The following is a 55,134-nucleotide window of genomic DNA, read 5'->3' as shown; positions in this document are numbered from 1 at the left end:
CTAAACGACCGCAGTTTACTCAGGAAGGCCATTTCCGCGCCTCGACCGGCACTAATGCCACTAACAGCGCCGCCTTTGATTACACCAATGCGATCAATGACCAGTTGGCGTATCGCCTGACGGGTATCACCCGCAACAGCGATACGCAGTACGATCACACTCGCGAAGAGAAGTATGCTATTTCTCCTTCTCTGCTCTGGCAGCCGGATGAAGATACCTCGCTGCTGCTGCGCGCTTATCTGCAAAAAGATCCCTCAGGCGGCTATCACAGTGCCGTGCCAGGCGACGGCAGCATCACGGAACACAATGGTCGTAAGCTCAGTAATGGCTTTTACGATGGCGACAGCTCGCTGGACCAGTTCAAGCGTAATGAACAGATTTACAGCTACGAATTCTCGCATCGCTTCAATGACACCTGGGCGTTCCGTTCCAATGCCAGCTATTCCCACTCTAATGTCGATTTGGATCAGGTTTATCAGATAGGCTGGGACAGCGCCAATCCCGATCTGTTAAACCGCTACTATTCTGGGTCACGTTCATCGCTTGATGCTTTTGCTATCGATAACCAGCTGGAGGCGGATTTCGCCACGGGCGAAGTCGAGCATAAAGTGGTGCTGGGTGGCGAATACCATCAGTACAAAAATGATTTAAGCGATGCCAGCGGCCCGGCAAATCAGCTTAATGCCCTGACTGGCCAGGCTGTGGGCAGCCGTCAGAACTACGACTTTGTTCATTCGCAGCGTCGTTATTATCAGACCGGCGTCTATTTGCAGGATGAGATGATCTGGCAGAAATGGCATCTGGATCTCTCTGGCCGCTACGATCGCATCGTGTCGGAAAACGAAACTTACTCCACCAGCACTAAACATCGTCGACAGGATGATCACATCAGTGGCCGTGCCGCCCTGCTCTACGCCTTTGATAACGGCATCTCGCCTTACGCCAGCTACAGCCAGGCTATTACGCCGCAGTCACTCTCTGATGCCAATGATAATCTGCTGAAGCCCACCACCTCAGAGCAATATGAAGCCGGGGTGAAATATCAGCCAAACGGCACATCCGATCTCTACTCCGTTGCCCTCTACGATCTGACGCAGAAAGATGTGGGCAACCGGGTGGTGGTAGGTTCTTACTATGAACCGGCAGGAAAAGTGCATTCGCAGGGCATTGAACTGGAAGCGCATAACCAGATCACGCCACGTCTGAGCACCATCGCCAACTACACCCTGAGCCATGTTCGCTTCAAAGATTCTGTGGATGGCAACGACGGCCACACGCCTTACGTCACGCCAAACTCTATGGCGTCGGCCTGGGCGAAATATCAGTTAGACTGGGGTATCAGCGTGGGCGCTGGCGTGCGTTACATCGGCAAACAGTGGGCAGACAATGAAAACACCACTCGCCTGCCCTCCACTACCTTGTTCGACGCTTCAGTACGCGCCGATCTGGGTGCCTGGAACAGCAGCCTGAAAGGGGCATTTGTGCAGGTGAACGCCAATAACGTGACCGATCGTGATTACGTTTCTGCCTGTTACGGCACCGGTTACTGCTACTGGGGCGCTGAGCGCACCGTGGTCGCTACTGTAGGCTATGATTTCTGACCGGATATAAGTGCATTCCGAGCCGGGACCCGTGAATTTTTCATTGGGTAAGCTGACGCCCGGCTCGGGGGCATAAAAAAAGGGAGACGATAATCGTCTCCCTTTTCTTTGCAGCCAGTAGGTCAGCTTCTCACTTTGCGGTAAATCCACAGCACGACAATCGCACCAATAACCGCAACGACAAAGCTGCCGAAGTTGAAGCCATCTACTCTGCCGAAGCCAAACAGGGTGCTGATCCAGCCCCCGACTACGGCACCGATAACGCCCAGGATCACGGTGATGATAATTCCACCGCCATCTTTACCCGGCATAATCCATTTGGCGATAATCCCTGCGATCAATCCAAAAATGATCCATGACAAAATACCCATTTACTGCTCCTTGTGGCTTGCTGATTAGACGGGGTAAGTATAGGTCAGGATTCTAACTCTGTGATTTAAATCTAAACTTTTTCAGAAATTTTTTTTCCTGGCGGGCTAAAGCCCCCTCTTTTATTGCCGATAATTCGACGTATACCGCTGAAAGCGCGTGTTCTTACATTCAACTGGAGTGGGATGTGAAAGAAGAAGAAAATAAAGAACAGTACCTGAAGCGCGGCCCGCTGGCTGTGCTTGGCGTACTTAAGAATCTGTTGAAAAATCAGACGCCTATCCTGGTATCGCACAGTCGCGGCCAGTTTATTACCCGCTTGCTGGATGCCGATCAGGATCGCCTGATCCTCGACCTTGGCAGTAATGATTATGAAAACCAGATGGCTGTTGCAGCAGAAGAGCTGCATTTCACGGCTGAAACGCATGGCGCAAAAGTGGAATTTGCGCTTGGTGTCCTACAGGAAGATAAGTTTGAAGGGCTGCCTGCTTTTAGCGCTGCCCTGCCCGACCTGTTGTGGATGATCCAGCGCCGCGAGTTTTTCCGCGTTTCTGCGCCGCTTGACCCCATTTTTTATTGCTATGCGCAGTGGCCGGACGGCAGCGGTGAAGGCCGGATGCGCCTCCAGGATCTCTCACTGGGCGGCGTTGCCGTGCTTGGTGACTCGCCGATCCCTGACTCTTTGCATGGCGGAGAGACGTTCAAAAAACTTCGCGTTGAGCTTGGTGACTATGGCCGCTTTGAAGTAGACGCCTGTCTGATTCACATCGGTAAACGCAGCGTGGTCGGCAATAAAAATGAAACTGTGGTAACGCCTCGACTCAGCTTTCGCTTCAGTTCACTGAATGCAGGTGAGGAGCGCTCACTACAACAGATTATCTTCTCTCTGGAGCGGCTTGCCCGCGATAAAGCGAAACGTTTTCAGTAATGACGCCAGCCTGGCAGAAGAGTGATAAAGAGAAAGGCAGGTCAGGTATCAGCCCCTGGGCTGACACGCACTTTTCTGCATAATCAGGGTTAACAGCTCTACCTTTTATGCCAAAAAGCACAGCCAGGGTGGGCAAGACGCTCTCTCCCTCTTCGAAGAAGATCCCCTGCTCAACCGCATAAAAGCCCCCGGTGTGCCAGAGAAGAGCACACCGGTTAGCATCAGATGGTGCGGTAAGCGGTAGTGACTTTCCAGAGATAGCGGGGAGCCTGTGCCGCAGGGTGTTTATTCTGCACATGCTGGTAAAATTCTTCCGGCGACATGGCATTGATCATCGCTATAGCACGATCGCGATCGCGCGAGAAGGTTCTCAGCAACGCCCCTGCGCCGTTGGCATAGGAAACAATAGTGGCATAGCGCAGCGTTTTGGGGTCGCGGATCCCTGCCAGCGACTGATCCTGCAAAATCTTCAGATAAGCCGTGCCGATATCGATGTTTCTTACCGGATCCCGCAGCTCTTTACTGCTTGGCTGCCCGCGGCGCCCCTGAACCCGATAAACCTCGCGTCCTGCGGTGGAGGCTTTAATCTGCATCAATCCAATGGCATTCGACTTGCTGACTACCGTTGGATTGCCGCCCGACTCGACTGAAATGATCGCCTCAACCAGCTTCTGGTCAACGCCGTAGTTATTAGCCGCACTCTCCGTGAACATCGACCAGGCCTGAGCGACTTTTACAGGCGGTGCCTGTGTTAACGGCGTTTGCTGCTGCGTTATGGTTCTTTTATGCGGTTCGCTGGCACAGCCTGCCAGCAATAACACGCTCACTATCGCCACCGTTTTTATCTTTCTCACGCTATATTCATCCTCTGAGCCTTAGCCTCGCGCTTTTATAATAGCTTGCGCCAGACAGGATAAAATTGCCGAAACTCTGAAATTTCTACGCTTGCGAGTGACTTCATTCACGCTTTTCGTCATCATCAAAGGTATTGGACCCTAAGTGGCGTAAAAAATCCCTTTTTCACTGCATAAAAATTGCCCACTTAGCCTTTAAAAGCGACATTGCCGTACGCCAGTAAACGTAATGCCGTTGATTTGCGATAACTCTTTAACCGCATTAAGGATAAAAGTGAATATTATGTCCATTACTCCCCGCACTTTTCATCTGATCGCTCCTTCTGGCTATTGTCATAATCAGCAGGCTGCGCAGCTGGCTGTTGAACGACTGCGTGCGCAGGGTCATCAGGTTTTAAACAGTGAGGTGATTGCCCGTCGTGACCAGCGTTTTGCCGGAAATGAGACAGATCGCTTACAGGATCTCAACGGCCTGCCTGCGCTGAAAACATGCCCGGATATCGTACTGGCCGTGCGGGGTGGTTATGGCGCCACCAGGCTGCTTCCTCAGTTGGCGCGCGCCTCCCTGGCTGGCTGGCTGCGGGATAATCCGGTAGCGCTTTGTGGTCACAGTGACTTCACGGTTATCCAGCTTGCGCTGCTTGACCATGGCGCTGTCTCTTTCAGCGGACCGATGCTGACGGGTAACTTTGGCGCTAAGGTTTTATCTGAATTCACGGTGGAGCACTTCTGGCGCGCTCTGACTTCGCCTGAATTAATTCTTAGCTGGCAAACAGAGCCGCAAGAGGTCAACGTCACCGGAAAAATCTGGGGCGGCAATCTGGCGATGATCGCCTCCCTGGCCGGAACGCCCTGGCTGCCTGAGATCGAAGAGGGCATCCTGGTGATTGAAGATGTTAACGAGCACCCTTTCCGCGTGGAGAGAATGCTGTTGCAGCTGGCACAAAGTGGCATTCTGGCACGTCAGAAAGCGATAGTGCTGGGGAGTTTTACCGGGGCAACCCTGACAGATTATGACAATGGCTATGACTTCGACAGCGTCTGGACGCTGATTCGTCAGGTGACAGGCATACCGCTGGTCACCGGTCTTGAATTTGGCCATCACTGGAATACCGTAACGCTACCTTTAGGTGCGCAGGGTCATTTGCAGGTCAAAGGTAGAGACAGTACGCTGACGATATCAGGGCATCCGACGCTTCGCTAACTCCTGGAGCGCCTATGAAGCAGCTGTATGAGGATCTCTGGGTTTCCACACCGGAGTTTTCGGCGAGTAAAAATGAACCGGAACTGATGATGCACGGTTTTTTGCTGCAACATATGCGTGGCAATTTACTGATTTCCCGCGTGGAAAATCTGAGCGACCATCAGGCAATTGAGGATTTAGGCGGCATGATCCGCCATTATCTTACCCACTGGCATGAGGCAGGACCGGGCGCGCGCATTTTGCAGTCACGTTTTAACTCAGCGCTCTACTGCCATACCCGCGCGCTGGGGCCGGTGAGTCCTTTTGCAGAGCCTGACGACACCTTTAATCAGGCTGAGCTACACTGCGGCAGCTTTCATGTTGTTCCCACGCCCGGACACACCCCTGGCAGCACCAGCTACCTTTACGCCTCCCCGTATGGCAAAACCTATCTCTTTGTAGGTGATACCATCACCCTCTCTCAGGATCGCTGGATAACGGTATTGGTTCCTGAAAGCAACGAGGCCGATTTAAAGAAGTCGATAGAGTTTTACCGGGCGCTAAGACCGGATGTGGTGCTGATGGGCACTACCGCAGGTCATCTTGCCTGGCAGGAAGTGGATATGCGCCAGTGGCTGGCGCTGCTGGATGAGGCAGAAAATTCGCCGCTGGATCTGCGCCAGCGGCTGAGCGAGTAACGCCTACAACGTTTTGGTCAGGTAAATTCTTTGATGCACGCGCGGGTAGTTATCAAGCATAAGCTGAACGGTGAAACCCATCTTTTCGTAAAAGGGTCTGGCCTGAAAACTTGCTGTGTCTACCTGTGCGTAGAGACACCCACGCTGGCGGGCCTCTTCCTCTGCTGCCCGAATTAACCTGGTGCCTGCCCCCTGCCCGCGCAGGGCTTCACTGACCCACAGCATATCAATCCGCAGCCAGTTTCCAATGGTTGAGCCCGTCAGCCCGCCCAGTTTTTTTCCGTCGGGGCCAGTGATAAATACCCCGATATCTTTCATCTCATCAATATTAATATGACCGGCATTAAAGGCGATCATCGCTGCACGGATCTCGGCTAAATCTTCCGGCGTAGGGCGAGGCGTAACGGTTAGTTCCATGCTCTTTTCCTTAAGTATATGAGTGAGACGAGATCAGGACGCCAGATGACCAGAAGCGTCGGTACGTTGCAGTTCCACAGCATTGTTATCCCTTTCGCTGCTGCGCGTACAGGAAACCAGCTTGTTTGCGCCATCGTAGGAGAAGAAAATATTCTCATCAGACTGGTTTACCACCATCTGATCGCCATTACGGAACAGCACAATCGACACCTTATCGCCATTTTCGGTTTCAGAGCGCTGCTTGCCGGCCGCAATCTGGAAATGATCGCCAGGCCACATCAGCGTGGTCAAACCATATTGCGCTTTGGTGACGGTCATGGTCGGACGACCGGGACAGCTGATTTGAAATTTAGTATTGAGCCTGGGCGAATCACTGGTTGCCCCAACGGTAAAGGAGGCACAGGCAATAAGACATCCAGCGGCGATAGTGCGGAACATGGGCAGGGTTCTCCGGACAGTACTCTCTGATTTAATTCAGTAATTAGCAGAAAGCGTATCACAGGAAGCTGCCCATGTTTGACTTAAGTGTGAAGAATTGCCTGCCGGGATCTACTTATTCAGCGAACTCATCTCTTTAATTTGATCCTGGTTCACAGCCTGCTGCTGCCCCTGCTCATCGGTATAAACCACCATGCCGGTGGCGCTGTCTACTTTGGGTTTGCCCTGAACCACCACGGTAGAGCCATCTTTCATGTGCAATATGTGGTCGCTGCTGCAACCCGCAAGCAACAAACCTCCAGCCAGAATCCCTGCGATATAAGATAATTTTTTCATGATTTGCTCCACTTTTTTGTTCGGGAAGAAGCAGTGTAACCCAGGCGATTTTTGGAATTTGATGATAGTTGCGGAGAAGTGACTTCATTTCACCCATTTAGCGGGCTGCGTGGCTTTTAAATGACCACTATCTGCGAAATTTTCATTGAAGATTGCGGACAATAACTGTATTTTTATACAGCATTTATAACCAGGAAGAAGCCATGTTTGTTGAACTGATTTACGATAAGCGCAACGTCGCCGGACTGCCCAATGCTCAGGAGCTGATTTTGACCGAGCTGACCAAACGTATTCAGCGCGTTTTTCCTGAAGCAGAAGTGAAGGTTAAACCCATGCAGGCCAATGGCGTAAAGACCGATGCCAGTAAAAGTGATAAGTCGGTAATGTTGAGAATTATTGAAGAAATGTTCGATGAAGCGGACCAGTGGCTGATCTCTGAAGAATTTTGAACCACAACAGGACTATTCGTTGAAATATTTTAATGTTATGCGCACCCGGACCGATTTTCGCGTTGCATTCCCGTCACAACATGCCAGGCTTAACGTATTAAGTTTCCCTGGTGTTGGCCCGTTATGATTCGCTCTGCGGGCATTTTTTTCGTTATATCTTAACTGTGCTGATGATTTACCACCGCTTCAGCTTCTGATCCCCAGTTTTTCCTGCCTCGCTTTCCTGCCTTATTATCTGGGAATTGCTAAAGTTTCGCCGCTCAATGCCGAAAATCTGTACAGCATAAATCTCATGAGAACGTCAGGCATGGCAATACTGTTTATCCCTTCCCTGGCTGCCTTGCTGGAAAAGGCAGAAGCGCAAAAAGGCTACCCGTTAACGCAGCATGAAGTTGAAACCCTTCGTGATGGCGCCACCTGCATTTCAGTGCCGGACGAACTTTTACGCACCATGGACCCACTGCGTGGCTACCAGGATATCGACCCCACAAAATGTTGGGAAGCCTGGAGAGATCATCGCTTAGCCGGTAATACGCGGCTGGCCTGACAGGCGAAAACAGGCGGACTATTTAGAGCGGTGTGCAATTTCTGCATAGAGCAGCTCGTACACCTTCGCCGCATGGGCAGAGCTGTCACGCAGCATCTGGATGGCATCCTCCAGAGTATGTGGCTCCATCTGGCCCACGATACGCCAGCCGAGCGCGATATTCTTTGCTTCTTCAAGCCGGTTAAGATCGTCTTCTAAAGTGGCAGCTTCTGACACAGAATTCTCCTGATTTGTGTTTTGGCCCTATTTTACGGACCAACGCTCCGCCATCTCAAGTCTTGATTTTTGGCAGGATCGCTTTTTGGCCTGTTTTTCTGCTTTTTTGCCCAAAAAGGCCTTTTATCTGACCACATCGGGAAAATCCGCTGAAAAAAACAGATTAGTCCTGGAGATACAGCTTCACTATTTCATCGTTTCAGGCCCACTACCAGCCCTTTCTCCCCTTAAAAAGTAAATAAATTTACACTTAAAAAAAAACCGCCCTGGGGAGGCGGTTTTAGGTTATCTGCGATTTTTCAGCCATAGTAAGGAATTTTGCGATCCACACCGTTAACGTTAAGGGTGATATACCCTACCGGCGCACTGGTAGCGGGCGTTGTCGCCTCGGCTGTTGCTATGGTGACCACGCCATTTTCATTTGCTCCTATCCCTGCCAGCCCGTTGTGAATACTGAGGCGTGCGCTTGGCGTAGCCGTTCCCAGCGTTGTCAAATCCATGACCTCACTCAGATCCGGCGTAAACAAGGAACACTCCCCCGATTCGAATCGCGTTGGCCCAGTTGAACGGAGATTAAACATCGTGTCACCGCTGCCCGCTTTTAGTTTTACCCACACCTCAACGATGTTCTGGTAACTTCGCTGATACTTAACGTCCAGCACTGCGGTCAGCCCCCGATGAAACATATCTGCCCACACTGAGCTGACGCAGCGCTGCAAATTGAGCCAGGTCACGCCGGATGAGACAGTCTGTAAGGGATTAGTCGCTATACCGGAGGGATTGGCCGTTGAAAGTTTGCTGATAAACTCCAGCGTCCATTGCTGGTTAATCTTTGGAAAGACAAATTTGCCAATACGGTACCAGTTGTCCTTATCTGAGATATTCGTCAGTTTATAGCCGGTGTACCACCCCGCTTTCATTGAACCGGTCATGGTGGTGCCGAAATTCTCATCCCGACGCCAGCCACTCTCATAACCTGATAACCAGCGTTCAGAAGTGTTATCAAGATTGACCTTTGAGCCAGCCTGAAGGTTGAGCTGGCGCATCTGTACGCGGCTGTTATTCAGCAACAGCGGGTTATCGCAATCCTCCACGCTCAGCGCATCGATAATCCACTGCCCGTTACTCAGATCCCCCGGAAAGCGGGTATGTTCAATCCAGACGTTGCGGATCATACCCTGGGTCATTCGCGGCATCACCAGCGTGGCATCACCATAGCCATACTGGAAATTGGCGTTGGAAAGCTCAACGGCGGTTGAGTGGTCCCAGACACCATTGGGTGAGTTAGACCAGCCGATATCAAATACGCGGGCGTAGGTATTTTGGGTGTAGATTTGATCAAAGCGGGTATCCAGCGTATCCAGAAGTTTGATCACCGTACCGCCGTTGTTCTGCGCGCGGAAGCAGCGGATGTTAACGAACTGCCCTTCTATCGTGGTGTTTTCAAAAAAGGGCTGCACGTTTGAGAGCATAGCCTGAGTGATAGCGCCAGTATTGGCAACGGTATCCGCATTGGCCTGCCCGTTCCAGCTGATACCGCGAATAATGGTACGGCGGGCATTGACTTTAAATACTGTGTTAAAGGATTTATCGGAGACGATCACCGTGCGCGGCGTCACACCATAGGGTGCGTCGTCCCCATAAAGTGCGAAGCAGGGAATTTCGCTGATCGACAGATCCACCGGCGAGATGAAAAATTTCCCGGCCGGAAAGCGAACACCAATATCTTTCGCATTCACGTCATAAGATTGCGACCAGCTGAACATCCTTTTAAACGCATCCGTATCATCAGTGATGCCATCCCCTTTAGCGCCAAAATGGTAGAGGTTCACCTGTTCAGTATCATTAATGATGCGCTTCCAGTAGAAGCCGTTCCCTTTTGCTAAAGAGCCACCATCATCACTGAGTGAGGTAGTGCCCAGGAAACCGACAAAATCGCCGCCACCATGAAAACTCGAATCTTTATCGTAATAGCGTTTCAGAGCCGCGATATCACCAGCTTTTACTGGCGCAGTGGTTCTTAAATCAGCAAAGCAGTTTACTTCGATCATAAAGACCTCCGGGGGAGAGTGATGTGACTAAATGCCCGTTACGGGCGGGATGAACGGAAGGGAGTTGCAGAACAGAAGCTGAAACAACAGAAGGTGTGACGGTGGACTACTGACAACGGAGGCGGCTTACTGGCTTCCTGCGCTGTCGAGCTTATCTCTTTCATTGACCAGGGGACGCTGGCGCACAAACTGAGCCATTACCGCCATAGCGACCAGAAATGCACTGATAATGCCGAGGTAGTCAGGCGGAATAACGCTTTTTAGGTCTGGCGGCAGCACTTGCCACGCGCGCATTGCGGAATCAGGAAAGGAGTGTACCCAGGCGCCCGTTACCGACCCCACTGAAGCCAGCCACACCGACCAGGTTTTAAACAGTAATCTTGCGTGATGAACAAATTCAACCGAGCTGTAGCGCCTGATCAGTAATAACAACAGCAGGGCAACAAGGACCAGAGAAAGATAGAAGGTAAATTTCATATCAGCCCCCGGTAGCTCTCACAGGCCCCGCTGCGCATCACTGCGGCTTGCCGTCTGGCTCTGGCGGGCGTTTGTCTGGCCCACAAGCTGTTCAGCATACTGTCGGCCGCAGAGGAAAAATCGCCTTTTGCAATTGAGTTCAGCGTCTCTTTAAAACCAGCCAGCCCCTTCACACCCGGTTGATATGCCATGCTGTAAAGCATATCTGCGCGCGGGGCATTGCACTGACAGAGCGCAGCGGCTACAGGCACCCGCTTTTTCAGGTCGAAAATTTTTCCTTCAATCAGCGTTTGCATCCAGAGATCCCCCACCTGTTGAGGATCTTTAAAGATATAACTGGCAAGTGAGGCCCCTTCAGGCCCAATCTTTATCCCGCCTGCCAGGGTGGGATAACCCAGGGTGTCAATAAAGGGCACATCGCGATAACCTTCTTCATACTTCAGGATTGAAACTATCTGGCTCATAATGACTCCTCCTCTTTCTACGCAAAAGGTAATCAGTCAGCCGCAAGGCGCTGAAACGCCGCGGTTCCGGGGTTTGGAAAGCGCAAGAGAATGCTGTAAAAGTGAAGATTTACAGGCACCTGTATCGGTGCAGCCAGATTTTAAAAAGAGCGAAATAACACCCGTTGTTGCTCAGTGGCATTATTTAATGCGTATTACGCATATTAGCGCAGCTCTGAATATGCGCAAGGTAATTTGTGTATAACGCAGAAAAAAGGTGTGAGTCCGATGAAACCCGGCGAGAAAATTCGACAGCTTCGTAAAGCAAAAAAGATGACCCTGAACGAGCTTGCTGTTCAGGTAGAGAGTGACGTGGGGAACTTGTCCCGGCTTGAGCGGGGAAGACAGGGGTATAGCGACACATTACTCCAAAAAATAGCGGATGCACTCAAGGTGCCCATTTCTGCGCTATTCTCATCAGGGGAGCTTACGAACACTGGAGATACATACAGTGTTCAGTCGTTAACTGAAATGGGGAGAGATGATGTGTATCGTGTTGATGTCCTTGACGTATCTGCCAGCGCTGGCGAAGGGTCACCGGCAAAAGAAGTGGTTCAGGTTATCCGATCGATTGAATATGTCCGTAAGGAGGCGGGCGTTATCTTTGGCAATAAACCTGAGGCCATTGTTAAGTTGATAAACGTGCGTGGGGACAGCATGGAAGGCACCATTGAGCCAGGCGACCTGATATTTGTTGATGTCAGCGTGCCCTACTTCGACGGAGATGGCATTTATGTTTTTGACTTCAATGGAGATACGTTTGTAAAACGACTGCAAAAAGTGAAAACAGAGCTGTATGTTATCTCTGATAACCCGCGCTACAAAGAGTGGACCATTTCAGCTGATGAAATGCCAATGCTGCACGTGGCAGGACGCGTGATGTTAAGTCAGTCGCAGCAGTTCAGGCGTCACGGTTGAAAGATCAACCCGCTTTGTGCGGGTTGATTGTGTCAGTAAATTTTGCGTTTGACGCATATTAAAAATTTATCTAACGTTTAGGCATATCAAACGTCAGAGGATGCCGTCTATGAACTCACGTCAACGCAGAGCTTTACGCTATCGGGAAACCTGTAAAAAATTCGATCGGCAACTCACCCAGGCCCTGACCGGCAGCAATCGCAGGGTAAATAAAGCGCTGGTGATGCCATCGCCTGTAAAAGAATAAGGTTTCCCTCTACTTTTGTGGTCGCAGAACAGCCAGTACCTCGGCCACATTTCCTTTAGCCCGGTAAATTGCTGCGCAAAAAATCATGTTTACCAGCAGGGCCGACCAGGAGGTGTGGTCGTAGTGGTCGAAAAAATAGCGAAAGGGAATGGAGCCATAAGCCAGCACAAACAGGTATGCCAGCCACGAGGCCCAGCCCTCATGATGTGCACCCGCTTTACGAAAAAACATCAGCCGAAGTGCAATGGCAGTACAGATGATAACGTTCGCGATCACCATAGGATCATTTGTGACCATGGAAGCCTCCTTTCAGGCGAGCAAGCCAGGTGACCGGATCCTGCTCGGTGAAAAATGTTAAGGTTTTGATTGCCAGCGCTGAAAGCAGGACGGCTCCCAGCCCATCGAGTGGTCTGTCCGTGTAACCTGATAACTGTTCGAGTTTCGCACCAGCTAAACCTGAACCAAATACGCCCACTATCCACGAAACCATAAAATAGGCGGCCCGCACTATGATCCTTAAATCTGCGGCGCTGGTGACATAGTACACAGCACCGGCAAAGGCGCCGAACAGCACGCTGTAATTGATGCCAGCCATCAATGTCTCTGCTGAAGATGCCGCGCCTGCGCTTACGGCGAGTAAATGCTCAAACATAATGCCCCCTTTTGCTACAGCTTCTTCTCAAGAAATTTGAACAATAAAAAACCCCGGCCGAAGCCAGGGTTCTGCATATTTATCTGTAGTCGTTGCTGCTAATGATGTTATTACCTTAGATCGTTTAATGCGTACGCGTGAGTGTTTTAATGATCTATTTTTGGTGCTGTATGGTAGACCTTTCTGCCTGCGGGAAATTTTAATGAGACTGTGCCGGACGACAACCTTCCGGCAATGAACTAGCCTTTAACTGCCCGTTAAGCCACATCTAATGTCATTCCCAATCAATCAGTTAATTGTATGAGGAACCGAATAATGTCATCAGGTAGCTATCTGCAACTCAAAGATGGGACAACTCTTTATTATAAAGACTGGGGTGCGGGCCAGCCGGTGGTATTCAGCCACGGCTGGCCTTTGTCTGGCGATGCTTTTGAAGATCAAATGTTTTTTCTGGCTTCTCACGGATACAGAGTGATTGCTCATGACCGTCGTGGGCATGGCCGCTCTTCCCAGCCCTGGGACGGGCATAATATGGATCAGTATGCTGACGATTTGGCGGAGCTTACCGCTGCGCTGGATTTGCAGGATGCCTTTCACGTTGGCCACTCTACAGGTGGCGGTGAAGTCGCACGATATATCGCTCGCCATGGTACTGATCGGGTAGCCAAAGCCGCCCTGATTGGCGCTGTACCCCCAATAATGATTAAAACGGATTTCAACCCGGATGGACTGCCTAAAACGGTGTTTGATGGTATTCGTGAAAGCGTGCTGAAAGATCGTTCCTCATTCTTTAAAGACCTGCCTACGGCGTTTTATGGTTTTAACCGGGATGGCGCTCAGGCTTCACAAGGATTAAAGGATAGCTTCTGGCTTCAGGGGATGCAGGGATCAATCAAAGCGCTGTATGACTGCGTGAAAACCTTCTCTGAAACGGATCAGCGAGAAGACCTGAAAAAGATGACCATTCCCACGCTGGTTATTTATGGTGATGACGATCAGATCGTGCCACCGGCTTCCTCAAGTGAGGCGGCAATTAAACTGCTGGCCAACCCAACCGTGAAAGTTTATCACGGGGCTTCGCACGGGCTATGCAGTACCCATAAAGATCGCATCAATCAGGATTTACTCAGTTTTCTTCAGGGTTAATTGAGTAAACTGAATAGAGCTGAGTTGAGTTGAGAAAAAGGAGCCTTCCGCTCCCTTTTCTCTTATTCAGTGATAACGACGTTACTGATTTTGCGCCATTCTGCGCTTTTCAATCAGTGATTAAAGGCTTTCCAGTGAGACACCCAGCGAAGGCGTTTGCACTAATTCAGGCATCCCCACCAATGCCTGAGCATTCACGGGCTTACGTATACCCGCAGAGAAATTCTGAGATGTCGGGGTAGAACCCTGGTTACTTTTCTGAACCATTTTTTCTCTCCTGGGCCATCCTGATGTAAGTAATAATTAAAAAAAACCACGAAGCACCAATCAGGAAATTCCATATCCTCAAAAGACTTTCCGATGAGAAACGCCTTTTCATCATGTATTTTTTCTGTTTTCTTTTATGCATCACTGTAGAGTTGAGCCATGCTATATAACGAATCATCCCGTGTATTCAGAAAAAATACCCGGTCAATTCCTTCAACGGGCAAGGTGGGCTTGTTGATCAGGACCACCGCCCTGAAGACAAATGACCAGCTTGAGCATAACCCGATAAATGTCACAGCACCGCAAACCAGCGCTGCCACGCCAGGATAAGGATGATTTTTTATAGCGCTTAAGATTAAGTCAGCGCCAAAGCGGGCGATAAGAATTAACGCAGTGACGATAACACTGATGGAACCGAAGACTTTAAACCCTTTTTCTTCTGACAGCCTTAGCCTCTCCAGATATTGCTCATACTGCTCTTTAGAGTAATCATAAAGTAGCTTTGCCCGCTCTATTGTTTCCTCTACTTCTTCCTGAGAAAAATTTGAATTTTCATTTTCGCCTGATAAGGCATTTTCCCTGAGATTTTAAAAAAATTATCAGCAACATATTATAAGATCAACCACACAATCGCCATCCTGAACGCGCATTGAAAGTTAGCGGAGTGATTTAACTTTAAAAGCAAACGCAGGAATTAAAGATAAAATATAAGTTGGGTTGATATTATTAAATTAACAGGTTTACTCATCATTATATTCACGACAAAAGACCGCCCGCAGGCGGTGATAATAATTACTGACTTTGTTGTTTTTTTAGCATGTTATGCAGTGCCAGCAAAATCACGCCGACACCTATAAAAATCAGGAATACATATCCAAGTAAATGAAACAGCCATATCCCGGCCATCCCACCAGCCAGAAAAGAGAGTAAGGTAAAAGAGTGTAGCCTGAGTCTCTCCAGGTAAAGCGGAGCATCCTTTGGAGATTCCTTACGTCTTAACACATCGAAGAGCATGGCCAGCTCTATACCGATATCCGTAGATGTTCCAGAGACATGGGTTGTTCTTACACGCGCGTTAGAGATGCGGGTCACTACTGCATTCTGTAAACCCATTAAAAAGCTCAGGCACAGGATAAGCAATACGCCTGGCGAAAGTGGCTTCAGCCAACTCTCAACAATACCCAGCACCACAAGCCCCATCCCCTCAATAATAATATTGATGGCGTATACCGTACGCATATTTCTCCTGCGACCTGAATTGATAATCATTGTCGAGAATGCGGAACCGGCAATAAAAAGGCTCACAATCGACAGAAAAAAAAGGGCTGGTGCAAGGTTAGCCTTGGCAAGATGATCGGACAGTGAAGAGACGTTACCCGTCATATTGGCAGAGAAAAAACCTACAGCTTCAAAGGCTGCTGTGTTTAAGGCTCCCGCAACGGCAGCAAGAGTGCAAGCGAGCCGCGTGTCTGCAATGTTACTACGTGAATTCTCAGTGCTGATTAACATGGAATTTGCTGTGTTCAACTGGGGTAAGCCTATGATCCGCTTATTTCTGATGGGTGACAAGATGACTGTAGTGGTCAACTAAAACTGGCCACTGCGTTAGCGTTTTTCCAGTACCGGTTTTCCGATTCGTTTGGTGGTAACCCGCCATTATATTCGTGCGGTCTTAGTGCGCTGTAATACCCAACGATATAGTCCGTTATTGCGTGAGCTGCATCGCTGAAGCTTATATAGCCCGTCACCGGCACCCATTCGTTCTTCAGACTCCTGAAGAAGCGCTCCATTGGGCTGTTATCCCAGCAGTTTCCACGCCGACTCATACTCTGCCTGATGCGGTATCGCCACAGTAACTGCCGGAACTGCCTGCTCGTATAATGACTGCCTTGCTCGCTGTGGAACATCACCCCGACGGGCTTACCGCGGGTTTCTCATGCCATTTCCAGCGCTTTCATGGTGAGTCTTCTGTCCGGCGAGAACGACATTGCCCAGCCCACTGGTTTCCTTGCGAACAGGTCGGGAACAACAGCGAGGTACGCCCAGCGCTTACCTGTCCAGAAATAGGTCACATCACCGCACCACACATGGTTTGGCTCTGTTACGGCGAACTGTCGCTCAGGATGATTCGGGATAGCAACATGCTCATGACCGCCACGCCTATACGGGTGAGTCGGCTGCTGGCAACTGACCAGCCACAGCTCTTTCATGAGCCTGCCAGCGAGCCAGCGCCTCCCTTGGTAGCCTCTCTGAGTTGCCATTGTGGCAATGCTTCTTGCTCCGGCCGAACCATGGCTGTGCTATGTAGCTCAAGTACCTGGCTGCGTAAATTCGATTTGTTCCGGCGTTATCGGAGAGCTTTTTGGCGTTTTGCCCTGACGCTCATCACGCAATTGTTTGACCCATTACGTCATCGTGGAAAGACCAACATCCATAGCCTTAGCAGCGTCAGAGAGGGTGTAATTTTGATCGACAACCCGCTGAGCGGATTCACGTTTGAATTCAGGACTGAAATTTCTTCTTTTCACTGGAGCACCTGTGTTGTTCTGAGGTGAGCATATCACCTCTGTTCAGGTGGCCAAATTCAGTGTGCCACTACAGCGTGCGAACAACTCCTGCAGGCGTTCGTACTGTTCTTTATTTGGCAACTGCCACTGGAAACGGGAAAACCAGTGACTACACATTTTCCTGCCAGTGGCCGTGTTGATTTCTTTTGCTGTAATGCCCAGCGCTTCACGGGCATTTATGAAATAGTCTATAAGAGGGGCGAATGCCTGGGCTTTTAACTGGCTGCATTTGCTGGCATAACCCACCTGCCCCTTAGCGAAACCATCTGCTCCATAATGTTCAGCAAATACGATTCGTTCAGTTGAGGGAAAAAATGCCCGCAGGTTGTCCTTTTTCTGGCGCAACCAGGGACCATTAGGTTTTGCCCATATTATATGGCTCAGAACATTCATGCGCTGGCGAACCATAATCTCAGTGTCTGCCGCCAGCCGGGATCCACAAAAAATATAGAGGCTGCCAGCGGGTTTCAGTACACGCCAGAACTCTGCGAGAAACTCATCCAGCCAGGCGAGATAATCCTCGACACTATCCCACTGCCGATCCCATGAGCATGATTTCACCCGGTAATACGGTGGATCGGTAACGATGAGATCAACAGAGTTATCAGGCAGTGTTTTAATAAAATTCAATGAATCATCATTCACTAGCTGAACGGTGGATAAACAGTTTGAGGGTTTCATAAATAACGTGGGCCTTTTTTTGATAGGCTCACCCTGCTTTAGCGCTGAAGCGGTGGGCCTTGGTTCGCCCGTGATCTCTTTAACGGACGAATGGCTGGTGGATGCTACCAACATCCACCAGCCGCCCATTTCACAGCGTATTTACTGCGATTTTTCGCAGCACCTGAATGTATTTCTCCCCACGGGTTCTTCCTCAGCCATCCCAGCCATGACCAGCTGCGTTAATATCAACTGGCATCGTGCTGGCGTCATTCCAGCTATCTGTGAGATTTCGGAAACTGTGGTCCATTGCGGGGAAAGGAAATGTAATACTGCCTCTGAAGACTCAGTCATATCTGGCTGTTTTATCATGGTTATTCCCTGTTTTTTATACATGACACAGACATAACTCTGGTGCGGTTAACCAGCAACATTTATCTCGCTGCAAAAAGCAAAAAACCCCGCCAGGGGCGAGGTTCATAATCTTCAAGTGGCACATGCATAAAAGTCCCACTTTGGGCAAAAAATACGCCATTTTCGGACAAAATCAACCCTTAATTGATGCATGTTAAGTTTGGTTTAACTTTGCATTCCCGGTACTGGTAAAACGTCACGCGCTCTTGCTATTTATCAACGTAAAAGGAATTTTTAACCAGCAAACACAATAAGGAAATAATATGGCTATTCCAGCGTACCTGTGGCTTAAAGATGATGGCGGTGCTCCTGTCAAAGGCTCTGTAGACGTTGCGAAAAGGGAAGGCAGTATAGAAGTTACTGGTTTTTCGCATAACCTTAGTCTGCCTACAGACGGAATGACCGGAAAAATAACCGGAACCAGAAAACATTCAGCCGTTCTGATCCAGAAAGAGTTCGATCACTCATCCCCTTATCTTTATAAAGCCGTAGCCACCGGACAAACGCTAAAATCTGCTGAATTCAAGTGGTATCACATCAATGATGCAGGCCAGGAAGTTGAATATTTTAATATCCTTCTTGAGGGCGTTAAAATTGTGGGAATATCCCCCATAATGCATGACACCAAAGATCCTGGCAAAGAAAAACACAACCACCTGGAATGTGTTGAATTCCGCTATGAAAAAATTACCTGGAAACATTGTGATGGTAATCTGATGTTTGCTGATAGCTGGAATGAGAGGGTTCAGGCATGAGATATCCAGCGTTAGCAGCCTCGCCTCATCCGCCATATGATATCGTCTCGTTTATACCGCCAGGGGTTTCCCTGATGAATAATATGATGATTGCCCGTTTTCATAAGGGGCCGTCAGCTCTCACCTACATTTGGTTTTATTATCAGGTTCACAATCACGGCCCCTGGGACTACAAAAATCAACGCGGTAAACAGTACGCAAATTTTGGGAATTTCAACTATGGTGCTGTTGGGACGGCCGCAGGAATTCCTGAACAAATTCTACTTCCTGCTGCAGGTGCGGCGCAAATTATTGCAGGTACGAGCCTGCCCGAGTTTGCTGATTATCAGGGCCCTGACTCTTACGGTGATGATCCTCAGGACCAGACGTGGATAAGAGCTGGAATAGATTATGCGAAACGTTCGGGTTTTTAAGTGGGTAGTGCTGGCTCTGCTCATAATTTCGGTTTACGGTGCGTGGAAAGTGATTACTTCTCCTATCGAGCAAACCGTTTACAAAGTTGAGAAAGTCAATTCGCGGATAACGTTATATATCACTGAGGGGAGCGCAGGTGCTACGACAAATTTTGTTTACCAGTTTTACCTGGTATCACCAGAAATCACCAGAAGTGATTTCCTGAAAAATGTAGGTGATAAATATCAACCATTTTTATCAACATCCGATGCATGCACTAAGGTTGAAATAAATGACGGGGCTATTCACCTGACCGTGCACGGGGCTGTATATCGTTTTAATAATGGGGCGAGCTACTCAACTACGATATACCTGAATGCATCACCATTTTAGATATTCGGGGCTATAATCCTGACACCAGATTTTGCTGGTTTTCAGCGAATGTAGCCCCAGAAATCTAATTCATTCATGTCAACACGTAACCCTCCTGAACTCAGCATCAGCATGGTTCTCCTCTATCTCGCACTTAGTCACCAGTTTCTCGAAAAATGGTTTCCAGTTGCGGTTCCAGGTGCGTTCGTGCAGTTCCGGTACCAGCAATTTCACCGCTCTGAACGCCCGTGTCGCCGGCATACGCCTGAATCCCCGGCCAGAACAACGATCGCACTCTTTATCTACCGGTGCGCCCTGCCGTGCTGATTCCGCCAAGTCACGCACTCACCCGGATATCGTCCGCTGCCCGCCGGAACAGCTTTATTTATCCGGCCACCAGCACCAGTAAAATAAAAATTTTGAGTTAACGACGGCCAGCTCTAAATATCCTGGCCGCCTGTGAGGTTGAACATGGCAAGAATGGTGAACCTGGAAGATTGGGCTAAAGTCGAATTCGGAGAAGAAGCGCCCAGTCTGCGCACGCTGAAAGCTTACGCGAAAAGCAGAATGATGGCACCACCAGCGGTTAAAGTTGGCAAAAAAATGGATGATCGATCGTGAAACTCGTTTTACCGGCATTTTGGCAGCACCCAAAATTGCGCCGACAGCGAACCCGAAATTAAGAAGGATTATTGAAGATGGCTGCAAGACCACGCACCCATAAAATTACCATACCGAATCTTTATTCAAAGCTGGATAAACGCACTGGTCGTGTTTACTGGCAGTACAAACATCCCATTAGTAGGAAGTTTCACAGCCTCGGCACCGATGCAGAGGAAGCCAAACAGGTCGCCAGTGAGGCCAACGATATCATCGCAGAACAGCGCACCCGGCAGATCCTCAGCGTAAACGAAAAAATTGCCCAGATGCGGGAATCCAGAGAATTCATCACCGTTACCACCTGGCTGGATCGGTATCTCGCAATCCAGCAGGATCGGCTTGATTCGGGTGATATAAAGTTAAACTCGGTGAAACAGAAGAAAAAACCAGTCGAGTTGCTACGCCAGCACTCTGGGATGATGTATCTGAAAGACATAACCGCACTGGAAATAGCTGAAGTCGTGGATGAGGTTAAAGCCCAGGGCTACAACCGTATGGCGCAGGTTGTGCGGGCAACACTGATCGACGTGTTCAAGGAAGCCCAGCACGCCGGGCATGTTCCTCCTGGCTCTTAACCCGGCGCAGGCCACACGTCAGCCGCGCAACCAGGTAAAACGCGAACGCCTTTCCCTTGAAGAGTGGAAAGCGATTTACGCCGCAGCTGAACATCAACCACCCTACCTTCAGTGCGCGATGCTGCTGGCCGTCGTCACCGGACAGCGTATCGGGGATATTTCCTGGATGAAGTTCTCCGATATCTGGGATGACATGCTCCACGTCGAGCATGAAAAGACTGGCGCTAAAGTAGCGTTGCCGCTGTCACTGCGCTGTGAGGCGCTGGATATTTCCCTGCGTGAAGTTGTTGCTAAATGCCGTGATGCTGTGGTCAGTAAATACCTGGTACATTTCCGGCACAGCACATCAAAGGCAACGAGGGGTGGCAGAGTTTCAGCCAGTTCGATAACAACAAAGTTCAAAAAAGCCAGAAACAGCTCCGGGCTTTCTTGGCCTGAAGGAAAGGCTCCGACATTTCATGAACAACGTTCGCTGTCAGAAAGGCTGTATGAGGCTCAGGGTATTGATACGCAAAAATTACTCGGTCACAAATCACCTCAACAGACGGCAAAATACCATGATGACCGGGGAAAAGAATGGACGGTCGTAGCCGTTTGAACAGCATGTTTTATAGCCAGTTTTGGGGAAGAGTTTTGGGGGAGTTTTGGGGAAAGGTTGAGATAAGAAAAAAGCCAACATAAATTTTACATCTATGTTGGCTGAATGTTGCATAGAGCTAATTACATATGCTTAATAATTGCGTCACCAAACTCTGACGATTTCAACAGCGTAGCGCCATCCATCAGACGTTCGAAGTCATAGGTAACGGTTTTGGCAGCAATTGCGCCTTCCATTCCTTTAACAATCAGGTCTGCGGCTTCGAACCATTCCATATGACGCAGCATCATCTCTGCGGAAAGGATTACGGAACCTGGGTTCACTTTATCCTGACCGGCATACTTAGGTGCCGTACCGTGGGTGGCTTCGAACAGTGCGCATTCATCACCGATGTTTGCACCAGGGGCGATACCGATACCGCCAACCTGCGCCGCCAGGGCGTCGGAGATGTAGTCACCGTTCAGGTTCATACAAGCGATAACGTCATATTCCGCTGGACGCAGCAGGATCTGTTGCAGGAACGCATCGGCGATCACGTCTTTCACAACGATCTCTTTGCCGGTGTTTGGGTTCTTGATCTTCATCCACGGGCCGCCGTCAATCAGCTCACCGCCGAACTCTTCTTTCACTAACTGGTATCCCCAGTCTTTGAAAGCGCCTTCGGTGAACTTCATGATGTTGCCTTTGTGAACCAGAGTCAGCGAGTCACGGTCGTTGGTGATAGCGTATTCCACAGCCGCACGAACCAGGCGTTTGGTGCCCGCTTCTGAACATGGCTTAACGCCGATACCGCACTGCTCAGGGAAGCGAATTTTCTTCACGCCCATCTCATCACGCAGGAACTTGATCACTTTATCCGCTTCTGCGGAACCCGCTTTCCACTCGATACCGGCATAGATATCTTCGGAGTTCTCACGGAAGATCACCATATCGGTCTCTTCAGGACGTTTAACCGGGCTTGGCGTACCGGTGTAATAACGCACAGGACGCAGACAGATGTAGAGATCAAGCTGCTGACGCAGCGCCACGTTCAGGGAGCGAATACCGCCGCCAACTGGGGTCGTCAGTGGGCCTTTGATAGCGACGCGATACTCTTTAATCAGGTCGAGAGTTTCTTCTGGCAGCCAGACATCCTGACCGTAGAGCTCTACCGATTTTTCACCGGTGTAAATTTCCATCCAGGAAATTTTACGCTCACCGTTATAAGCTTTCTGTACAGCGGCATCGACAACTTTGATCATCACTGGAGAAACGTCCACACCAATCCCGTCACCTTCAATAAAAGGGATGATTGGGTTGGCAGGTACGTTCAGTTTTCCCTGATCCAGGGTGATTTTCTGACCTTCCGCCGGAACAACTACTTTGCTTTCCATTAACCTCTCCTTCGAGCGCTTTTTTTGTTAATGATTTGTAAGATGCGGGTCAATACTACTTGAATATTCACCCCGCGCCAATCATCTCGGGTTTGCGGTATAATGCGCTTATTGTTTTCAAGTGCAAAGATTATGCGTAAATCTTCCGTTAAGAATCACCGCGTTAAACGATTCAGCCCGCCCGCTGCTGCCGTCAGGGCAGAGAGAGGGCCAAGGCGTGTCATTATTTTTAACAAACCATTCGATGTCCTGCCGCAGTTCACCGACGAAGCGGGACGCAGTACGCTGAAGGATTTTATACCGGTTGCGGGTGTCTATGCTGCCGGGCGGCTGGACCGTGACAGCGAAGGATTGATGGTGCTTACCAACGATGGCGCACTACAGGCAAAGCTCACGCAGCCAGGCCAAAGGACCGGTAAAATCTACTATGTTCAGGTAGAAGGCGAACCTGAAGAGAGCGATCTTCAGCCGCTCCGGTCTGGCATTAATCTGAAAGATGGCCCTACCCTGCCCGCTGGTGTGGAAAGGGTTGCTGAACCGGCGTGGTTATGGCCCCGAAACCCGCCAGTACGGGAGCGTAAAACTATTCCCACCAGCTGGCTGAAAATTACCCTGTATGAGGGGCGCAATCGTCAGGTAAGACGCATGACGGCCCAGGCAGGCTTTCCCACCCTGCGTTTAATCCGTTTTGCGATGGGAAACCAGCTGTTGCAAGATTTAGCGCCGGGTGAATGGCGAGACGTTACCGGTGAATTCCCCCTTTGAGCCTTTCAGTTAAGGAGTCAGCCATGTTTAAGCCCCACGTTACCGTCGCAACCGTTGTCCAGGCCGAAGGACAATTTTTAGTCGTGGAAGAGATGGTCCGCGGCCGCGCCACCTGGAATCAGCCAGCCGGTCATCTTGAGGCTAATGAAACCTTACTTCAGGCCGCAGCGCGTGAATTGTATGAAGAGACGGGCATTGAAGGGGTTCCGCAGGCTTTTTTACGGCTGCATCAGTGGTTAGCGCCAGATAACACCCCTTTTTTACGCTTTCTGTTTGCGCTGGATTTAGCAAAAGTAGTGCCCACCTATCCGCAGGACCGCGATATCGATCGCTGCTGGTGGCTGCCGCCGGAGGAGATCATGACGGCGAAGAAGCTGCGTTCTCCGCTGGTTGCAGAGAGCATTCGGGTTTATCAGCAAGGCCCCCGCTATCCGCTGGAAGTCCTTAGCGCCTTTCAATGGCCCTATAGCGAGGATGCGCCCGCCGCGGACGCGTGGTAGAATATGCCGCAATTTTAAAGTGCAGCCTTTAACTGCAACTCAAAGTCGGGTACTTCTCATGTCCAGCCAGAAAAAAGTAATCGTCGGTATGTCCGGCGGTGTTGACTCCTCCGTTTCCGCCTGGCTGCTCCAGCAGCAGGGTTATCAGGTTGAAGGCCTGTTTATGAAAAACTGGGAGGAGGACGACGGTGAAGAATACTGTACCGCGGCGGAAGATCTGGCCGATGCGCAGGCGGTTTGCGACAAATTAGGCATTTACCTGCACACGGTGAACTTTGCCGCCGAGTACTGGGACAACGTCTTTGAACACTTCCTGGAAGAGTACAAAGCGGGCCGCACCCCCAATCCCGATATCCTGTGCAACAAAGAGATCAAATTCAAAGCGTTTCTGGAGTTTGCGGCTGAAGACTTAGGCGCAGATTTCATCGCCACCGGGCACTATGTTCGTCGCCAGGATCTGGCGGGCAAAAGCCGCCTGCTCCGCGGGCTGGACGACAATAAAGATCAGAGTTACTTCCTCTATACGCTTGGTCACGAGCAAATTGCACAAAGCCTGTTTCCGGTGGGAGAACTGGCGAAACCAGAGGTTCGCCGTATTGCGGAAGAGCTGGAGCTGGTCACGGCGAAGAAAAAAGATTCAACCGGTATATGCTTTATTGGCGAGCGTAAATTCCGTGATTTCCTTGGCCGCTACCTGCCTGCTCAGCCAGGCGCCATCCTTAATCCTGAAGGCGAAGTAGTCGGTGAACACCAGGGGCTGATGTATCATACCCTCGGCCAGCGTAAAGGGCTGGGCATTGGCGGTACCAAAGAAGGTAGCGAAGAGCCGTGGTACGTGGTGGATAAAGATGTCGCTAACAACGTACTGGTTGTGGCACAGGGCCATGACCATCCGCGCCTTATGTCTGTAGGGCTGATAGCCCAACAGCTGCACTGGGTTGACCGGGAAACTTTGCAGGCTCCGCTGCGCTGCACCGTTAAAACACGCTATCGTCAGGCCGATATTCCCTGCACGGTGATGCCGCTGGGCGAAGATCGCCTTGAGGTTCGCTTTGACGAACCGGTAGCTGCCGTAACGCCGGGTCAGTCTGCGGTGTTTTATCTTGGTGAGGTTTGCCTGGGCGGCGGTGTCATTGAAGCGCGCCTGCCGCTGCTTTAAGCAGTGTCTGCGCGGCCCGGCGCCGCGCACTGGATAGCAACAACAGACAATTTCGTAGCGCCTGCTGTAGCAGCGCAGGCGATGACTGGAGCGACCGTGGCGAAGAATTATTACGATATTACGCTGGCCCTGGCGGGCATCTGCCAGGCTGCGCACCTGGTGCAACAGCTTGCTCATCAGGGCCACTGCCCGCCTGAGCCGCTGAAAATTTCGTTGCAAAGCGTAGTGGATCTTAATCCCGCCTCTACGCTTGCTATTTATGGCAATGATGAGGCCAACCTGCGTTTTGGTCTGGAATCACTGCTGGGTGTACTCAACAGCAGCAGCCGCCACGGGGCTGGTGCTGAACTGACCCGTTACACCCTCAGCATGATGGTACTGGAGCGCAAGCTCAGCGCCAACAAAAGCGCGCTGAATGAATTATCCCAACGTATCAGCCAGCTCGATCGCCAGCTGGCACATTATGAGCTGGAATCTGAAACGCTGCTGAGTGCCATGGCCGCCATCTATGTGGATGTGATAAGCCCCCTGGGACCGCGTATCCAGGTAACCGGCTCGCCCGCCGTATTGCAGAATGCGCAGATCCAGAGCAAGGTTCGCGCCACGCTGTTAGCCGGTATCCGCTCTGCGGTGCTGTGGCAGCAGGTTGGCGGTGGCCGCCTGCAACTGATGTTTTCCCGCAATCGCCTCGCCAGTGAGGCGAAGCAAATGCTGTCCCGTATCACTGACTCTTCACTCTAATTTGTTAACCTCTCCAGGAGTTGCACTGATGGAATTATCCTCTCTGACCGCCGTCTCACCCGTTGATGGCCGCTATGGCGACAAAGTCAGCCCATTGCGTGGCATTTTCAGCGAATACGGCTTGCTGAAGTTCCGCGTTGAAGTGGAAGTTCGCTGGTTACAAAAACTGGCTGCCTGCGCAGAGATCAAGGAAGTTCCTGCATTTGATGCCGACGCAAACGCTTTCCTTGAGGCGATTATCGCCAACTTCAGTGAAGAAGATGCGGCCCGTATCAAAACCATTGAACGCACCACTAACCACGATGTGAAAGCGGTTGAGTACTTTCTGAAAGAGAAGGTTGAACCCAATGCCGCGCTGCATGCGGTATCTGAATTTATTCACTTCGCCTGTACCTCTGAAGATATCAACAACCTGTCACACGCGCTGATGCTGGAAACGGCCCGCCGCGAAGTGATCGTGCCTTACTGGACGAAAATCATCGCCGCAGTGAAAGATCTGGCTGTTCAGTACCGTGATATCCCCCTGCTTTCCCGCACCCATGGCCAGCCCGCCACGCCCTCCACGCTGGGTAAAGAGATGGCTAACGTAGCCTATCGCTTTGAACGCCAGCTGCGTCAGCTGGAGCGCATCGAGATGCTGGGAAAAATCAATGGCGCGGTCGGCAACTACAATGCGCACATCGCTGCCTACCCGGAAGTGGACTGGCACCAGCTGAGCGAAAGCTTTGTGACCTCGCTGGGCATCACCTGGAACCCTTACACCACGCAGATCGAGCCGCATGACTACATTGCAGAGCTGTTTGACTGTATGGCGCGCTTCAACACTATCCTGATCGATTTCGATCGCGATGTCTGGGGCTATATCGCGCTGAACCATTTCAAACAGAAAACGATCGCTGGCGAAATTGGTTCTTCCACCATGCCGCATAAAGTTAACCCTATCGACTTCGAAAACTCAGAAGGTAACCTGGGTCTGGCCAACGCGGTAATGCAGCATCTGGCGAGCAAACTGCCGGTTTCACGCTGGCAGCGCGACCTGACCGACTCGACGGTGCTGCGTAACCTGGGCGTGGGTGTGGGCTATGCCCTGATTGCCTATCAGTCCACGCTGAAAGGCATCTCCAAGCTGGAAGTGAACCGTGACCGTCTGCTGGATGAGCTGGATCACAACTGGGAAGTGCTGGCTGAGCCTGTTCAGACCGTGATGCGTCGCTACGGCATTGAAAAGCCTTACGAGAAGCTGAAAGAGCTGACCAGGGGCAAACGTGTGGATGCTGCTGGTATGAAAGCCTTTATCGACAGCCTGGCGCTGCCTGAAGAAGAGAAAGAGCGTCTGAAACTCATGACCCCGGCAAACTATATCGGCCGCGCGGTACAAATGGTTGATGAGCTGAAGTAATCCTGTCATGCGGGCCGGCAGAAGTCGGCTCGCGTTAACCTGCTGTTTATCTGCTTTCACCTATACTTTGTCTCAACCTCTGCAAAACTTAACGCCACAATTCTGAAATACAGAAAGGATAAATTATGCGTGTACTGGTTGTTGAAGATAATCAATTGCTTCGCCATCATCTCGCCGTGCAGTTACGCGATATGGGTCATCAGGTTGATGCGGCAGAAGATGCCAGGGAAGCGGACTATTTTCTCAACGAACATACACCGGATATCACGCTGGTTGACCTGGGGCTGCCGGATGAAGATGGTATGTCACTGATCCGCCGCTGGCGTGGTCAGGATATAAAGCAACCTATTCTGGTGCTGACTGCCCGTGAAGGGTGGCAGGCCAAGGTTGAAGCGCTTGAAGCTGGTGCAGATGACTATGTCACCAAGCCGTTCCATATTGAAGAAGTGGTGGCACGCATGCAGGCACTGATGCGCCGCAACAGCGGGCTGGCCTCGCAAATCATCTCCCTGCCGCCTTTCCAGATCGATCTGTCCCGCCGTGAACTCACTATCAACGAGCAGCAGATTAAACTGACCGCGTTTGAATACACCATTATTGAAACGCTGATCCGTAATGCGGGGAAAGTGGTCAGTAAAGACTCCCTGATGCTGCAACTCTATCCGGATGCTGAACTGCGGGAAAGCCACACCATTGATGTGCTGATGGGTCGCCTGCGTAAAAAAATGCAGGCAGAGCATCCGCAGGAGGTGATCACCACCGTTCGCGGTCAGGGCTACAGGTTCGACCTGTAATTTATGCCAGGTTTACGCCCTAAAACGCCTTTCTCGCTCCGCGCCCGCTTTCTACTTGCTACGGCCGCCGTAGTGCTGATTATGTCGCTCTCCTACGGCATGGTTGCCGTAGTGGGTTATGTGGTCAGCTTTGACAAAAACACCTACCGGGTGATGCGGGGCGAAAGCAACCTGTTCTTTACCCTGGCACAATGGCAAAACGATAAGTTAACCATCGCCAAACCCGAGAGAGTCTCGCTGAATTTCCCCACCCTGGTTTATATCTATAACGAACAAGGCGAACTGCTGTGGCAGCTGCGCGACGTGCCGGAAATCCGTAATAAAATCAAACGAGAATGGCTGAAACACTCTGATTTTTACGAGATAGACACCTCTAACAGCACCAGTCGGCAGGCGTTAGGAAACAACCAGGAAGCACAGAATAAACTCACCGCTTACGACGATGACAACAACGATACCTTTACCCACTCGGTGGCGGTAAATCGCTATGAAGCCACGCCTACCCTGCCCGCGCTGACGATTGTGGTGGTTGATACTATTCCGCAGGAATTGCAGCATTCGGATGTGGTCTGGTCCTGGTTCAGCTATGTACTGCTGGTCAATCTGCTGCTGGTTATTCCGCTGCTGTGGCTGGCTGCACACTGGAGCCTGCGGCCAATTGGCGCGCTGGCGGCCCAGGTTCGGGAGCTGGAGAGCGGCGCGCGTGAGACGCTTGACCCGCATCCGCCGCAGGAGCTGCAAAGCCTGGTACGCAACCTGAACCTGCTGCTGGATAACGAACGGCAGCGCTATACCCGCTACCGCACCACACTGAGCGATTTAACCCACAGTCTGAAAACGCCGCTGGCCGTGCTGCAATCCACGTTACGTTCGCTGAGAGGCGGGAAAAACCTCTCTGTTGAACAGGCGGAGCCGATCATGCTTGAGCAAATCAGCCGTATCTCTCAGCAGACGGGATATTACCTGCACCGCGCCAGCATGCGTTCCGATCACAGCGTGCTGAAGCGGGAGCTGCACTCTGTTCCTGCCCTGCTTGACAGCCTTTGTTCAGCGCTGAATAAAGTTTATCAGCGTAAAGGGGTGGTGCTGACGCTGGATATCTCCCCTGAGCTGACCTTTGTTGGCGAGCACAACGACCTGATGGAAGTGATGGGCAACGTGCTGGACAATGCCTGCAAATATTGTCTGGAGTTTGTGGAAATCAGCGCCCGTCAGACCGATGATGAACTGCATCTGATAGTGGAAGATGACGGGCCAGGGATCCCGGTCAGCAAACGGGATCTGATTTTTATTCGCGGTCAGCGAGCCGATACGCTACGGCCAGGTCAGGGGCTTGGGCTGGCGGTGGCCAGAGATATCCTGGAGCAGTACGCCGGAGACATTATCGCCACCACCAGCGCACTGGGCGGTGCGCGAATGGAGGTGATCTTTAAACATCAGGAGGGGATCCACGCTGACGAATAGTGCCGGACGCAAGCTCCTCTGCCAAATGCTTTACCTCACTCCTCCCGGCACTGTTATAATTAAAGAAATTATGTCTCAGGAAACCTCATCATGGATTATCAGCTCGACCTCGACTGGCCCGACTTTATTCAGCGCTACTGGCAGAAACGTCCGGTAGTGCTCAAGCGCGGATTTAAAAATTTTGTTGATCCCATTTCGCCCGATGAACTCGCCGGTCTGGCCATGGAAAATGAAGTCGACAGCCGCCTGGTCAGCCATCAGGACGGGAAATGGCAGGTCAGCCACGGCCCGTTTCAGAGCTACGATCATCTGGGTGAAAACAACTGGTCATTGCTGGTACAGGCGGTCGATCACTGGCATGAGCCTTCTGCTGCGCTGATGCGCCCGTTCAGCTTCCTGCCTGACTGGCGTATTGATGATTTGATGATCTCTTTCTCAGTGCCTGGCGGCGGCGTTGGCCCCCATTTCGATCAGTACGACGTGTTTATTATCCAGGGTACAGGCCGCCGTCGCTGGCGCGTGGGTGATAAAGTGCCAATGAAACAGCACTGCCCTCACCCGGATCTGCTACAGGTTGAGCCTTTTGATGCGATCATCGATGAAGAGATGGAGCCTGGCGATATTCTCTATATTCCGCCAGGATTCCCGCACGAAGGCTATTCGCTGGAGAGTGCCATTAACTATTCCGTTGGTTTCCGCGCGCCCAGCGGCCGTGAGCTGATCAGCGGTTTTGCCGATTTCGCCATTGCCCGTGAATTAGGCAGCTACCGCTTCAGCGACCCGGATGTTCCTTCACGTACGCACAAAGCGGAGATCCTGCCGCAGGAGCTGGAGGGCATTCGCGCCATGATGATTGAGATGATCAATCAGCCGGAGCAGTTTAATCAGTGGTTTGGCGAATTTATCTCCCAGTCACGCCATGAACTGGATGTGGCGCCGCCGGAGCCGCCTTATCAGCCAGATGAGATCTACGATGCGCTGCAACAGGGCGATAAGCTAACCCGCCTGGGTGGCCTGCGGGTACTGACGATTGGCCCAGCCGTCTTCGTTAACGGTGAACAGATGTCATCACCGCACCATGCTGCGTTGACGGCGCTGGCTAATCGGCACTCACTGGGTGCGGACGATCTGGCGGAAGCGCTGGACGATCCTTCCTTCCTGGCGCAGCTTGCCGCGCTGGTGAACTGCGGATACTGGTATTTCAGCGACGAAGAGTAGTGTTATGCCCGGCATATTCAGGGCCGGGCAAGAGGTGAAAAGGCCGGTTTAACCGGCCTTTTTTTATGGCTGGCGTCTGGCTTTTTCGGCGGTCAGCGTCGCAATGCGCTTGATCACCGTTACCGCTTTTTCCATATTGTTCAGTGAAGCGAACTCATGCTTGCCGTGGTAGTTATAGCCGCCGGTAAACAGATTGGGACAAGGCAGCCCCATATAGGATAAGGCCGCGCCATCGGTGCCGCCGCGAATAGGCTTCACCTCGGGTTCGATATCGCATTCACGCATTGCCTGCAACGCAAGTTCAACAATATGCGGCTGCGCTTCCACCTTCTCACGCATATTGAGATAGCTCTCTTCAATATGGACTTCAATGGCACAGCCCGGCTGCAACCCTTCGCTGTGCGCGGCGGCCAGCGCTTCCAGCCTGCGTTTTCTGGCGGTAAAGCTGGCAAAGTCAAAATCACGGATAATGTAATGCAGCTCGGCTTTGTCCACGCTGCCCTTGATGTTGTGCAGATGGTAGAAACCTTCGTAGCCTGCGGTTTTTTCCGGCACCTCATTCTCCGGCATCGCCGCATGAAAGCGCATCGCCAGATCCAGCGCGTTGACCATTACCCCTTTCGCGGTGCCGGGATGGACATTGTTTCCGGTAATCTTTACCGTGGCGGAAGCGGCGTTGAAGTTTTCATATTCGAACTCCCCCATTCCACCGCCATCCACGGTATAGGCCCACTCTGCACCGAAGGCTGCCACGTCAAAGCAGCTGGTGCCCTTGCCTATCTCTTCGTCAGGCGTAAAGGCTATGCGGATATCGCCATGGGGAGTGTTGTCCGCTTTCAGCTGCGCGACAGCGGTCATTATTTCGGCAATCCCGGCCTTATCATCCGCCCCCAGCAACGTTTTTCCATCGGTGGTGATCAGGGTATGGCCTGTCAGTGTGTGCAGCACGGGGAACATCACCGGTGAGAGACTCTCATCACCTGTGCCCAGTGCGATATCGCCGCCCCGATAATTCTCCACAATCTGCGGATTAACATTTTTAGCGGTGAAATCGGGTGAAGTATCCATGTGAGAGATAAAGCCGATGGTGGGCACCGGCCAGTCTACGTTTGAGGGCAACGTTGCCATCACAATAGCGTGCTCGCTGAGGGTAATATCGCTCAGTCCCAACGTATGCAGCTCCTGCTGTAACTCTCGCGCCAGTCGCCATTGCCCTTCCGTACTGGGCACCTGACGAACATGGCTCTTAGACTGCGTATCCATTGAGACATAGCGTAAGAAGCGGTCGAGTAAATTATTCATCTGCGTTCCTTCTGAGTCCGGATACCCAGTATGGTAAACCCGGCAGGTTGAAATATTGCGTCAGGTCATTACCGTGACGTGTTAACCGACAGAGATGATGACATGCGTTAACTTTAGCGGCTTTTAGGATAGTGGATCAGGCTCTGAAAACGAACCGGCGATCTGGTGTCGTTATAATAGCTGTGCGGGCAGTCAGCCTGAAACCGCAGCCCTTCCCCACTCTCCAGGCGGTAAAGCGCCTCTTTGACCGTCAGCAGCAGCGAGCCAGATGTCACTAATACATGTTCGATCACGCCTGAATCGTGAGCGGAGGAGTCGCTGCGTGCGCCCGCCGCCAGTGTAATTTCCAGCATGTCAAAGCCCAGCTCGGCATCAAAGGGAAAGAGCGGGGTCACCTGCATGCTGGGATTTTGCTGCCAGGGATGCGCGGTCTTACTGCTCTGTACCTGTGCGAGAGCGGGAGCCGCAGGATCAGAGAGAAAAAGTGAAAAAGGCACGTTAAAGCCCGTGGCAATTTTCCACAGCGTGGCGACCGTAGGGCTGGACTCGCCGCGCTCGATCTGGCCAAGCATGGCTTTACTGACGCCCGTTTTTTCTGCGGCCTGCGTCAGGCTCCATTCGCGGGAGCTTCGCTGAGCTTTCAGCACAGCACCAATATCGGGGATCATCGCCTTCTCCTTTTATCTGAAAGCAGTCTACCACTTGTACGTTATAACGCACAGTGGTAGCTTGTGCGTTATAACGTACATTCCCGGAGCCAGCATGCGCCCACCGTTTTCCTTCCGACATCTGACTTTCCCCGCTCTGACGGCGGGCTTTGTGGCGGTGCTGGTGGGCTATACCAGCTCAGCCGCGATCATCTTTCAGGCGGCGCATGCGGCGGGCGCTTCTGAACTGCAAACCGGCGGCTGGCTCAGTATGTTAGGCATAGCGATGGGGCTGACCTCGTTGAGCCTGTCGCTGTACTATCGCGCGCCTGTTCTCACGGCCTGGTCCACACCCGGTGCAGCTTTGCTGGTAACCAGCCTGCCGGGCACACCCATAGCCGAGGCCATTGGCGTATTTATGTTCGCCTCGGGTTTGATTTTCCTCTGTGGGGTAACCGGGCTGTTTGCGCGCCTGATGCACTACATTCCCCAGGCGCTCTCCGCCGCGATGCTGGCAGGGATCCTGCTGCGATTTGGCCTGGATGCCTTTGGCGCACTGCAACTTGATTTCCCTCTTGTTGGCAGCATGTGTCTGGCTTACCTGCTGTGCAAACGCTATCTGCCCCGCTACGCCATTGTGCTGACGTTGATAACCGGATTACTGGTTGCTGGCGTGTGCGGAGAGATCCATTTTTCCCCGCAACCCGTCACCTTTACCCTGCCGCAATTTATCGCCCCGCACTTTACGCTTTCGACGCTGGTGGGCATTGGTATACCGTTTTTTGTGGTAACGATGGCTTCGCAGAATGCGCCGGGGATAGCCACATTAAAGGCAGCCGGTTATCAGGTACCGGTTTCGCCGCTGATGAGCTGGACAGGGTTTGTCTCGCTGTTGCTCTCGCCTTTTGGCGGTTTTTCCGTCTGTATCGCCGCCATAACAGCGGCGATATGTATGGGGCAGGAGGTCGATCCTGACCCGAAAAAACGTTACTGGGGAGCGGCTTGTGCAGGATTTTTCTATCTGCTGGCGGGGATCTTTGGCGGAGCCATCGGCCAGCTCTTCAGCGCCCTGCCGCCCGCGCTGATCCACACCATTGCAGGGCTTGCGCTGTTGGGCACAATTGCAGGCAGCCTGCAACGCGCCTTAGCCACGGAGAAACAGCGGGAGGCGGCGGTGATCACGTTTCTGATCACTGCTTCAGGCGTGAGTTTGCTTGGCGTGGGTGCAGCTTTCTGGGGACTGCTCGGCGGCGCGCTTGCGCACCTGATCTTTTCTCTGCCGCCAGGGGAAAAAGAGTGACCTGGCTTGTGCAGAACCAGAAAAGATCGGGCAGAACAGCGCGATATTCAGGTTCTTGTTCTTGAGCGGGATCAGAGCGGGGTTACTCCAATAACCCGCTCTGTAGATACCAGATGTGGAGCTTATCGGCCAATCTTCGCCAGCAGGTTATGGACGAATACCGGAACCACTTCACTGGCTAAACCATACTCTTTCTCCTCGAACTCGCTGCCAGTCTGGCTGGGTTCAAGGTTCAGTTCTACGGTATGGGCGCCCTGTAGTTTCGCTTCGTGCACAAAGCCAGCCGCCGGATAAACGTGCCCGGAGGTACCAATGGAGATAAAATAGTCCGCTTCACTTAACGCGGCGTAGATCTCATCCATTTGCAGCGGCATCTCGCCAAACCAGACCACATGCGGACGCAGCACTGAGGGGAACTGGCAGCAGTGACACCGGTCGTCAGGCTTTACGTCGTCGACCCAGTGCAGGATCTGACCACTGGTGGCGCAACGAACCTTCAGCAGCTCACCGTGCATATGGATCACATTACGGTTTCCGGCCCGCTCATGCAGGTTATCGATATTTTGTGTTACCAGCAGAAAACGATCGCCAAGTGCCGCTTCCAGCTCGGCCAGCGCCTCATGTGCGGCGTTAGGGTGAATATTGGGCTGCTGCAACTGTCGGCGGCGGGCATTATAAAACGCCTGCACTTTCTGCGGATCGCGCGCAAACCCTTCAGGCGTGGCGACATCCTCAACCTTATGCTCTTCCCACAGCCCATCCGCAGCCCGAAAGGTGCGAATACCCGATTCAGCGGAGATACCCGCGCCTGTCAGCACCACGACTCGCGGCAATGGATGTTGGGCGATCTCTAAATTTCGGTCACGCTCAAAAATACGCTGACGAAAACGCTGATGCACCTGGCGTCGGGTCTTCTTGTAACGTGCCAGCCTAAGTCGGCGACGGGGTGTACGCAACATAATTCCTCTCTTCCTTTACGTGCAGGAATGCGGCACCGCGCATTCCTCCTGCGTCTCCGTGACGCGCCTTTTCAAATCTTGGCGGTTTAGCCACCGGCAGCAGATAGTGACTGACCCGATCGCTCAACCCCTGATAAAGCGCGTCGAAATTGGACAGCCCACCCCCCAGTACCACCAGGTGAGGGTCTGCCAGCGTCAGCAAATTACCCAGGCATACTGCTAACAGCTCCCGGTAACGCTCCGTATGGGCGATAGCCTGCGCATCCCCCTGATAATAGCGAGTGATAATCTCCGGTGCACTGAGAGCCTGCTGATAATGCAGCTGCCAGAGGCGCGAGAAGCCGGGGCCTGAGAGCCAGGAATCGATGCACCCTCTCTTACCACAACCACAAAGCGGCTGTTCTGTCTGCTGCCCCAGCACCTCAAGGGCATCTATCGGCAGGCGCATGTGGCCAAATTCGCCAACCACATAATTGCGCCCGGTCAGCGGTTTACCCTCTACAATCAGCCCACCGCCGACACCGGTACCGAGGATCAGCCCCATCACCACCGGATAAGCGCGGAACTCCTCATCCCAGGCCTCGGAGAGCGCAAAACAGTTGGCGTCGTTATCGATGAGTACCTGACGACCTGTTCTGGCTGTCAGGTCGGCTCCTAACGTCCGGCCTGTTGCAGCCGGAAGGTTAGCAGAGAAAAGCGTGCCATTATCCGGTACCGGAATACCCGGTACGCCGAGGCCGATGCTGCCCCTTTCGCCACAAAACCGATCCGCCTCTTCCGTAAGCGAAACCAGCAGATCCAGCAGCGCGGGATAGTCGTTCTTTGGCGTGGCAACCCGCTTGCTCCAGAGCTGCTGACGCTGAAGGTTGTAAACGCCCAGCGCGATTTTGCTGCCGCCCACGTCGAAGCCGTAATACATGATGCTATTGTCCGCTCAGGACGCGAGCCGGGTCGATTCGGCTGGCGCGTCGGGCCGGGTACCAGCTGGCAATCAGGCTGAGCACCAGCGAGGTGACAAGCACAATGGCCACGTCCAGCCAGTGCACTTCCGAAGGCAGAAAATCGATAAAGTAGATATCGCCTGAGAGGAAATGGTAGCCCGTTAAGGTTTCAAGGCCGCGAATAATCGGCGTGAGATTAAACGCCGCCAGCACGCCAACCACCACGCCACTGACGCTGCCCACCAGCCCGGCCATCAGGCCGTACCAGACAAAGATAGCGCGGATCAGCCCATCCTTCGCGCCCAGCGTACGCAATACGGCTATATCACCACTCTTGTCCTTCACCGCCATCACCAGCGTGGAGACGATGTTAAAGCAGGCAACGCCAATCACCAGCACCATCGCCAGATACATAATGGCGCGGATCATCTGGATATCGCGGTACATATAGCCATAGGTGCCGATCCAGCTGCGTATGTAGACATAAGAGTGCGTCACTTCGCCCGCATCTCTCACCAGTTTTTGCGCGGCAAAGGGGTTGCTCATTTTCAGCGCGATACCCGTGACGTTGTCACCCATTGCCAGATAGTTCTGCGCATCGCCCAGGGGAACCAGCGCCAGACTGTGGTCCAGCATGCCGCTCAGCGCCAGGATGCCGCTTACCTGCAACCGCACCCGTTTCGGTTGCAGCAGCTTATGCTCTGGATCGCTGTTAGGGATCATAATAGTCAGCCAGTCGCCCTGCTTGAGTTTCAGGCTGTCAGCCACCCCTTTCCCCAGGATGATCTGCTGTTTACCGGCGCTGAAGCTCTGCCAGGCATTATTCTGCACATAAGCTGGCAGAGCACTCAGCCTGGTTTCCTGCTGAGGGTCCACCCCTTTTACCTGAATCGCCTGTAGCTTCGCGCCGCTCTCAATCAGGCCGGTGAAGTTGATATAAGGTGCCGCAGCGGCAATACCTTTCACCTGTTCCACCTTCGGCAATAATGCCTGCCAGCCGGTAAAAGGCTGATTAACCGGCTCGATTTCCCCATGAGGTACCACGGCCAGAATGCGGTTATTGAGTTCACGCTCAAAACCGTTCATGGCGCTCAGGCCGACAATCAGCACCGCCACGCCCAGCGCAATGCCCACGGTTGAGATCACCGAAATCAGCGACACCATGCCGCTGCGGCGGCGCCCACGGCTGAAACGCAGGCCTAAAAGAAGGGAGAGATTGCCTGCCATTACGCCATCCCTGCCAGCGTCACATCGCCAGTGAGCTGTCCGTCACGCATCTCCATCTGACGGTTAAGACGCTTCGCCAGGTGCAGATCGTGGGTCACCACCAAAAATGCGGTGCCCTGACGCACGTTCAGTTCGCCCAGCAGGTCAAAAATGGCGTCTGCGTTGCGGGCATCCAGGTTACCCGTTGGCTCATCGGCTAATACCAGGCGAGGATTGTTAACCAGAGCGCGGGCGATCGCCACACGCTGACGCTCGCCGCCGGAAAGTTCAGAGGGGCGATGTTTAGCACGTTTATCCAGGCCTACGGCGCTTAGCATCTGCATCGCTTTTGCTTCAGCCTCTGCTTTAGCGACTTTGCCAATCAGCAGCGGCATCGCCACATTTTCCATCGCGCTGAAGTCCGGCAGCAGGTGGTGAAACTGATAGATAAAGCCCAGCTCGCGGTTACGCAGCTCAGCTTTTGCTGCCGAACTCATGCCGTTCAGAGATCTACCGTTGAATACCACGTCACCGGACGTTGGCGTATCCAGCCCGCCTAACAGATGCATCAGGGTACTTTTGCCGGAGCCGGAGCTGCCCACAATCGCCATCATCTCGCCCGGCGCTACGCTGAAAGAGACATCGCGCAGCACATCCGTCTGGACGCTGCCTTCCTGATAGCGTTTGCACAGGTTACTGCACTGCAACAAAATCGGGTTACTCATAACGTAAAGCCTCAGCGGGTTGAACGGCGGCCGCGCGCCAGGAAGGGTAAAGCGTGGAAAGCAGCGCCACAACCATCGCGGTCACCATAATGGTTATCACCTGTGGAACTGAAATATCGACCGGCAGCGCCGCGCCATCCAGGAAGGCGCCGATCAGCGGCATCAGGTTATTCAGCTGGCTGGCCAGCAACACGCCAAGCAGCGCGCCAACCAGAGAACCGACAATACCGGCGGTTGCCCCCTGCACCATAAATACCATCACGATTTGTCGACGGGTCAGGCCCTGAGTTTGCAGGATCGCCACTTCTCCCTGCTTTTCCATTATCAGCAGGCCAAGAGAAGTAATAATGTTGAACGCCGCCACCGCCACGATCAGACTCAGCAGCAGCCCCATCATGTTTTTCTCCATGCGTACGGCCTGGAACAGCTCGCCTTTGCGCTCACGCCAGTCTTTCCACACCAGCCCGTCCGGCAGTTTCTGTTGGCTTAGTCTGTCCACCTGCAAAGGTTTATCGAGCCACAGACGCCAGCCGGTAATATTACCTGCCGGGTAGCGCATCAGACGGGAGGCATCCTGCTGATTGACCAGAATCTGATAACCGTCCACTTCACTGTTTGCGGCAAAAGTGCCGGCTACCGTAAACAGTCGCTGGCTTGGCAGGCGTCCCATTGGGGTGAACTGGCTGGCAGAGGGCACCATCAGGCGCAACTGCTCGCCCCGCTTAACGCCAAGCTGGCTGGCAAGCTGTTCGCCGATAATGACGTTGTACTGCCCCGGTTGCAGGATGCTCTGCTTTACGTTAACCAGATAGGGAGTCAGAGGATCCGGCTCATCCGGATTGATACCCAGCATCACGCCCACGCCTACGCTGCGCGCGCTTTGCAGCACCACGTCACCGGTGGTTAAAGGGGTGATTTTTTTCACGCCTGCCAGCGCCAGTGAACTGGACGGGACCTGTTGAGGGTTAAAAGAGCCATTTTGGCTTGCGATCAGCGCCTGAGGCATCAGACTCAGGGTGCTCTTTTCCAGCTCGTGCTCAAATCCATTCATCACCGAAAGCACGGTAACCAGTGCCAGCACGCCGAGGGTGATGCCGATAGCAGAGAGCCAGGAAACAAACCGGCCGAAGCGGTCTGAAGCTCGTCCACGCATATAACGCAGACCGATAAATAACGCGACAGGTTGATACATAGAATCCGTCTTCTGGCAAAGCGTTAGCAAAAAGTGATCGAAGATAATAAAGGACAGGCGGTCGTTATGGAACCTCTAAGCTGCTGACTCTGCTGCTTTGTTTTGTCAGCAAAGGCAACAAGCGCATTTATCATGCCGCTATCGTTTAAAAAACATCCTTTAATTGCTTAATTGTTGGACGCAAATCAGCATAAACTGAGTTTAATCCCCTTTTCAAAGGGGGAGAGTGTTGGTGCCAGAGTGAGCAAGCGCAGGAGTGGTAAAGATGTCTAAATATCCCAAAGGCAGCATTGTCAGACACAAAACTGGCGACATTAAAGGAATGGTTGTCAATGTATTCGAACAGGGTGATGGCGCGGCAGGCTATTACGTGAAATGGGACGATGGCAACCACAGTTATCACGGTGAAAAAGAGTTGATTTGGGCAAACATTGACCGCCCCCGAATGCACTACACCCAACAATCGCCGAAATAGAGGTATACTCCTGTTAGCTAAAGGGGAACAGCCGTTCCCTGCTCTCCATTTCGCGAAGAGACCGTCTGACTGATTATGCCTGAACACTATCGATACACCCTGCCCGTCAAAGCAGGTGACCAGCGCCAGTTAGGGCAACTGACCGGTGCCGCCTGCGCGGTAGAATGCGCCGAGATCGTTGAGCGCCATTCTGGCCCGGTGATGCTAATCGCCCCCGACATGCAAAACGCGCTCCGTCTGCATGATGAAATTAAACAGTTTACCGATGAGCCGGTGCTGAGTCTGGCCGACTGGGAAACGCTGCCCTTCGACAGCTTTTCTCCGCACCAGGATATCATCTCCTCCCGCCTTTCCACCCTCTATCAACTGCCGATGATGGAACGCGGCGTGCTGATTGTGCCGGTGAATACGCTGATGCAGCGTGTCTGCCCGCACAGTTTCCTGCATGGCCACGCGCTGGTGATGAAAAAAGGCCAGCGGCTTTCACGCGACACGCTTCGCTCGCAGCTCGAACAGGCCGGTTATCGTCACGTTGATCAGGTGATGGAGCATGGTGAATACGCCACCCGCGGCGCGCTGCTCGATCTCTATCCCATGGGCAGCGACCAGCCCTACCGCATCGACTTCTTTGATGATGAGATTGACAGCCTGCGGCTGTTTGACGTCGATACCCAGCGCACGCTGGAAGAGGTGCCAGCCGTTAATCTGCTGCCCGCTCATGAGTTCCCGACCGATAAAACGGCCATTGAGCTTTTCCGCACGCAGTGGCGGGAACATTTCGACGTCAGGCGCGAGTCCGAGCACATCTATCAGCAGGTCAGTAAAGGTACGCTGCCGACGGGGATCGAATACTGGCAGCCGCTCTTTTTTGAACAGCCGCTGCCCGCGCTGTTCAGCTATCTGCCAGGCAACACCCTGTTAGTGAATACCGGCGAGCTGGAAAGCAGTGCCGATCGCTTCCTGCTGGATGTCACCTCGCGCTATGAAAACCGCCGGGTTGATCCGATGCGCCCTCTTCTGCCGCCGGAAAAGTTGTGGTTACGGACCGACGAGCTGTTTAGCGAGCTGAAAAAATGGCCGCGTGTACAGCTGAAAAGCGAAGCGCTGCCGGAGAAAGCGGCCAATACCAACCTCAATTACCAGACGCTGCCGGATCTGGCGGTGCAGGCTCAGGCCAAAGCGCCGCTGGATGCGCTGCGGCGTTTCCTGGAAGCGTTCGCGGGTCCGGTGGTATTTTCTGTAGAGAGTGAAGGCCGGCGTGAGGCGTTACAGGAGCTGCTGGCGCGGATTAAAATTCTGCCTAAATCTGTTCATGCTCTCTCCGCCGCCTCGGTCGCCGGTCACTATCTGATGATTGGCGCCAGTGAAAAAGGGTTTGTGGATGGCCTGCGTCAGCGCGCGCTGATTTGTGAAGGTGACCTGCTTGGCGAGCGCGTCAGCCGTCGCCGTCAGGACAACCGCCGCACCATCAATCCTGATGTTCTGATCCGCAACCTGGCGGAACTGCATCCCGGTCAGCCGGTGGTGCACCTGGAGCACGGGGTGGGCCGCTACATGGGCCTGACCACGTTAGAAACCGGGGGGATCACCGCCGAATATCTGATGCTGACCTACGCCGGTGACGCCAAACTCTATGTCCCGGTCTCTTCGCTGCATCTGATTAGCCGCTACGCAGGCGGCGCGGATGATAATGCGCCGCTGCATAAATTAGGCAGCGATGCCTGGTCGCGCGCCCGCCAGAAAGCGGCTGAAAAAGTGCGTGACGTGGCAGCCGAACTGCTGGATATCTATGCCCAGCGCGAAGCGAAAACAGGCTTCGCCTTTAAGCATGATAAAGAGCAGTATCAGCTTTTCTGCGAAAGTTTCCCGTTCGAAACCACTCCAGACCAGGCGCAGGCTATCAATGCCGTGCTGAGCGATATGTGCCAGCCGCTGGCGATGGACCGGCTGGTTTGTGGCGACGTGGGCTTCGGTAAAACCGAAGTGGCAATGCGTGCCGCTTTCCTGGCGGTGGAGAACAACAAGCAGGTGGCGGTGCTGGTGCCGACGACCCTGCTTGCTCAGCAGCATTATGACAATTTCCGCGACCGCTTTGCCAACTGGCCGGTACGCATTGAAATGATCTCCCGCTTCCGTACTGCCAAAGAGCAGTCGCAAATCCTCGAGCAGGCTCGTGAAGGCAAAATCGATATTCTTATTGGTACGCACAAGCTGCTGGGCACCGAGATTAAATGGCGTGATTTAGGCTTGCTGATTGTCGATGAAGAGCACCGCTTCGGCGTGCGCCACAAGGAACGCATCAAAGCGATGCGCGCCGACGTGGATATCCTGACGCTGACCGCCACGCCAATCCCCCGTACGCTGAATATGGCGATGAGCGGCATGCGCGACCTGTCGATTATTGCCACGCCGCCGGCTCGCCGTCTGGCGGTAAAAACCTTTGTGCGCGAATATGATAATCTGGTGGTGCGCGAAGCTATCCTGCGTGAAGTTCTGCGCGGCGGCCAGGTTTACTACCTCTACAATGATGTGGAAAACATTGAGAAAGCGGCCCACCGCCTCTCTGAACTCATCCCTGAGGCACGGGTCACCGTGGGTCACGGCCAGATGCGCGAACGCGAGCTGGAGCGGGTGATGAATGATTTCCACCATCAGCGCTTTAATGTACTGGTCTGCACTACGATTATTGAAACCGGCATCGATATTCCCACAGCCAATACCATCATTATTGAGCGGGCAGACCACTTTGGTCTGGCGCAGCTTCATCAGTTACGAGGCCGCGTAGGTCGTTCGCATCATCAGGCCTATGCCTGGCTGCTGACGCCACATCCCAAAGCCATGACCACCGATGCCCATAAGCGTCTGGAAGCGATCGCCTCTCTGGAAGATCTGGGTGCCGGATTTGCGCTGGCAACGCACGATCTGGAGATCCGTGGCGCCGGCGAGTTGCTGGGTGAAGATCAGAGCGGACAGATGGAAACCATCGGCTTCTCGCTCTATATGGAGCTGCTGGAAAACGCGGTGGATGCGCTGAAAGAGGGACGCGAGCCTTCGCTGGAAGATCTTACCAACAGTCAGACCGATGTCGAGCTGCGTATGCCTGCCCTGCTGCCCGATGACTTTATTCCTGACGTCAACACGCGGCTTTCGTTCTATAAGCGCATTGCCAGCGCTCAGGAAGAGGGTGAGCTGGACGACCTGAAGGTTGAGCTGATAGACCGCTTTGGCAACCTGCCAGATGCTGCACGCAATCTGCTGGACATTGCTGCCCTGCGTCTGCTGGCGAAGAAAATCGGTATTCGTCGCGTCGAGGCCAGCGATAAAGGCGGATTCATTGAGTTTGCCGAGAAGAACGCCGCAGACCCTGGCTGGCTGATTGGGCTGTTGCAGAAAGAGCCGCAGCACTGGCGACTGGATGGGCCGACCAAAATCAAGTTTATCCGGGATCTGGCAGAACGGAAGGTACGGATGAAATGGGTGCGGGACTTTATGACTCAGATTCTGGCGAATGCCGCCTGAGTTTGCCCCAGTAAAAAGCGGCCTAGCGCCTAATGCTGGTCACTTAGGGTGACCGGCGGTTTTTATCAGGATATTTCCGGATTCTTATCCGCATTTTTCGCGGTTAACTTCGCTCTCTGCGGCCTGGAAATATCAGCCATTTCGCCTTTTCCTACAGCGTTCTCAACTCGCCGGGGATCGTTCCTGGCGAAGCCCCAGGTAAGGTCATCAAGTCACCATATCTCACGGATTGCCCCACTGAAGCTCAGCTGACACGCCAGATAATCCCCTTTCAGATGCGTTGCCATCATCACCATCTGATCTCTCAACAGGTTATACGCCAGCAGGATCCCCCCAGCTCCTGCCGAACCAGTTCAGGCAGACGGCAGCGCAGGGTCCAGAGGCTGTCCAGCATTCCCTGTTTCACTTCGCGGTAACACCGTACATAAAAATTAAATCAGAAAGAAACAGTCAAATCTTTCAGAGTTAATACGACAGATTAAAACTAAAACCTTTATTAATTAGTTATAAAGAGACCTTCAATCCTTATATGAAAGTTGTACAATGTAACTTTCGTTCAGAAGGAGTTGCGTATGGAAGCACTATTTAACGCGATAAAAAGAGGCGGATTAAGGCGCTTAACCTTGGGTGAGGTTCATCTTGCAACAGCAGTCTACGGATTCAGCATCCGATATAATAAAGTTTGGGTACACAGAGAAAGTTATCTCCCATTTAATCTACAAGCTGAAAATTACGCCATGTCCCCTAATGGAGAGTTATATTTTCAGGAAGGCACTTATAAAGACGATTTCTCAATGGCTCTGATTGATTCACAACATTTATTTTTACACGAGATGATGCATGTCTACCAACATCAACGAGGTATGTGGGTAAGAACCAGAGGTGCATTTTCATGGGCTGTAGATTATCAATATACCTTAGATGAGGATAAACTTTCAGATTACCCGATGGAACAGCAAGCCTGTATCGTATCAGATTATTGGTTATTAATTCATTATGGCTTTTATGGACATAATAATCTTTATCGTCTAAAAAATTACAATCCTTCGGAGCCTGTAAAGGAGCTTATGGCTAAATATCAGAGAATATTGAGAGGCTTCCCATCGTGAGAAAATTGGCATTTGCTGTAATTATTAGTCTGGTTCTTTCTGCATGTCAGAGTGATGCTGACAGACTGGTATTCACTGAGGCTGGTACAGTATTTACTAATGGTGATTCTTTTTGTATTGGTAAGTCAGGTGAAGCTGACGCGTTGAACTACTACTATCTTGAGGAGATAGTACAGGGCATAAATAAGCCATTACTTAACTCAGGGGATGTAATGTTGAACCTTTACTTTCCTGACAATTGCTTCAAAATAAACCTTAACCCCGGAAGTAAATACGGGGTTTTATATATAATGAATGACATTAAGTATCGATATGAGTTTGATGTGGATAAAAATGGAACAATAGACATAAATAAAAAAAGGAGCTAAAGATGTCATTGCCCGCATATCTGTTTCTGTATGATGAAAATGGAATGTTAATTAGCAACACTAATAATGGCGCTGGAGAAATTGAGTTATCAGAAGGTCATCGGGGTGGCATTGAAATTATGAGTAGCCAGCATGGTATATATCAACCTGCTGATGGCGCAACGGGACGTTTGAGTGGTGCTCGTCAACATCATTCTTACATATTACATAAACAGTTAGATAAAAACTCCCCAATGCTCAATAATGCTGTTTGTACTGGAAAAGTATTCAAACAGGCAGTTATAAAATATTATGAAACAACGGATGCCGGAGTTGAAACTGAGGTTTATCGAGTAACAATGGGAAGGGTTGTTATTATTTCGACAGACTTCTCGCATGCTTATGTGCAAGGCTCTCGTTCACCTAATATGCTTGAGGTTATTGGGCTGAGATACAATAGTATCGAGTGGTTCTATATTCCAGGGGTCATAAAATATGATGATGCCTGGCGGAGGGAACCGAAAGATGAAGAAAAACCAAAAGAGTATAAATAAAGAGGAGGGCCTGTACGGCTAATGCCGGTCACTTAAGGTGACCAGCATTGTTTTGCACGAATACGATCTGTCAGCATTCACTCATGGAGTGGATCAGGCGCGGTCATTCAGCACCAGCTGACCATTGCTGTCTAACGGAATACGCGTACCGGGATCGTTATCCATACGGATTTTGCCCTGTTCGTTACCAATTTTATAGGTAACGTCGTAGCCCATCATTTTTTCCTGCTTGTCATAAACCGTTTTGCAGCGCTGCTCGGTCGTGGTGTAGGTATCACGATCCTGCATTGCGCCCTGCACCTGGTTACCGCCGTAGCCACCGGCGACGGCACCCGCCACCGTTGCCACATCACGGCCACGACCGCCGCCAAACTGATGGCCCAGCACGCCACCGGCGACAGCACCCAGTACCGAACCGGCAATACGGTGTTCATCCTGTACGGCCCGACGATGCGTCAGCGTGACGTTGCGACATTCCTTACGCGGATTTTTGATGGTGTCTTTAATAGGCGTTGCCGACAGAACCTGCGCATACTGCGGGCTACGATCGAAAACATTCATGCCAGCAACAGTAGCCACACCCAGGGCTGCCGCCACGCCAATTCCAATACCCGCCAACATTGATTTATTCACAGGACATCCTCCTGAAACTGTTACCGCGCATTTTTGCCTCCTGCCTGCTCCCTGGCAGAGGCAGTTACCCGACGTGCGCGACGCGCCGTGTAGTCTTGAGGTAAATTTTGCGCATCAGGACCAATTGTGACAATAAGAAAACAGGACGAAATGAGGCTCGCTTACCATAAGAGAAAGCTTTTAAGAGTGTTCCGAACGGCGGCTGGGGGAGCTTTGCAAGAAGAAAGGCTTATAGTAACGGCGTTACTATAAGCCCCGGACTGACTTACTGAGTGGTACTATTTGGCAAAAAGTGCGATCAGTGCAGTTTCAGGCGCGGGCGGATCACCCGGTTAATACTGCCTACCAGCATCATCAGGCCAGTTTTGAAGTAGCCATGCAGGGCGACCTGGTGCATACGGTAGAGAGAAATATAGACGAAACGGGCAATGCGCCCTTCCACCATCATTGACCCACGCATCAAATTCCCCATCAGGCTGCCTACTGTACTGAAGCGGGAGAGCGACACCAGCGAACCGTGATCTTTATAGACATAGTTCTTCAGCTCTTTGCCTTTCATCTGCGCCAGGATGTTATCCAGCACCAGCGAAGCCATCTGGTGAGCCGACTGCGCTCGTGGCGGCACAAAACCGCCTGATGGCAGTGCGCAGGAAGCACAGTCGCCAATGGCATAAATATTCTCATCCAGCGTAGTCTGTAGCGTTGGCTTCACCACCAGCTGGTTAATGCGGTTAGTTTCCAGACCGCCAATCTCTTTCATAAAGTCCGGCGCTTTGATCCCGGCAGCCCAGACCATCAAATCCGCTGCAATAAATTCGCCAGATTTGGTGTGCAGGCCATGCTTATCTGCGCTGGTGACCATGGTCTGCGTCAGCACCCGTACGCCCAGCTTGGTAAGCTCCTGATGAGCGGCAGTGGAGATGCGCGGCGGCAGCGCAGGCAAAATGCGCTCGCCAGCTTCCACCAGCGTAACGTTCAGCGCCTGGTTATCCAGCCCTTTATAGCCATAACTGTGCAGCTGTTTTACCGCATTGTGTAACTCTGCGGAAAGCTCCACGCCTGTAGCGCCGCCGCCCACAATAGCGATATTCACTTTTTCCTCAGCCCGTTCACTGGAAGAGAATTTCAGGAACAGGTTAAGCATCTCATTATGGAAACGGCGCGCCTGGTGCGGGTTATCGAGGAAGATAGCGTAGTCTTTAACGCCAGGCGTACCGAAGTCGTTGGAGGTACTGCCCAGGGCCATTACCAGCGTGTCGTAAGCCAGCTCGCGCTCCGGAACCAGCAGTTCGCCCTGCGCATCACGGATTTCCGCCAGGTGCAGACGTTTGCTCTCGCGCTCAATCGTGGTCAGCGTGCCCAGCTGGAACTGGAAATGATGATTTCGGGCATGCGCCAGGTAGCTCAGTCCGTCAATGCCTTCATCCAGCGAGCCGGTGGCCACCTCATGCAGCAGCGGCTTCCACAGGTGGCTGTGATTGCGGTCTACCAGGATTATTTCCGCCTTTTTCTTACGCCCCAGTTTGTGACCCAACTGAGTGGCAAGCTCCAGCCCACCGGCCCCCCCGCCGACAATAACAATTCTCTTGAGTGGTGTAGTCAATTGACCCCCTTAAAAATGTGAACCAATCGTTAACCAAAGGTTAAATTAATATCCTTAGTTAACATAGGGTTGGCGAGTTTATTCGCTATCTGAAGGCAGGATAGCACGGGCGTGAAGATGAGATCTCTTAAAATTGACACAGGTCAATTTTATCCAGAGAAACTCAGATTAATACCAGGCAAAGTGCGGGACCATAAGCTGGTCACGGCCCCGCTACAGGTCAACCGAGGGTTTTAAACGCCTTTATCCGTTGCAAATGCGGGGCGATGTTTTTGAATTTGTGGCTCTGCACTTCATCCCAGATAATCTCATAGAAATTATGCAGCTCCTCCGCTGAACGCTGGCTGTCGAGCGCTTCATCGCTACGCGACAGGAGCACCAGACAGCGGTCGCGGTTCTTTTCACGGAAATTGCTGACGCATTTGGTGGCGATATCGATGTACTCTTCCGGACGGTTGATTTTCCCCGCCATGTTCTCCTGCGGCCAGAGGTTCGGGTTCACCATCACCTGGCGGATATCGCTCAGAAAACCGATTCGCTCGGCCCAGAAACCGCCCAGTCCCACGCCGCAAATCAGTGGCCTCTCATCGTCACCGCTACGCACTATTTTATCGGTCTCATTTAACAAATACTGCATGTCATGTTTGGGATGCAGCGTGCTGTAACTGAGTAAACGAACGTCGGGGTCGATAAATTGCAGCTGAAGAACCTTTTCATGGTTCCCCGGGCTGGTGGAATCGAAGCCGTGAAGATAGATGATCATCGCCTTCCTCCTGAGTTGTCGTCAGCGGTTTTCCTGCTCCAGCCAGCGCGTTTGCAGCCTGGAGAGCGCCTGGCTCGCCTCTTTCCAGCGAGGCGAAGCCAGCAGTTGCTGACGCGTAAATGTTCCCCGATGATACAACCTGCTGACGCGCTCAGCATTGATCGGTGACAGATTATCCAGCACGCTGACCGCTCCTGCGCGATTATTGCACACCAGAATCATGTCGCAACCCGCATCCAGAGAAGCTTGTCCACGTTCAGCATAGCTGCCCATAATCGCAGCGCCCTCCATTGAGAGGTCGTCTGAGAAGATCACGCCGTCATAACCCAGCTCGCCACGCAGTACCGTTTGCAGCCAGTGTGAAGAGCCGCTGGCAGGACGCGGATCGATCTGAGTATAGATAACATGCGCGGGCATAATGGCATCCAGCGCCTGTTCTTCTATCAGCTGTTTGAAGATCTGCATATCGTGCTGGCGGATTTCCTGCTCGCTGCGGTGATCGCGCGGCGTCTCTTTGTGAGAATCTGCACTCACTGCCCCGTGGCCGGGAAAATGTTTACCGGTCGTTTTCATACCTGCGCTGTGCATGCCGCGAATAAACTGCCGGGCCATGTTGAGCGCAATAACCGGATCTTCATGGAAGCTACGTTCGCCAATCGCCGCACTGCCGTGGCCAATATCCAGCACCGGTGCAAAACTGATGTCGATATCCAGCGCTATCATTTCCGACGCCATCAGCCAGCCCGCTTCCTGTGCCAGCTCAAGCGCTTTTTCTTCACTGTTCAGCCCGGCAAAAGCCTGCATGGCGGGAAGGCGTGTAAATCCTTCGCGGAAGCGCTGAACGCGCCCCCCTTCCTGATCGACGGCCACCACCAGCCGATGACGGGAAGCGGCCCGGATCTGGCGAACCAGTTCGGCAAGCTGCTGCGGGTCATGATAATTGCGGCTGAACAGGATCAGCCCTCCCACCAGCGGATGCTGTAAAATTTCACGCTCTTCTGCATCCAGCTCGTAGCCGAGCACGTCTAACATTACCGGTCCCACACTTCACCTCTTACTCTGATAACAGCTGCTGCCAGGCCTGTGCTGCCAGCGTGAAAAACGTCTCTTCCTGCGTCTGTTGCCAGCGCAGTTCATACCAGCTTGCCATCAACAGCTTCAGCCACGGCTGCCAGCGTTGCATCTGGCGGGCCAGCAGCGCAGGGTCGAGCCGCTGAGCGGCGGCGTAAGCAGCCGTCAGCTGAGCCTGCTGCTGCCCATGCAACCCGTTACCCGCCACGATTGCCGCCAGCTCCAGCGCCACGTCGCCGTCACTGGCATACTCCCAGTCGATCAGCCGCAGCGTCTGGCTGCCGGTGAAAGTCTCTGATGCATTATCCGCCAGCGTTTCGTCGCTCTTAACGGCCGCTTCCCGCCCGCTGAGCTGCTGGCTGCTGATAACATTGCCCGCATGGATATCCATATGCAGCAGGGCCAGCCGTAGGGGTTTTGGTTCCCCCTGCTGCTGCAATCGCCTCAGCGCGCGCAGCCAGCCGCAGTGTCGTCTGGCCGGATGGCTTAGCAGCCAGTACTGCTCCAGCAGCCGCAGCAGAGAGAGGCGATACCCGCTCAGCGAATGGCTGTGCAACCGGGCTATCAACGGCACCAGCGCATCCAGCTGTTGCAGAAACTGTTGCGGACTCAGCACCTCACCAGGCTGCCAGCCGAGCAGTAACCATCTGTCAGCGAAACCATAAACTGCTGGCCCCAACCCGCTGCCTGACAGCTTACGAAGAATATGGTATTCACGGCGGCGGTCAACACCTGGAATAATGTTTACTGGATGCTGATGGCGCGCCAGCAGCACTCTTTCTCCGATAACAACTTTGCCTGTCTGCCCGGTCAGGCCGCTGAGCGGAAAAAAAGAACCGGCGGACTTTGCCGCCGGAAACTGTTGGGTAATGACTCTGCCGAGCGCCGGATCAATGCTGTACGACACCGTTGCCTGACCAGATAATTTCCCCGGTTTGCACCAGCATCAGCTGCATCTGCAAGGCGGGAGATTTCACGTCACCCTGTGCGTTGCTGTAGAGCACATACTGCGCGCCAACATAACGTGCCAGCCCGACAGCTTTGCTACGCGAACCCAGGCTGTCTTCGGCAGAGAGGCCCAGCGTCTGTTTGGCAGTAGCGAGCTGCTGCGGCGTGACCAGCGTAAACTGGGTATTATTCTCCAGCGCTGAATGCAGCGCCGCGGTAGCTTTAGAGGTCTGTAGGCTGCCGTTGGTGCTGTTTTTCATGCCATCCACCAGCAGCACGCTGCCTGGCGTGACGCCTTCTGCCTTCAGCATTTGCGCAACCAGCGGCGTTACGCTGGCATCCCAGTTAATCGACTGGAACTTGGGTGGCTGGGGCACAGTTTCAACCGGCGGCGGCTGAACCGGCGGCGGCGCGGGCTGCGTTGGCTGAACGGGTTCAACTGGCGCGGGTTGCTGAGGCTGCTGCTGCTGGCTGATACAGCCACTCAGAACCAGTGCCAGCAGCATCACGCCAGAGAGTTTTGTTATGTTCCTTTCCACGCAATAATCTCCTAAAGATACAGATAGAGCCTGACTTTACTGGCCGTCAGGTTACCCGTTTGCGATGATATTTCAACTTTACCGTCTGCGGCCACGGTAGCCGTTCGCGGACGCTCAAAGGGGGTGATTTCCAGGCCCTTTTCATCATACCAGTAGAAGCGATAATGCACCGTTACCGGCGTGACCTGCTGGTTATAGAGAACAGCGGAAGCGCGCTGCTGCCCTTCATGCACAGAGATCACCGGCTCATCGGTAGTGATCCCGGCGGAGAGCACGGAAGACTCCATCACCAGCGACTGTGAGGTATTAATAGTGGCGCGATCGCTGCTGCATCCGCTGAGGAGTGTCAGTAACGTCAAGCCTGTGACCATTGCCCGCATAATAGAGTGTGTCCGCATCAGAGAGCGATTAGTTAGCCAGCATCGGCCCGAGAGGGCGGCCACCCAGCAGATGCAGATGGATATGATAGACCTCCTGTCCGCCATGCGAATTGCAGTTCATGATCAGACGGTAGCCATCCTCAGCAATCCCTTCCTGTTTCGCAATTTTTGCCGCAATGGTGATCATCCGGCCCAGCGCCGCTTCATGGCCCGGTACGGCATCATTGGCTGTGGGAATAAGAATGTTTGGCACAACCAGAATATGCGTAGGCGCTTTGGGGGAGATATCACGAAATGCTGTTACCAGCTCATCCTGATAGACGATGTCTGCCGGAATTTCGCGGCGGATAATTTTACTGAAAATCGTTTCTTCGACCATGAGCAAATCCCTGAACGATGAGGAGAGTTCACGCAGTATGAGCGAGATATTTGTTTTCTTTCAACCTTCCCGTGATTTTTCTTGCGTTAATCGTCTGCCTTTGCACCATTTACCCTTTACTGGCATAAAAAAAGGGGCGCTTTCGCGCCCCTTTGCTGCGGCAGATCTCTTAGCTGTTACGGATAAAGTCATCCATATCAGTTTTAAGGTTATCTGATTTAGTACCAAAAATAGCCTGAACGCCGGAACCAGCGATCACCACGCCAGCCGCGCCCAGTTTTTTCAGGCCCAGCTGATCGACCTTAGCCACATCCGCCACGCTGACGCGCAGACGAGTGATGCAGGCATCCAGATTAGTGATGTTCTCTTTACCGCCAAACGCCGCCACCAGGTTACCCGCCATCTCATTGGCGGTGCCCACGGTTTGCTCGGCAGTCGTCTCTTCACGGCCCGGCGTTTTCAGGTTGAATTTAGTGATGACCAGACGGAACACGGTGTAGTAGATCAGGCCGTAAATAACGCCAACCACCGGGAACAGCCAGATGTTGCTGCTGTTGCCGCTCAGCACCACAAAGTCGATCAGACCATGAGAGAAGCTGGTACCGTCACGCATTCCCAACAGGATACAGATAGGGAACGCCAGGCCAGCCAGCAGAATGTGGATGCCATAGAGCACCGGGGCCACAAACATAAATGAGAACTCAATCGGTTCGGTGATGCCCGTCAGGAAAGAGGTCAGCGCGGCGGAGATCATAATGCCGCCCACTTTAGCGCGGTTTTCAGGCTTAGCAGAGTGCCAGATAGCGATAGCTGCGGCGGGCAGACCGTACATTTTAAACAGGAAGCCACCAGACAATTTGCCTGCTGTGGGATCGCCTGCCATATAACGCGGGATGTCGCCGTGGAAGACCTGACCTGCTGCATTAGTAAACTCACCAATCTGCATCTGGAAAGGAACGTTCCAGATATGATGCAGGCCGAACGGCACCAGCGTACGTTCAATCAGACCATACAGGCCAAACGCCACTACCGGGTTCTGATAGGCTGCCCACTGAGAGAAATCCTGAATGGCGGTACCAATGGGCGGCCAGATAAAGGAGAGCACCACGCCCAGGAAAATAGCGGTAAAGCCAGAGATGATAGGAACAAAGCGTTTGCCGGCAAAGAAGCCCAGATATTCAGGCAATTTGATGCGGTAAAAGCGGTTGAACATCCAGGCGGCAATCGACCCCGCGATGATCCCACCCAGCACGCCGGTATCGGCAAGATGTTTGGCTTCAATCTCTGCGGCGGGCAGATGCAGAACCAGCGGCGCGACCACCGCCATCGTTTTCACCATAATGCCGTAAGCCACGACCGCAGCCAGGGCGGAGACACCATCGTTATTGGTAAACCCCAACGCTACGCCAATGGCAAAAATCAGCGGCATATTGGCGAAGACCGAGCCGCCCGCTTCTGCCATGACGTGGGACACCACGAGAGGCAACCAGCTAAAGTTGGCCGAGCCAACGCCTAACAATATCCCGGCTATCGGCAGAACAGATACCGGCAGCATCAGCGATTTGCCAACCTTTTGCAGGTTAGCAAAAGCGTTCTTAAACATAATGTGAAGCTCCTGAGTAGGGTGTGTTACGCGTATTAACGGGAGGGAGGTTCCCGTTTTAAAGTGAGCGTCTGTGTGCGCTCGCTATTTATTACGAAGAGTAAAATAAATCGCTAATTTAATGTTTGATAAGCATCACGTTTCCCTTAACCTGGCGCGTTTTGCCCGCTTATAGCGCGGAAAAGCGCCAGTAAGAGGCCATAAAAAACCGCACCGTCCAGAGGGCGATGCGGAGAGAGGGGCCGCTCAGGCCCTGAAAGGCCAGGTATGGTTACCGATCGGTGAGACGGGAAAGCGGAACGTGAAACAGATCCGAGAAGTTTTGCGTTGTGGCTTCAGCCATCTGCTCGATAGTGACCCCTTTTACAACCGCCATATACTCTGCCACATCACGCGTATAGGCTGGCTGGTTCTCTTTGCCACGGTAAGGTACAGGTGCCAGGTATGGGGAGTCCGTTTCAACCAGCATTCTGTCCAGCGGCACATAGCGCGCCGCTTCGCGAATGGTTTCCGCGTTACGGAAGGTCACAATCCCGGAGAAGGAGATATAGAACCCCATATCCAGCAGCTTTTCTGCGGTTTCACGATCTTCCGTGAAGCAGTGCAGCACGCCGCCGCACCCTTCCACCTTCTCTTCTTTCAGGATGGCCAGCGTATCGTCGCGGGCATCCCGTGTATGAACAATGACCGGCTTGTTGAGGTCGCGCCCGATACGGATATGTTCACGAAAGGAGAGCTGCTGCTGTGCGCGGGTTTCAGGCTGATAATGGTAATCCAGCCCGGTTTCCCCCATCGCCACAACGCGTTCATCAGCAGCAAGCTGGCGCAGTTCAGCAAAGTCATAAGGCTCTGCCTGATTCAGCGGATGCACACCGCAGGAGTAAGCGACGTTGGGACGATCGCCAATCAGTGTGGTCATCGCTTTATAGCCGGGCAGCGTGGTGGCAACGGCCAGCATAAACTTTACGTCACGGGCTGCCGCTTTCGCCAGCACATCACTGACATCCTGATGCAGCGTCTCATAATTCAGCCCATCCAGATGGCAATGCGAATCTACTAAAAACATAAATACTCTCTTTTCAGGCTAGTCAGACCGGCCTGCTACAGGATGGAGCATCTGCTCCCAGCCCAGCAGCTGGTCAGTCAACAATAATTCACGATTCAGGGCGACCACGTTAAGCAAACGGTCACGGGCAATCATCCACTGCCGCACGCTTTTATCCAGCGCGCTGGCAGGAAGCTGCATCGCCAGCTCAGCAATTAACGCCTGCCGATCGACATTAGCGATAAACTGCCCTCCACCCTGCTGCCACTTCAGTGCATCAACCAGTAGAGAACAGAGCCAGCCGGTGCGCTGGACAGCATCATCGTGGTTCAGAACGGGCAGCAAGCTTAACATATCTCCCCGGAGCGCCTCAGGCAGCGCCTGACACAATGCTTCTCTGGCCGCCCAGCGCTTCTCACTGAGTAAGTCCAGGGCCGCTGCGGGTGCGCCGCCGCTGAGCCGTAAGGCCGTCAGCGCATCCTGCTCAGTGATCGGGCGCTGCTTCAGCAGCCATTGCAGGCCTGGCGCCTCATCTGGCGGGGCAAGATGGAAGGTAAAGCAGCGGCTGCGTAGCGTAGCCAGCAGCTGGGCAGGCTGCTGGCTGTTAAGCAGAAACCAGGTATTTTTCGGCGGCTCTTCCAGCGTTTTAAGCAGCGCATTGGCCGCCGCTTCGGTCAGTTGAGCCGCATCAGGGATCCAGACTACCTTTGCGCCGCCCTGCTGCGCATGGTGGTAGAGCTTCTCCGTCACGCTGCGCACTGCATCAATCCCCAGCGCGCTTTTCCCCTTTTCCGCCTCCAGTCTGTACCAGTCTGGATGGGTGTTGGCCTGCATCAGCTGGCAGGCGTGGCAGGCTCCACAGCTTTTCAAACCGTCACGCCGTTGGCACATCAGCCAGCGGCTGATCCCCCAGACCAGCGAAGCCTCTCCCATACCGCTCAGTGAATGCAGCAGCAGTGCATGATGACCACGCCCTGCCTGATGCTGGCTGATTATTTGTCGGTAAGGCTGGTTCAGCCAGGGATACCAGTTCATGCCTGTTCCCTGAACCAGGCTAACAGAGTCTGGCGAATGGCAGCGGAAACCTGCTCTATTGACTGGGTCGCATCGACGGTTCTGATACTGGCATCGGCCGCCGCCAGCGCCTGATAGCGGTCACGGGTGCGGGTGAAAAAGTTCAGCGACTCCTG

The 55,134-nt window shown here is 52.7% G+C and carries 61 protein-coding genes and 3 pseudogenes (2 of these 64 only partly in view); 27 read left to right on the top strand and 37 right to left on the bottom strand.

Annotated features, from left to right (window positions below; translation table 11 throughout):
* A protein-coding gene (locus AAH450_RS03465) for a TonB-dependent siderophore receptor (RefSeq protein ID WP_342908922.1) crosses the window boundary here: on the top strand, positions 1 to 1,601 show its 3' portion. Its footprint begins 517 nt before the window's first position; only the last 1,601 of its 2,118 coding nucleotides appear in the window; the start codon falls outside the window, past its left edge; the stop codon is at positions 1,599 to 1,601.
* A 122-nt stretch (positions 1,602 to 1,723) separates the two neighbouring features.
* Here the strand turns inward: AAH450_RS03465 and AAH450_RS03460 are convergent, their stop codons facing one another.
* The gene (locus tag AAH450_RS03460) at positions 1,724 to 1,972 is read right to left on the bottom strand and encodes a GlsB/YeaQ/YmgE family stress response membrane protein (protein WP_318791423.1); all 249 of its coding nucleotides are present in this window, start codon (positions 1,970 to 1,972) and stop codon (positions 1,724 to 1,726) included.
* Between the two features lie 185 nt (positions 1,973 to 2,157).
* On the opposite strand from AAH450_RS03460, the gene AAH450_RS03455 reads away from it, so the two are divergent.
* Positions 2,158 to 2,898 carry a flagellar brake protein gene (locus tag AAH450_RS03455; protein WP_342908921.1) on the top strand — a complete coding sequence of 247 codons (741 nt, stop codon included), beginning with the start codon at positions 2,158 to 2,160 and terminating at the stop codon, positions 2,896 to 2,898.
* Between the two features lie 221 nt (positions 2,899 to 3,119).
* Here AAH450_RS03455 and emtA read toward each other — a convergent pair whose 3' ends face one another.
* Complete coding sequence (emtA, locus tag AAH450_RS03450; protein WP_463322707.1) at positions 3,120 to 3,743, bottom strand: membrane-bound lytic murein transglycosylase EmtA; 624 nt, start codon at positions 3,741 to 3,743, stop codon at positions 3,120 to 3,122.
* Between the two features lie 292 nt (positions 3,744 to 4,035).
* Here emtA and ldcA point away from each other — a divergent pair, with 292 nt between their 5' ends.
* Both ldcA and AAH450_RS03440 read left to right on the top strand, forming a co-directional pair.
* Positions 4,036 to 4,956: a muramoyltetrapeptide carboxypeptidase gene (gene ldcA / locus AAH450_RS03445; RefSeq protein WP_342909562.1), complete on the top strand. Its 921-nt coding sequence runs from the start codon at positions 4,036 to 4,038 to the stop codon at positions 4,954 to 4,956.
* A gap of 14 nt (positions 4,957 to 4,970) precedes the next feature.
* Complete coding sequence (locus AAH450_RS03440; protein ID WP_342908919.1) at positions 4,971 to 5,633, top strand: MBL fold metallo-hydrolase; 663 nt, start codon at positions 4,971 to 4,973, stop codon at positions 5,631 to 5,633.
* A gap of 3 nt (positions 5,634 to 5,636) precedes the next feature.
* Here the strand turns inward: AAH450_RS03440 and AAH450_RS03435 are convergent, their stop codons facing one another.
* From AAH450_RS03435 to AAH450_RS03425, 3 genes are all read right to left on the bottom strand, one after another.
* Complete coding sequence (locus AAH450_RS03435; protein ID WP_342908918.1) at positions 5,637 to 6,050, bottom strand: GNAT family N-acetyltransferase; 414 nt, start codon at positions 6,048 to 6,050, stop codon at positions 5,637 to 5,639.
* Positions 6,051 to 6,083: 33 nt separating this feature from the next.
* Entirely contained in the window at positions 6,084 to 6,488 is a 405-nt protein-coding gene (locus tag AAH450_RS03430; RefSeq protein ID WP_342908917.1) for a hypothetical protein, read from the bottom strand.
* Between the two features lie 111 nt (positions 6,489 to 6,599).
* Positions 6,600 to 6,824 carry a YgdI/YgdR family lipoprotein gene (locus AAH450_RS03425; protein ID WP_342908916.1) on the bottom strand — a complete coding sequence of 75 codons (225 nt, stop codon included), beginning with the start codon at positions 6,822 to 6,824 and terminating at the stop codon, positions 6,600 to 6,602.
* A gap of 203 nt (positions 6,825 to 7,027) precedes the next feature.
* Here AAH450_RS03425 and AAH450_RS03420 point away from each other — a divergent pair, with 203 nt between their 5' ends.
* A complete protein-coding gene (locus AAH450_RS03420) occupies positions 7,028 to 7,273 on the top strand; it encodes a DinI-like family protein (RefSeq protein WP_306212272.1) in 246 nt (81 codons plus the stop codon).
* Positions 7,274 to 7,580: 307 nt separating this feature from the next.
* Positions 7,581 to 7,820, top strand: a complete 240-nt coding sequence (locus tag AAH450_RS03415) for a hypothetical protein (protein ID WP_342908915.1) — start codon at positions 7,581 to 7,583, stop codon at positions 7,818 to 7,820.
* A gap of 18 nt (positions 7,821 to 7,838) precedes the next feature.
* On the opposite strand, the gene AAH450_RS03410 is transcribed toward AAH450_RS03415, so the two are convergent.
* The 4 genes from AAH450_RS03410 to AAH450_RS03395 all read right to left on the bottom strand — a co-directional run bounded on the left by AAH450_RS03410 (position 7,839) and on the right by AAH450_RS03395 (position 11,028).
* Positions 7,839 to 8,036, bottom strand: coding sequence for a hypothetical protein (locus AAH450_RS03410; RefSeq protein WP_342908914.1), 198 nt, complete (start codon positions 8,034 to 8,036; stop codon positions 7,839 to 7,841).
* Positions 8,037 to 8,335: 299 nt separating this feature from the next.
* The gene (locus AAH450_RS03405; RefSeq protein WP_342908913.1) at positions 8,336 to 10,087 is read right to left on the bottom strand and encodes a glycosyl hydrolase family 28-related protein; all 1,752 of its coding nucleotides are present in this window, start codon (positions 10,085 to 10,087) and stop codon (positions 8,336 to 8,338) included.
* Positions 10,088 to 10,213: 126 nt separating this feature from the next.
* A complete protein-coding gene (locus tag AAH450_RS03400) occupies positions 10,214 to 10,564 on the bottom strand; it encodes a DUF7940 domain-containing protein (RefSeq protein ID WP_342908912.1) in 351 nt (116 codons plus the stop codon).
* A complete protein-coding gene (locus tag AAH450_RS03395) occupies positions 10,561 to 11,028 on the bottom strand; it encodes a lysozyme family protein (RefSeq protein WP_342908911.1) in 468 nt (155 codons plus the stop codon). The genes AAH450_RS03400 and AAH450_RS03395 overlap by 4 nt, the downstream gene beginning before the upstream one ends.
* A gap of 267 nt (positions 11,029 to 11,295) precedes the next feature.
* On the opposite strand from AAH450_RS03395, the gene AAH450_RS03390 reads away from it, so the two are divergent.
* On the top strand, positions 11,296 to 11,985 hold the full coding sequence (locus AAH450_RS03390; protein ID WP_342908910.1) for an XRE family transcriptional regulator: 690 nt from the start codon (positions 11,296 to 11,298) through the stop codon (positions 11,983 to 11,985).
* Between the two features lie 109 nt (positions 11,986 to 12,094).
* The gene (locus tag AAH450_RS03385; protein WP_342908909.1) at positions 12,095 to 12,232 is read left to right on the top strand and encodes a hypothetical protein; all 138 of its coding nucleotides are present in this window, start codon (positions 12,095 to 12,097) and stop codon (positions 12,230 to 12,232) included.
* A 9-nt stretch (positions 12,233 to 12,241) separates the two neighbouring features.
* Here AAH450_RS03385 and AAH450_RS03380 read toward each other — a convergent pair whose 3' ends face one another.
* Both AAH450_RS03380 and AAH450_RS03375 read right to left on the bottom strand, forming a co-directional pair.
* Positions 12,242 to 12,529: a phage holin family protein gene (locus tag AAH450_RS03380; protein WP_342908908.1), complete on the bottom strand. Its 288-nt coding sequence runs from the start codon at positions 12,527 to 12,529 to the stop codon at positions 12,242 to 12,244.
* Positions 12,516 to 12,884 (bottom strand): putative holin, encoded by a 369-nt coding sequence (locus AAH450_RS03375; protein ID WP_342908907.1) that lies wholly within the window; start codon positions 12,882 to 12,884, stop codon positions 12,516 to 12,518. Before AAH450_RS03375 ends, AAH450_RS03380 begins: the two co-directional genes overlap by 14 nt.
* A 315-nt stretch (positions 12,885 to 13,199) precedes the next feature.
* On the opposite strand from AAH450_RS03375, the gene AAH450_RS03370 reads away from it, so the two are divergent.
* Complete coding sequence (locus tag AAH450_RS03370) at positions 13,200 to 14,030, top strand: alpha/beta fold hydrolase (protein ID WP_342908906.1); 831 nt, start codon at positions 13,200 to 13,202, stop codon at positions 14,028 to 14,030.
* 120 nt (positions 14,031 to 14,150) lie between these two features.
* Here AAH450_RS03370 and AAH450_RS03365 read toward each other — a convergent pair whose 3' ends face one another.
* The 5 genes and pseudogenes from AAH450_RS03365 to AAH450_RS03345 form a co-directional block, all read right to left on the bottom strand.
* Entirely contained in the window at positions 14,151 to 14,297 is a 147-nt protein-coding gene (locus tag AAH450_RS03365; protein ID WP_342908905.1) for a hypothetical protein, read from the bottom strand.
* 792 nt (positions 14,298 to 15,089) lie between these two features.
* A complete protein-coding gene (locus AAH450_RS03360; RefSeq protein WP_342908904.1) occupies positions 15,090 to 15,806 on the bottom strand; it encodes a YoaK family protein in 717 nt (238 codons plus the stop codon).
* Between the two features lie 74 nt (positions 15,807 to 15,880).
* Positions 15,881 to 16,825 (bottom strand): annotated as a pseudogene (locus AAH450_RS03355) (IS3 family transposase).
* 72 nt (positions 16,826 to 16,897) lie between these two features.
* A pseudogene (locus tag AAH450_RS03350) lies at positions 16,898 to 17,545 on the bottom strand (DNA-methyltransferase); the annotation flags it as partial.
* A gap of 141 nt (positions 17,546 to 17,686) precedes the next feature.
* Positions 17,687 to 17,878 (bottom strand): DprA-like winged helix domain-containing protein, encoded by a 192-nt coding sequence (locus AAH450_RS03345; RefSeq protein WP_463322706.1) that lies wholly within the window; start codon positions 17,876 to 17,878, stop codon positions 17,687 to 17,689.
* A 323-nt stretch (positions 17,879 to 18,201) separates the two neighbouring features.
* Here AAH450_RS03345 and AAH450_RS03340 point away from each other — a divergent pair, with 323 nt between their 5' ends.
* The 3 genes from AAH450_RS03340 (at position 18,202) to AAH450_RS03330 (ending at position 19,479) form a co-directional block, all read left to right on the top strand.
* A complete protein-coding gene (locus AAH450_RS03340) occupies positions 18,202 to 18,693 on the top strand; it encodes an Hcp family type VI secretion system effector (RefSeq protein ID WP_342908902.1) in 492 nt (163 codons plus the stop codon).
* Between the two features lie 74 nt (positions 18,694 to 18,767).
* Complete coding sequence (locus tag AAH450_RS03335) at positions 18,768 to 19,106, top strand: polymorphic toxin type 44 domain-containing protein (protein ID WP_342908901.1); 339 nt, start codon at positions 18,768 to 18,770, stop codon at positions 19,104 to 19,106.
* A complete protein-coding gene (locus AAH450_RS03330) occupies positions 19,084 to 19,479 on the top strand; it encodes a hypothetical protein (RefSeq protein ID WP_342908900.1) in 396 nt (131 codons plus the stop codon). The genes AAH450_RS03335 and AAH450_RS03330 overlap by 23 nt, the downstream gene beginning before the upstream one ends.
* Positions 19,480 to 19,557: 78 nt before the next feature.
* Here the strand turns inward: AAH450_RS03330 and AAH450_RS03325 are convergent, their stop codons facing one another.
* Complete coding sequence (locus AAH450_RS03325) at positions 19,558 to 19,803, bottom strand: antitermination protein Q (protein ID WP_342908899.1); 246 nt, start codon at positions 19,801 to 19,803, stop codon at positions 19,558 to 19,560.
* A 353-nt stretch (positions 19,804 to 20,156) separates the two neighbouring features.
* On the opposite strand from AAH450_RS03325, the pseudogene AAH450_RS03315 reads away from it, so the two are divergent.
* Positions 20,157 to 21,291: pseudogene (locus AAH450_RS03315) on the top strand (site-specific integrase).
* A gap of 122 nt (positions 21,292 to 21,413) precedes the next feature.
* On the opposite strand, the gene icd reads toward AAH450_RS03315, so the two are convergent.
* Positions 21,414 to 22,664 carry an NADP-dependent isocitrate dehydrogenase gene (gene icd, locus AAH450_RS03310; RefSeq protein ID WP_342908898.1) on the bottom strand — a complete coding sequence of 417 codons (1,251 nt, stop codon included), beginning with the start codon at positions 22,662 to 22,664 and terminating at the stop codon, positions 21,414 to 21,416.
* Positions 22,665 to 22,766: 102 nt separating this feature from the next.
* Here icd and rluE point away from each other — a divergent pair, with 102 nt between their 5' ends.
* The 8 genes from rluE (at position 22,767) to AAH450_RS03270 (ending at position 30,704) form a co-directional block, all read left to right on the top strand.
* Complete coding sequence (gene rluE / locus AAH450_RS03305; protein WP_342908897.1) at positions 22,767 to 23,429, top strand: 23S rRNA pseudouridine(2457) synthase RluE; 663 nt, start codon at positions 22,767 to 22,769, stop codon at positions 23,427 to 23,429.
* Between the two features lie 23 nt (positions 23,430 to 23,452).
* Positions 23,453 to 23,929, top strand: coding sequence for an NUDIX hydrolase (locus AAH450_RS03300; protein ID WP_318791450.1), 477 nt, complete (start codon positions 23,453 to 23,455; stop codon positions 23,927 to 23,929).
* A gap of 58 nt (positions 23,930 to 23,987) precedes the next feature.
* On the top strand, positions 23,988 to 25,088 hold the full coding sequence (gene mnmA, locus AAH450_RS03295) for a tRNA 2-thiouridine(34) synthase MnmA (protein ID WP_342908896.1): 1,101 nt from the start codon (positions 23,988 to 23,990) through the stop codon (positions 25,086 to 25,088).
* 96 nt (positions 25,089 to 25,184) lie between these two features.
* Positions 25,185 to 25,829, top strand: a complete 645-nt coding sequence (gene hflD / locus AAH450_RS03290; protein WP_342908895.1) for a high frequency lysogenization protein HflD — start codon at positions 25,185 to 25,187, stop codon at positions 25,827 to 25,829.
* 28 nt (positions 25,830 to 25,857) lie between these two features.
* Complete coding sequence (purB, locus tag AAH450_RS03285; protein ID WP_342908894.1) at positions 25,858 to 27,228, top strand: adenylosuccinate lyase; 1,371 nt, start codon at positions 25,858 to 25,860, stop codon at positions 27,226 to 27,228.
* A gap of 125 nt (positions 27,229 to 27,353) precedes the next feature.
* Positions 27,354 to 28,022, top strand: coding sequence for a two-component system response regulator PhoP (phoP, locus tag AAH450_RS03280; RefSeq protein ID WP_318791454.1), 669 nt, complete (start codon positions 27,354 to 27,356; stop codon positions 28,020 to 28,022).
* 3 nt (positions 28,023 to 28,025) lie between these two features.
* Positions 28,026 to 29,486, top strand: a complete 1,461-nt coding sequence (phoQ, locus tag AAH450_RS03275) for a two-component system sensor histidine kinase PhoQ (protein ID WP_342908893.1) — start codon at positions 28,026 to 28,028, stop codon at positions 29,484 to 29,486.
* Positions 29,487 to 29,576: 90 nt separating this feature from the next.
* Entirely contained in the window at positions 29,577 to 30,704 is a 1,128-nt protein-coding gene (locus AAH450_RS03270) for a ribosomal protein uL16 3-hydroxylase (RefSeq protein WP_342908892.1), read from the top strand.
* 63 nt (positions 30,705 to 30,767) lie between these two features.
* Here AAH450_RS03270 and pepT read toward each other — a convergent pair whose 3' ends face one another.
* Positions 30,768 to 32,006 (bottom strand): peptidase T, encoded by a 1,239-nt coding sequence (pepT, locus tag AAH450_RS03265; protein WP_342908891.1) that lies wholly within the window; start codon positions 32,004 to 32,006, stop codon positions 30,768 to 30,770.
* A gap of 113 nt (positions 32,007 to 32,119) precedes the next feature.
* Positions 32,120 to 32,674: a helix-turn-helix domain-containing protein gene (locus tag AAH450_RS03260; RefSeq protein ID WP_342908890.1), complete on the bottom strand. Its 555-nt coding sequence runs from the start codon at positions 32,672 to 32,674 to the stop codon at positions 32,120 to 32,122.
* A gap of 94 nt (positions 32,675 to 32,768) precedes the next feature.
* On the opposite strand from AAH450_RS03260, the gene AAH450_RS03255 reads away from it, so the two are divergent.
* Positions 32,769 to 33,953, top strand: a complete 1,185-nt coding sequence (locus AAH450_RS03255; protein ID WP_342908889.1) for a benzoate/H(+) symporter BenE family transporter — start codon at positions 32,769 to 32,771, stop codon at positions 33,951 to 33,953.
* Positions 33,954 to 34,075: 122 nt separating this feature from the next.
* Here AAH450_RS03255 and cobB read toward each other — a convergent pair whose 3' ends face one another.
* Genes cobB through lolC form a run of 5 tightly spaced genes read right to left on the bottom strand, consistent with a single transcriptional unit; the run spans position 34,076 to position 38,976 of the window.
* Positions 34,076 to 34,912 carry a Sir2 family NAD+-dependent deacetylase gene (gene cobB / locus AAH450_RS03250; RefSeq protein ID WP_342908888.1) on the bottom strand — a complete coding sequence of 279 codons (837 nt, stop codon included), beginning with the start codon at positions 34,910 to 34,912 and terminating at the stop codon, positions 34,076 to 34,078.
* Entirely contained in the window at positions 34,884 to 35,831 is a 948-nt protein-coding gene (gene nagK, locus AAH450_RS03245; protein ID WP_342908887.1) for an N-acetylglucosamine kinase, read from the bottom strand. The genes cobB and nagK overlap by 29 nt, the downstream gene beginning before the upstream one ends.
* Positions 35,832 to 35,835: 4 nt before the next feature.
* Entirely contained in the window at positions 35,836 to 37,080 is a 1,245-nt protein-coding gene (gene lolE / locus AAH450_RS03240; RefSeq protein WP_342908886.1) for a lipoprotein-releasing ABC transporter permease subunit LolE, read from the bottom strand.
* Positions 37,080 to 37,784, bottom strand: coding sequence for a lipoprotein-releasing ABC transporter ATP-binding protein LolD (gene lolD / locus AAH450_RS03235; RefSeq protein WP_342908885.1), 705 nt, complete (start codon positions 37,782 to 37,784; stop codon positions 37,080 to 37,082). The genes lolE and lolD overlap by 1 nt, the downstream gene beginning before the upstream one ends.
* Complete coding sequence (lolC, locus tag AAH450_RS03230) at positions 37,777 to 38,976, bottom strand: lipoprotein-releasing ABC transporter permease subunit LolC (protein ID WP_342908884.1); 1,200 nt, start codon at positions 38,974 to 38,976, stop codon at positions 37,777 to 37,779. Before lolC ends, lolD begins: the two co-directional genes overlap by 8 nt.
* Positions 38,977 to 39,241: 265 nt before the next feature.
* On the opposite strand from lolC, the gene AAH450_RS03225 reads away from it, so the two are divergent.
* From AAH450_RS03225 to AAH450_RS03205, 5 genes are all read left to right on the top strand, one after another.
* Positions 39,242 to 39,451, top strand: a complete 210-nt coding sequence (locus tag AAH450_RS03225) for a hypothetical protein (protein ID WP_306212221.1) — start codon at positions 39,242 to 39,244, stop codon at positions 39,449 to 39,451.
* A 75-nt stretch (positions 39,452 to 39,526) separates the two neighbouring features.
* Positions 39,527 to 42,970, top strand: coding sequence for a transcription-repair coupling factor (gene mfd / locus AAH450_RS03220; protein ID WP_342908883.1), 3,444 nt, complete (start codon positions 39,527 to 39,529; stop codon positions 42,968 to 42,970).
* A gap of 572 nt (positions 42,971 to 43,542) precedes the next feature.
* Entirely contained in the window at positions 43,543 to 44,079 is a 537-nt protein-coding gene (locus AAH450_RS03215; protein ID WP_342908882.1) for a type IV secretion protein Rhs, read from the top strand.
* The gene (locus tag AAH450_RS03210) at positions 44,076 to 44,447 is read left to right on the top strand and encodes a hypothetical protein (protein ID WP_342908881.1); all 372 of its coding nucleotides are present in this window, start codon (positions 44,076 to 44,078) and stop codon (positions 44,445 to 44,447) included. The genes AAH450_RS03215 and AAH450_RS03210 overlap by 4 nt, the downstream gene beginning before the upstream one ends.
* Before the next feature lie 2 nt (positions 44,448 to 44,449).
* Complete coding sequence (locus tag AAH450_RS03205) at positions 44,450 to 44,980, top strand: Hcp family type VI secretion system effector (RefSeq protein WP_342908880.1); 531 nt, start codon at positions 44,450 to 44,452, stop codon at positions 44,978 to 44,980.
* Positions 44,981 to 45,073: 93 nt separating this feature from the next.
* On the opposite strand, the gene AAH450_RS03200 is transcribed toward AAH450_RS03205, so the two are convergent.
* The 12 genes from AAH450_RS03200 to tmk all read right to left on the bottom strand — a co-directional run.
* Positions 45,074 to 45,613 carry a glycine zipper 2TM domain-containing protein gene (locus AAH450_RS03200; protein ID WP_318791471.1) on the bottom strand — a complete coding sequence of 180 codons (540 nt, stop codon included), beginning with the start codon at positions 45,611 to 45,613 and terminating at the stop codon, positions 45,074 to 45,076.
* A 298-nt stretch (positions 45,614 to 45,911) separates the two neighbouring features.
* Complete coding sequence (locus AAH450_RS03195; protein WP_342908879.1) at positions 45,912 to 47,216, bottom strand: NAD(P)/FAD-dependent oxidoreductase; 1,305 nt, start codon at positions 47,214 to 47,216, stop codon at positions 45,912 to 45,914.
* Positions 47,217 to 47,436: 220 nt separating this feature from the next.
* Positions 47,437 to 47,979: an alpha/beta hydrolase YcfP gene (ycfP, locus tag AAH450_RS03190; RefSeq protein WP_342908878.1), complete on the bottom strand. Its 543-nt coding sequence runs from the start codon at positions 47,977 to 47,979 to the stop codon at positions 47,437 to 47,439.
* Between the two features lie 21 nt (positions 47,980 to 48,000).
* Complete coding sequence (gene nagZ / locus AAH450_RS03185) at positions 48,001 to 49,011, bottom strand: beta-N-acetylhexosaminidase (RefSeq protein WP_342908877.1); 1,011 nt, start codon at positions 49,009 to 49,011, stop codon at positions 48,001 to 48,003.
* A 22-nt stretch (positions 49,012 to 49,033) separates the two neighbouring features.
* On the bottom strand, positions 49,034 to 49,957 hold the full coding sequence (locus AAH450_RS03180) for a phosphotransferase (RefSeq protein WP_342908876.1): 924 nt from the start codon (positions 49,955 to 49,957) through the stop codon (positions 49,034 to 49,036).
* Entirely contained in the window at positions 49,941 to 50,504 is a 564-nt protein-coding gene (gene lpoB / locus AAH450_RS03175) for a penicillin-binding protein activator LpoB (RefSeq protein WP_463322705.1), read from the bottom strand. Before lpoB ends, AAH450_RS03180 begins: the two co-directional genes overlap by 17 nt.
* 44 nt (positions 50,505 to 50,548) lie before the next feature.
* Positions 50,549 to 50,917, bottom strand: a complete 369-nt coding sequence (locus tag AAH450_RS03170) for a YcfL family putative periplasmic lipoprotein (protein WP_342908874.1) — start codon at positions 50,915 to 50,917, stop codon at positions 50,549 to 50,551.
* Between the two features lie 28 nt (positions 50,918 to 50,945).
* Positions 50,946 to 51,296, bottom strand: coding sequence for a purine nucleoside phosphoramidase (hinT, locus tag AAH450_RS03165; RefSeq protein ID WP_318791477.1), 351 nt, complete (start codon positions 51,294 to 51,296; stop codon positions 50,946 to 50,948).
* A 169-nt stretch (positions 51,297 to 51,465) separates the two neighbouring features.
* Entirely contained in the window at positions 51,466 to 52,899 is a 1,434-nt protein-coding gene (ptsG, locus tag AAH450_RS03160; protein WP_342908873.1) for a PTS glucose transporter subunit IIBC, read from the bottom strand.
* Positions 52,900 to 53,170: 271 nt separating this feature from the next.
* Positions 53,171 to 53,965 carry a metal-dependent hydrolase gene (locus AAH450_RS03155; RefSeq protein WP_318791479.1) on the bottom strand — a complete coding sequence of 265 codons (795 nt, stop codon included), beginning with the start codon at positions 53,963 to 53,965 and terminating at the stop codon, positions 53,171 to 53,173.
* An 18-nt stretch (positions 53,966 to 53,983) separates the two neighbouring features.
* On the bottom strand, positions 53,984 to 54,979 hold the full coding sequence (holB, locus tag AAH450_RS03150; protein ID WP_342908872.1) for a DNA polymerase III subunit delta': 996 nt from the start codon (positions 54,977 to 54,979) through the stop codon (positions 53,984 to 53,986).
* A protein-coding gene (tmk, locus tag AAH450_RS03145; protein ID WP_342908871.1) for a dTMP kinase crosses the window boundary here: on the bottom strand, positions 54,976 to 55,134 show its final stretch. It continues 474 nt past the right edge of the window; the window shows 159 of its 633 coding nt (coding positions 475-633); its start codon lies off the right edge, out of view; its stop codon occupies positions 54,976 to 54,978. The genes holB and tmk overlap by 4 nt, the downstream gene beginning before the upstream one ends.

Source organism: Erwinia magellanica, from assembly GCF_039023495.1.
Classification (GTDB): Bacteria; Pseudomonadota; Gammaproteobacteria; order Enterobacterales; family Enterobacteriaceae; genus Erwinia.
Note: the sequence above shows the minus strand (reverse complement) of the source record. Positions and strands in the feature narration are given on the sequence as shown.

What these genes read in the sequence shown, in the direction of transcription:
- AAH450_RS03460 (WP_318791423.1), bottom strand. Translation starts at nt 1,972, where the DNA reads ATGGGTATTTTGTCATGGATCATTTTTGGATTGATCGCAGGGATTATC.
- ldcA (WP_342909562.1), top strand. Translation starts at nt 4,036, where the DNA reads ATGTCCATTACTCCCCGCACTTTTCATCTGATCGCTCCTTCTGGCTAT.
- AAH450_RS03440 (WP_342908919.1), top strand. Translation starts at nt 4,971, where the DNA reads ATGAAGCAGCTGTATGAGGATCTCTGGGTTTCCACACCGGAGTTTTCG.
- AAH450_RS03435 (WP_342908918.1), bottom strand. Translation starts at nt 6,050, where the DNA reads ATGGAACTAACCGTTACGCCTCGCCCTACGCCGGAAGATTTAGCCGAG.
- AAH450_RS03430 (WP_342908917.1), bottom strand. Translation starts at nt 6,488, where the DNA reads ATGTTCCGCACTATCGCCGCTGGATGTCTTATTGCCTGTGCCTCCTTT.
- AAH450_RS03425 (WP_342908916.1), bottom strand. Translation starts at nt 6,824, where the DNA reads ATGAAAAAATTATCTTATATCGCAGGGATTCTGGCTGGAGGTTTGTTG.
- AAH450_RS03420 (WP_306212272.1), top strand. Translation starts at nt 7,028, where the DNA reads ATGTTTGTTGAACTGATTTACGATAAGCGCAACGTCGCCGGACTGCCC.
- AAH450_RS03415 (WP_342908915.1), top strand. Translation starts at nt 7,581, where the DNA reads ATGGCAATACTGTTTATCCCTTCCCTGGCTGCCTTGCTGGAAAAGGCA.
- AAH450_RS03405 (WP_342908913.1), bottom strand. Translation starts at nt 10,087, where the DNA reads ATGATCGAAGTAAACTGCTTTGCTGATTTAAGAACCACTGCGCCAGTA.
- AAH450_RS03400 (WP_342908912.1), bottom strand. Translation starts at nt 10,564, where the DNA reads ATGAAATTTACCTTCTATCTTTCTCTGGTCCTTGTTGCCCTGCTGTTG.
- AAH450_RS03395 (WP_342908911.1), bottom strand. Translation starts at nt 11,028, where the DNA reads ATGAGCCAGATAGTTTCAATCCTGAAGTATGAAGAAGGTTATCGCGAT.
- AAH450_RS03390 (WP_342908910.1), top strand. Translation starts at nt 11,296, where the DNA reads ATGAAACCCGGCGAGAAAATTCGACAGCTTCGTAAAGCAAAAAAGATG.
- AAH450_RS03385 (WP_342908909.1), top strand. Translation starts at nt 12,095, where the DNA reads ATGAACTCACGTCAACGCAGAGCTTTACGCTATCGGGAAACCTGTAAA.
- AAH450_RS03380 (WP_342908908.1), bottom strand. Translation starts at nt 12,529, where the DNA reads ATGGTCACAAATGATCCTATGGTGATCGCGAACGTTATCATCTGTACT.
- AAH450_RS03375 (WP_342908907.1), bottom strand. Translation starts at nt 12,884, where the DNA reads ATGTTTGAGCATTTACTCGCCGTAAGCGCAGGCGCGGCATCTTCAGCA.
- AAH450_RS03370 (WP_342908906.1), top strand. Translation starts at nt 13,200, where the DNA reads ATGTCATCAGGTAGCTATCTGCAACTCAAAGATGGGACAACTCTTTAT.
- AAH450_RS03365 (WP_342908905.1), bottom strand. Translation starts at nt 14,297, where the DNA reads ATGGTTCAGAAAAGTAACCAGGGTTCTACCCCGACATCTCAGAATTTC.
- AAH450_RS03360 (WP_342908904.1), bottom strand. Translation starts at nt 15,806, where the DNA reads ATGTTAATCAGCACTGAGAATTCACGTAGTAACATTGCAGACACGCGG.
- AAH450_RS03345 (WP_463322706.1), bottom strand. Translation starts at nt 17,878, where the DNA reads ATGACTGAGTCTTCAGAGGCAGTATTACATTTCCTTTCCCCGCAATGG.
- AAH450_RS03340 (WP_342908902.1), top strand. Translation starts at nt 18,202, where the DNA reads ATGGCTATTCCAGCGTACCTGTGGCTTAAAGATGATGGCGGTGCTCCT.
- AAH450_RS03335 (WP_342908901.1), top strand. Translation starts at nt 18,768, where the DNA reads ATGAATAATATGATGATTGCCCGTTTTCATAAGGGGCCGTCAGCTCTC.
- AAH450_RS03330 (WP_342908900.1), top strand. Translation starts at nt 19,084, where the DNA reads ATGCGAAACGTTCGGGTTTTTAAGTGGGTAGTGCTGGCTCTGCTCATA.
- icd (WP_342908898.1), bottom strand. Translation starts at nt 22,664, where the DNA reads ATGGAAAGCAAAGTAGTTGTTCCGGCGGAAGGTCAGAAAATCACCCTG.
- rluE (WP_342908897.1), top strand. Translation starts at nt 22,767, where the DNA reads ATGCGCTTATTGTTTTCAAGTGCAAAGATTATGCGTAAATCTTCCGTT.
- AAH450_RS03300 (WP_318791450.1), top strand. Translation starts at nt 23,453, where the DNA reads ATGTTTAAGCCCCACGTTACCGTCGCAACCGTTGTCCAGGCCGAAGGA.
- mnmA (WP_342908896.1), top strand. Translation starts at nt 23,988, where the DNA reads ATGTCCAGCCAGAAAAAAGTAATCGTCGGTATGTCCGGCGGTGTTGAC.
- purB (WP_342908894.1), top strand. Translation starts at nt 25,858, where the DNA reads ATGGAATTATCCTCTCTGACCGCCGTCTCACCCGTTGATGGCCGCTAT.
- phoP (WP_318791454.1), top strand. Translation starts at nt 27,354, where the DNA reads ATGCGTGTACTGGTTGTTGAAGATAATCAATTGCTTCGCCATCATCTC.
- phoQ (WP_342908893.1), top strand. Translation starts at nt 28,026, where the DNA reads ATGCCAGGTTTACGCCCTAAAACGCCTTTCTCGCTCCGCGCCCGCTTT.
- AAH450_RS03270 (WP_342908892.1), top strand. Translation starts at nt 29,577, where the DNA reads ATGGATTATCAGCTCGACCTCGACTGGCCCGACTTTATTCAGCGCTAC.
- pepT (WP_342908891.1), bottom strand. Translation starts at nt 32,006, where the DNA reads ATGAATAATTTACTCGACCGCTTCTTACGCTATGTCTCAATGGATACG.
- AAH450_RS03260 (WP_342908890.1), bottom strand. Translation starts at nt 32,674, where the DNA reads ATGATCCCCGATATTGGTGCTGTGCTGAAAGCTCAGCGAAGCTCCCGC.
- AAH450_RS03255 (WP_342908889.1), top strand. Translation starts at nt 32,769, where the DNA reads ATGCGCCCACCGTTTTCCTTCCGACATCTGACTTTCCCCGCTCTGACG.
- cobB (WP_342908888.1), bottom strand. Translation starts at nt 34,912, where the DNA reads ATGTTGCGTACACCCCGTCGCCGACTTAGGCTGGCACGTTACAAGAAG.
- nagK (WP_342908887.1), bottom strand. Translation starts at nt 35,831, where the DNA reads ATGTATTACGGCTTCGACGTGGGCGGCAGCAAAATCGCGCTGGGCGTT.
- lolE (WP_342908886.1), bottom strand. Translation starts at nt 37,080, where the DNA reads ATGGCAGGCAATCTCTCCCTTCTTTTAGGCCTGCGTTTCAGCCGTGGG.
- lolD (WP_342908885.1), bottom strand. Translation starts at nt 37,784, where the DNA reads ATGAGTAACCCGATTTTGTTGCAGTGCAGTAACCTGTGCAAACGCTAT.
- lolC (WP_342908884.1), bottom strand. Translation starts at nt 38,976, where the DNA reads ATGTATCAACCTGTCGCGTTATTTATCGGTCTGCGTTATATGCGTGGA.
- AAH450_RS03225 (WP_306212221.1), top strand. Translation starts at nt 39,242, where the DNA reads ATGTCTAAATATCCCAAAGGCAGCATTGTCAGACACAAAACTGGCGAC.
- mfd (WP_342908883.1), top strand. Translation starts at nt 39,527, where the DNA reads ATGCCTGAACACTATCGATACACCCTGCCCGTCAAAGCAGGTGACCAG.
- AAH450_RS03215 (WP_342908882.1), top strand. Translation starts at nt 43,543, where the DNA reads ATGGAAGCACTATTTAACGCGATAAAAAGAGGCGGATTAAGGCGCTTA.
- AAH450_RS03205 (WP_342908880.1), top strand. Translation starts at nt 44,450, where the DNA reads ATGTCATTGCCCGCATATCTGTTTCTGTATGATGAAAATGGAATGTTA.
- ycfP (WP_342908878.1), bottom strand. Translation starts at nt 47,979, where the DNA reads ATGATCATCTATCTTCACGGCTTCGATTCCACCAGCCCGGGGAACCAT.
- nagZ (WP_342908877.1), bottom strand. Translation starts at nt 49,011, where the DNA reads ATGTTAGACGTGCTCGGCTACGAGCTGGATGCAGAAGAGCGTGAAATT.
- lpoB (WP_463322705.1), bottom strand. Translation starts at nt 50,504, where the DNA reads ATGCTGCTGGCACTGGTTCTGAGTGGCTGTATCAGCCAGCAGCAGCAG.
- AAH450_RS03170 (WP_342908874.1), bottom strand. Translation starts at nt 50,917, where the DNA reads ATGCGGGCAATGGTCACAGGCTTGACGTTACTGACACTCCTCAGCGGA.
- hinT (WP_318791477.1), bottom strand. Translation starts at nt 51,296, where the DNA reads ATGGTCGAAGAAACGATTTTCAGTAAAATTATCCGCCGCGAAATTCCG.
- ptsG (WP_342908873.1), bottom strand. Translation starts at nt 52,899, where the DNA reads ATGTTTAAGAACGCTTTTGCTAACCTGCAAAAGGTTGGCAAATCGCTG.
- AAH450_RS03155 (WP_318791479.1), bottom strand. Translation starts at nt 53,965, where the DNA reads ATGTTTTTAGTAGATTCGCATTGCCATCTGGATGGGCTGAATTATGAG.
- holB (WP_342908872.1), bottom strand. Translation starts at nt 54,979, where the DNA reads ATGAACTGGTATCCCTGGCTGAACCAGCCTTACCGACAAATAATCAGC.